This is a genomic window from Dehalococcoidia bacterium (assembly GCA_030648205.1).
Lineage (GTDB): Bacteria > Chloroflexota > Dehalococcoidia > JAUSIH01 > JAUSIH01 > JAUSIH01.
In genome coordinates this window covers 1-52,818 of the sequence record JAUSIH010000020.1, presented here as the reverse complement: position 1 = coordinate 52,818, position 52,818 = coordinate 1, and the positions used below count along the sequence as shown (strand labels likewise).

Genomic DNA, 52,818 nt, shown 5'->3' with positions numbered 1-52,818 from the left:
CTCAGCGGCCACCGGCTCATCAAAGACATCTGGTTCGCTGGTCGCCGATGGAGCGGCCTGGGGTGGCTGAGACGATGGGGCCTCCGTCGTCGGCGGCGCGCTCGCTTTCTGCGCCGCCGCTGCGATCTGGTCAGTGCTCTGCTGAAGTTGCTCCATGAGTCGGCCCTGCGTCGCCTCCATGTCAGCCAGGCGCTTCTTGAGCGTGTCCATCTCCGAGTGGACCGCGCCTTGCTGAGAGGCGGCACGCTCCGCCTGCGTCTCCTTGCTCGCCGCGCTCTCCGCGGGGTGGTCGCTGCTCGCCTTCGTGGCGGCTGCGGGAGGATTCGCGGGAGGCGCTATGACGCCCCCGGGCTCCTCCGCGGTTGGCTCCGGCGACGCGGAAGGGGCGGCGTCACCCTGGTCTTTCTTGGAGGCAGCGGCATGCTTCTCCTCGGACGGCTCCGCGGATTTCTCCCTGGTCTCCAGGATCTGCTTCAGGAGGTTATCGAACGCTTCCTTGTCGAACCCTCCGCCGCGCTCCATGCGGAAACACCTTCTCGTCGAGGATGGAAGTGGCTGTTAAGTATAGCATACGTACCGAATATAGACTCGAACCGGGGGGGGCGGGCCCAAGGCAATCGCGCTTTGTTGATACGTCTCGTATCAGTCTAGACCTGTTCCTCTGATGAGCAAAGCGTACAACGCGAATCCCGCAGCACGGGGGCTCCACTTCTCCGCGCGGACCTCTCCTTTAGGAGAATAAAGCGCGATTGCCCTGTTCCAAGGCCAGTGTCTCATGACATGGCAGGGAGGGTTGCGGTATAATGAAGTTTGCTGTGGAAAAGCCAAGAGACACTTCTGCAAGCCAGCCCGAGGCGGTGATGAAGTCGGTGGCCCGCGAGGTCATCGAGACTATACTGCTCGCCGCGCTTGTCTTCCTGCTTATCCAGATCACCCTGCAGAACTTCCGTGTAAAGGGCGCCAGCATGGAGCCCACCCTGCACGACGGGGAGCACCTGGTCGTGACCAAGCTGGCGTACCTGTATGTTGACCCTGCCTGGCTGAACGGCCTGTTCCCCTTCCTGTTGCTGGATACGAGGAACCCCGTCTTTTTCTTCGGCCAGCCGCAGCGGGGCGACATCATCGTCTTCCGGTTCCCGCGGGACCCCACGCGTGAGTTCATCAAGCGCGTGATCGCCGACCCGGGCGACAAGGTGGAGATACGCTCCGGCCAGGTCTTCATCAACGGACAGTCCCTTGACGAGCCTTACGTATTCGACGCCGAACGCGACCGCCTCTCCATGGCGGCGACGGTGGTGCCCGCGGACTCCTACTTCGTGATGGGGGACAATCGCAGGGGGAGCAACGACTCCCGCGACTGGGGCCCGGTTCCCCGGCAGTACATCATCGGCAAGGCGTGGGTCACCTATTGGCCTCTCAGCGCTTGGGGGCTCATCCCCAACTACACCTACGCCAAACCCAACAGCTAGGCCGAGACGAGCGTGTCCACCGAGGTCGAGGGTATCCTGCGCGAGTCCGGCGCTTTGCTGGACGGGCATTTCCTGCTCACGTCCGGCATGCATTCCTCGCAGTACATGGAGAAGTTCCACATCCTGCAGTACCCCTGGCACACGGAGCGCCTCTGCCGGCTCATCGCCGAGCACTTCCGCGACCAGCGCATCCAGACCGTGGCGGGGCCGACCGTGGGCGGAGTCATCCTGGCCTACGAGGTGGGGCGGCAGCTCGGCGTCCGGGGCATCTTCGCCGAGCAGAGCGCCAGCAACAGGGAGTTCCGGCGCGGCTTCACGCTGGCGCCGGGGGAGCGCGTGCTGGTGGTGGACGACGTGTTGACGACGGGCGGGTCGGTGGTGCAGATGCTGGACGCGGTCCGGCGGCACGGCGCCGTGGTGGCGGGCCTGGGCATCCTTGTGGACCGCTCGGGGGGCAAGGCCGACCTGGATGTGCCCTACTTCGCGTGCCACCGGATGGACCTGCCCACGTACGCTCCCGCGGAGTGTCCTCTGTGCGCGAAGGGGGTGCCACTCAGAGCGCTGGGCGGCTCGCAGTCATCCTCCGCCAAGGTGTGACGCCGAGACCAAGTCTCCGTATGCTTTTGCTGCGTCGTGGGCCTGTAGCTCAGTTGGTAGAGCAGCGGACTTTTAATCCGCGTGTCGAGGGTTCGATCCCCTCCGGGCCCACCACTTTTTAAGACTCCAGTTGTTACGCATTGTCAGCTATCGCACCAAGTAACGAGGCATACATGGGTCAGTCAATAGAAACAATCATCATTGGCGGGGGACAGGCTGGGTTATCCACCAGCTACCACCTGGCGCAACGAGGCTGCGAACATATCGTGCTCGAACAAGCCGCGCAAGCAGGCAATGCCTGGCGTAACGGCCGCTGGGATTCCTTCACTCTCCTCACCCCTAACTGGTCGTTTCGATTGCCTGGCGCAGAGTATCATGGCAACGCGCCAGATGGTTTCATGGCGCGTGACGACATCGTCGCTTGCTTCGAGCAATACGTCGAACGCTTTCATCTCCCTGTCCGCTACGGGGTGCGGGTCACCTCAGTCGTTCGAAAAGCAGATGGCAAGGGCTATCTGGTCAGAACAGAGGAGACCGCTTGGGAAGCGCAACATGTGGTGATGGCTACGGGCCTGTTTCAGCAGCCCAAAATACCCTCCTGCCGTACCGACCTGTCCGCACGGATCACCCAGCTTGACTCGGGTAAATACCGCAATCCCCAGGCGCTACCGCCCGGTGCGGTGCTGGTGGTCGGCAGCGCCCAGTCAGGTTGCCAGATCGCAGAGGAGTTGTACCAGAATGGACGCAGGGTCTACTTATGTGTCGGCGGCGCTGGGCGTGTTCCCCGTCGGTATCGAGGTAAGGACGTTTACGAGTGGCTGCACCTGAGCGGGTTTCTGGACCGAACGGCGGACAAGCTGCCATCGCCCAAAGCCAAGTTCACAGGCAATCCGCACGTCTCTGGCCGGGATGGTGGACGGGCACTCAATCTGCACCAGTTTGCACGAGACGGCGTGGTGTTGCTGGGGCGCCTCCAAGGCGCGCGTGACAACACCATTTGGTTAGCCGACGACCTGAAGGATAGCCTCGCCAAGGCGGACAAGTTCGAAGCCGAGGTCGTAAAACTGACCGATAACTTCATCGCGCAGAACGGGCTGAATGCTCCTCCGGAGAATCTGCCGCAACTCCGCGATGGTTATGACGCGGACGCGATCACCAAACTAGACCTGCACTCTGTTGGTATCACGACCATCATTTGGGCGATGGGATATGTGTTCGACTTCAGTCTTGTCAAGTTGCCCATCTTTGATAGCGACGGGTATCCGGTCCAGAAACGTGGCGTGACTGACTACCCCGGGTTATTCTTTATTGGCTTGCCCTGGTTATACAAACAAAAGTCCGGGTTGCTCATCGGTGTCGGAGAAGACGCCGACTTTATTGCGTCCGCGATTGCAGCAAGAAAGCGGTAACGTTTTACTGGTGTCTGTGCGCCAAACAAAGGGCGCTGGGTAACCAGCGCATCAGCCGACTCGCTTCGCTGGCGTTCGCGGGCGGCGACAACGCGCGGGCCCGAAAGGGCCTGGAGGTGCAGCCATGATGACCGGCAGCGAGTACAAGGAGAGCATACGCAGGCTGAGGAGGCCGGTGTACGCCCTGGGGGAGAAGATTGAGGACGTGGTGGACCACCCCCTCACCCGACCCCACGTCAACACGGCGGCCCTCACCTACGACCTGGCCCACGACCCGCGCTACGCGGACCTGATGACGGCCACATCCCACCTCACGGGCCGGACCATCAATCGGTTCACCCACATCCAGCAAAGCACCGGCGATCTGGTGAAAAAGGTGAAGATGCTGCGACTGCTGGGGCAGAAGACGGGGACATGCTTTCAACGGTGCGTGGGGCTGGACGCACTGAACGCTCTGTACAACATCACTTTGCAGGCTGACCAGAAGCACGGCACCGGCTACCACCAGCGGTTCCGCCGCTTTCTCACCTACGTCCAGGACAACGACCTGATGAGCGACGGCGCCGTGACGGACGCGAAGGGGGACCGCAGCCTCCCGCCCAGCAGGCAGCCGGATCCGGACGCCTACCTGCACATAGTGGAAAGGCGCCCGGACGGCGTCGTGGTGCGGGGAGCCAAGCTCCACCAGACGGGCGCGGTGAACTCCCACGAGGTCATCGTCATGCCCACCACCTCCATGCGGGAGGAGGACAAGGACTACGCCGTGGCCTTCGCCGTTCCCGCCGAGACCCCGGGCCTCACCTTCATCTTCGGCCGGCAGAGCAACGACGAGCGCAAGTTCGGCGGCGAGATAGACCAGGGCAACGCCTCGTACGGCTTCGTGGGCGGCGAGGCCATGATCGTCTTCGACGACGTGTTCGTTCCCTGGGAGAGGGTGTTCCTGTGCGGAGAGCATGAGTTCACCCTGCCCCTGGTGGAGATGTTCACCAGCTATCACCGGCAGAACTACGGCGGCTGCAAGACAGGCGTGGCCGATGTCCTCATCGGGGCCACCGCTCTCATCGCCCAGTACAACGGCGTGGACCAGGCGGCCCACGTCCGCGACAAGCTGGTGGAAATGGTCCACTTGGCCGAGACGCTGTACGGGTGCTCCATAGCGTGCTCCGCCGAGGGCAAGATGACCCCCGCGGGCACTTGCTACGTGGACCCCGTGCTGGCGAACTCGGCCAAGCTGAACACCACCAGGTTCATGTACGAGATATGCCGCCTGTCCCACGACATCGCGGGCGGGCTGCTGGGCACGGCGCCCTCGGAGAAGGACCTGTCTCATCCCGTGGTGGGCCCCTACGTTCGCAAGTACTTCCAGGGGGTGAACGGGACGCCCGTCGAGGCCCGGCTGCGGGTGGCCCGCCTCATCGAAAACATAAGCGGCTGCTCTGCCCTGGTGGAGTCCATGCACGGGGCGGGATCCCCGCAGGCGCTGAAGATCGGCATCGCCCGCCAGGCCAATCTCCCGGAGCGCATGAACATGGCGAAGGCCCTGCTGGGTATGGAGGACGGGACGCCGCGATGACAGCAGTCGTGGTCACATGTCTTCCTCGCGTCTCCGATGGCAAAGCTGACTCAAATGCGATATGATGGATATCGGCGGCAGAGATATGAGAATGCAACGACCACGCAATTTCACGGTTGTCATTGAGCAGGACGACGAGGGGTATCTCGTCGCCAGCGTGCCTGATTTGCCCGGCTGCCACACGCAAGCTCGCTCCCTGGACGAGTTGCTCAAGCGCGTTCGAGAAGCCATAAGCCTCTGCCTGGAAGAGCAAGGCCAGAACGTCAAGGTCGGCCTGCGTCTTGTAGGTGTCCATCAAGTCGTCGTATGAGTCGCCTGCCAGCCTTGACTGGACAGGCAGTAATCCAAGCCCTGAAAAGAGAAGGGTTTGAGGACATTCGTCAAAAGGGAAGCCATCGCATCCTGCGACACCCCGATGGACGATCAACCGTTGTCCCAATACACGCGGGTGAAGATATCGGCCCCGGCCTCCTGTCAAAGATTCTGCGAGACGCTCGGCTGACCCGTGAAGAGTTCCTCAGGCTGCTCACCCCACGCTCGCGCTAGACTCGGCCTGGCAGCGGACTCTCATCCAGGTGTCGTGGGTTCGCTTCCCTCCGGGCCCACCTACCTGTAAACGAACTTCACGATGAAGAAACAAGGCCACCCCTTCTCGTATCACTTCCGTGCGCTCACCGAGCGCGCCGGACGCGCAACGCGCCCGACCATTCTCCGGCGCTTCCTGTGGCTCCTGGCGGCGCTGGCCCTCATCGTGGCGTCCTGCGCGCCCGCATCTCCGCCCACAGCGACGCCCACGCAGGCGGTCGCCGGAGCGCATCCCGCGCCCGCGACGCCAACGGCCCAGCCCCGGCGCGGCGGCGTCCTGCGGGCATCCATCAGCTCGGAGCCGCCCACCTGGGATGAGCACACCTCCACCGGGCCGTCCGGCGTCGTGGGGGAGTTCGTTGGCCAGAGCCTGCTGCGGGAAGACCCCCGGACCCGTGACCTGATTCCCGGCCTGGCCAGACGCTGGGAGTGGAAGGACGCGCGGACGCTTGTGCTCCACTTGCAGCAGGGCGTCAGGTTCCACAACCGCCCGCCGGTGAACGGACGGGAGTTTACCGCGCAGGACGTTGTCTTCAGCATCAACCGCATCCGCACGCCCGCGCCCAGATTCGCCCGACAAGGCCAGTTCGAGTTGGTGGACACGGTCAAGGCGGTGGACAGGTACACCGTGGAGGTCACCCTCAAAGAACCCTTCGTTCCCTTTCTCGCGTACCTCTCATGGGAGCGCAACGCCATGATGCCCCCGGAGATACTCGAGAAGACGGATGAGATCAGGGACCCGGAGCAGGCCATCGGCACCGGCCCCTTCATGGTCAAGGAGCACGTCCCCTCGGTGGGCGGGACACTGGAGCGCAACCCTGACTTCTGGATGCCGGGCAAGCCGTACCTGGACGGCGTCTCCTGGGTGGTCATCGTGGACGACGCCGCGCGCCTGGCCGCGTACAGGACGGCGCGCCTTGACTACGGGTCGGAGAGCCTGGGCGGCGTCACCTATCCGGAGAAGCTGGCCCTGGAGCGGACAAACCCGCAAATAGGTTTTATTCCGGTGCCGCTGGCGTACCCGGTGGAGCTGGTGATGGACCTGACGAAGCCGCCCTTCAACGACCTGCGCTTCCGCAAGGCCATTGACCTGGCGACGGACCGCCAGGAGACGCTCAAGGTGGCGATGGACGGCGGCGGCCACATCAGCGGACCCCTGTCGTGGAAGCTTCTGCCGAAGTGGGCCATCACGGAGGCGGAGCTGTTGCAGCGGCCCGGCTATCGCCAGCCAAAGCACGCGGACATAGCGGAGGCGCAGCGGCTGCTGGCCGAGATGGGCATTCCCCGCGGCTACAGGCTGCAGGCCGAGGCCGCGCGGGAGTACTCGTGGCTGCAACTCGCGCCGCTGGAGGCAGCCGCGTCCCAGTTGCAGCGCATCGGCATTGACCTGGACATCAAGATGATGGACTTCGCCGCGTACAAGGACACGGAGGTGCGGCGGCAGTTTGCCTTCCGCGCCCGCGGGTTCCTGGCCTTCGACGAGCCGGACGACCAGCTCCGCACCCGCTACCACAGCGCGGGGACGCGCAACTACGGCGGCATTCAAGACCCGGAACTGGACGCGCTCATTGACAGGCAGCGCGGCGCCCTGGACTTCGCCCAGCGCAGGGAGCTTGTGCTGCAGGCCCAGCGGCTCATCCTGGACAGGGTGTACCAGGTGCACATCTACACCGGCGAGGGCTGGGCTGTGGTCCAGCCGTGGGTGAAAGGGCTGTGGCCTACCCCGCGCAACCGCTACGGACTGGTGGAGGAGGGCTGGCTGGACAGGCGGACTCCTTGACCGTCCTCATTACGTCCACTACAGTAGAGGATACGGAGTCTTCTGCGCACGTCCTGGACAGGCCCGTCGTCCTGCCGGGCGTCGCTTCCTCCGAGCTATGTGGCCCAGAGGGGAGGGCGTCATGGACCTGGCATCAGAGATACTGAAGCTCAAGCGGCAGCGCAACGCCGTCATCCTGGCCCATAACTACCAGATCGGCGAAATCCAGGACATCGCCGACTTCGTGGGAGACTCCCTGGGTCTGGCCCAGGAGGCCGCCAAGACTCCGGCGGACCTCATCGTGTTCTGCGGCGTGCACTTCATGGCCGAGACGGCCTCCATCCTGTGCCCCGACAAGCGGGTGCTCATCCCCGACCTGGAGGCCGGATGCTCCCTGGCCGCCACCATCAACGCCGACCAACTCCGCGCCTGGAAGGCCGAGCACCCCGGCGCCGTGGTCGTCTCCTACGTCAACACCACGGCGGAGGTCAAGGCGGAGACCGACTACTGCTGCACCTCGACGAACGCGGTGAAGGTGGTGCGGGCCATTCCGGAGGACAAAGAGGTCCTGTTCCTCCCCGACATGTTCTTGGGCACGTTCGTGCAGCACGAGACGGGCCGGAAGAACATGCACATCTGGTGGGGCGAGTGCCACGTGCACGCGGCCATCCGCCCGGAGGAGATCGCGAAGGCGCGCGACGCCCACAAGGGCGCCGAGTTCCTCATCCACCCCGAGTGTGGGTGCGTCAGCAACTGCATGTACCTGGCGAGCCAGAGCGACCCCGTGGCTAAAGGCGCACATATCCTTTCCACCGGCGGCATGATCAACTTCGCACGGAAGTCGCCGGCGAAGGAGTTTGTTATAGCCACGGAGACGGGCATCCTGCACCGCCTGCGCAAGGAAAGCCCGAAGAAGGCCTTCTTCCCGGTCAGCGAGGAGTCGGTCTGCAAGTACATGAAGATGATCACGCTGGAGAAGCTGCACCGCTCCCTCCGCGACGACGTGTACGTGGTGAAGGTGCCTCCGGCGATAGCGGATCGCGCCCGCGTGTCCATCGAGCGCATGCTGGCCATCGGCTAGTACTCAGTTGCAGAAATCAGCGTACACACAGCCGAACCCAGCCCCGCTCACCCTGAGCTTGTCGAAGGGCGAGCCACTCATGGTTCGACAAGCTCACCACGAGCGGTTGATGATACCGCCCTTTTTCGCAAGTAGGTACTAGCGCGGTGTCAGGGGCCGGACAGGCCAGTCGTCCCCTGTCGTTCCTCGTCCTTCCACGGAAGGACGAGGAATCTCCCAGGAGTGAACGATGTCTGAATCAGCGCCCGCGGGACTGCCCTCCCTGGACCTTGACCGCATCGTCCGGGCGGCGCTCCGGGAGGGCATGCCCTGGGGCGATATCACCACCGACGCCCTGGTGCCGCCGGACGCCCCCGGCGCGGGCAGGCTTACGGCCAAGGCGCGGGGCGTGCTGGCCGGGATGCCGGTGGCGGAGCGCGTGTTCCACGCCGTGGACGCAAGCGTCGCGTTCCGCGTCCTGAAGCCCGACGGCAGACGCGTCGCGCCCGGCGACTGCCTCGCCACGCTCAGCGGCCCCGCCGCCAGCCTGTTGAAGGCGGAGCGCGTCGCCCTGAACTTCCTCCAGCGCATGAGCGGCGTCGCCACGCTGACGGCCATGTACGTGGAGGCGGTGCGCGGCACGCGGGCGCACATCCTGGACACGCGCAAGACCACGCCCGGCCTGCGCCTTCTGGAGCGGTACGCGGTGCGTGTGGGCGGCGGCTACAATCACCGCTTCTGCCTCAGCGACGGCGTCCTGGTCAAGGACAACCATCTGGAGTCGCTGAAGCGGCGCGGCGTCGGCCTCAAGCAGGCGCTGGAGCAGGCGCGCAGGGCGGCCCCCCACATGACGCGGGTGGAGGTGGAGGCGCAGTCGCTGGCGCAAGTGCGGGAGGCGCTGGACGCCGGCGCGGACGTCATCATGCTCGACAACATGCCTGTCCCTCAGATGGTAGAAGCGGTGCGCATGGTCAGCGGGGAGGCGCTGCTGGAGGCATCCGGCGGCGTCAACCTGAAGACGGTGCGGGCGGTGGCCGAGACGGGCGTGGACCTGATCTCCGTGGGGGCGCTGACCCACTCCGCGCCCGCCCTGGATATCAGCCTGGACCTGGAGCAGTAACGCGCGGCACGCCGCCGTGGAGTACCCGGCCCTTCTCGCGCGACTAGAGCCTTTCCGATAACTCGCCGCCTTGGTTCGACAGAGCCTGCCCTGTCCGAAGGACTCTCCGCCTTGCGGAGTCCGCTCTGCGGATGCTGACCGGACTCCTTCGGAGAGCCCGTCGAAGAGCGAGCGAATGAGTACTCCCGGTTTCCGGATGGGCTCCTACTGGTTGAGGAAGACCTTTCCGCGCACGCCCATTTCCCGGCTGATGTTCGGCACCGGCTCCAGAAGCTCCACAGTCACCGCGTACTTGCGTATCCTGCGCCTCTGCTCTGAGACGCCAACCTCCGGAGGCAACGGTACGGGAGACATCTCCTTCACCCGAGCGGGTATCTCGCGGTTGAGCGGGCCAAAGCGCAGGGACACCGGCTGGCCTGACCTGCCTCCCCCCAACCAGTTTGCTCAGCAGACCAACGGCAACATCCGTGTGGAACTCTCATTACCCGCGGGCAGTTGTCGGGGGGCAGATCACACTCATGCGCGTTATACATGCCAGTTTTCGATGTAGAACACCAAAACAAAGGCGCTTGACAGCACAACCAACCAAGAATAGAATCTGGTCGCCAAGAAAGTGCGGAGATGTGTCGCAAACGGCATGCGCACGGGCGCTTTTGCCAAGCACCGGTCTTGTCCGGTGCTTCACAAAACAGCTTGCGAACGGCGGCGTGTGCGAGCGCAAAAGCCACAAGTGACGAGGGAGGTGCTATATGCGTTCTGAACGACATATCCCCAGGCGGCTACTGGGGCTGCTAGCTTGTGGCATACTCATCGCGGCGAGCGCCTGCGCCCCCGCCGCCAGCCCGAGCGCCCCGGCGCAGGCGCTGGCGCAACGCCCTGCATCTGCGCCGACGCCCACCGCACCGCCCACGCCCACCGCGCTGGCTCCCCGCTCTGGCGGCGCCTTTGTCATTCTTCAGGGAGGGAACCCTCCCGACTTCGACACCGCCGCCGCGCAAAACGGCCTGATTCAGGTCGCGGCAGGTCCGGCGTACTCCAAACTCGTCCAGTTCGACCCCGGCGCGGGGAAGGAGGTCGTCCCCGACCTCGCTGAAAAGTGGGACGTCAGCGCCGATGGCACGACGTACACATTCACCATCCGAAAAGGCGTCACCTGGCACGACGGCAAACCCCTGAACGAAGCGGACATCGTGTACAGCCTGAACAGGCTGCTGAAGCCACCTAAAGGCACCACGAGCAGCATTGGCGCCATCCTGGGCCCCGCTGTAGAGCGGGTCGAGAGCAACGGGGGCCAGATAAAACTCGTCCTCAAGTACCCGTTTGCTCCAACACTCACCATCCTTGCCATGGACTTCAGCCCCATCTATTCAAAGCAACTGGCCGATGACGGTAAGGATATGCGCAACGTCGTCATGGGCACGGGGCCGTTCAAGTTCGTCAGCTACACACCGAGCGTCAGCGTCGAGTTGGCCCGCAATCCGGACTACTACATGAAAGGCAGGCCGTTCCTGGACGGCGTCAGCGTCCGCATTATCCCAGACCAGCAGACACGCCTTTCGGCCATGCGGACGGGGCGGGCGCACATGACGGGCCGTTTCTCCGGCACGCTTTCTCCCTCGGAAGTGGACGCCCTGAAGAAAGACGTCCCGAATATGCAGATGTTCAGGTCCGCCACCCTCCGTGGCCCCTGGCTGTTTTGGAATCTCCGGGCCAAGCCCTTCCAGGACATTCGCGTTCGCCAGGCGGTCTCCCTGGCGCTGGACCGGCAGGCGGCGCTGAAGGTCGTCGCGGAAGGTGCGGGAAAATGGGGCAGCGTCTTCCCCTTTGACACCTGGGGCCTGACCCAGGATGAACTGTCCAAGCTGCCTGGCTTCTCCGAGCAGAAGGAACAGGATATCGCCGCGGCGAAGAAACTCCTGTTTGGGGCAGGCTACGCCGACGGCTTCTCCCTCTCCATACTGTCGAGAGGTGAGCGGCTGACCAAGAACTCGGCGGTGTTCATGGCCTCCCAGCTCGGCAACCTGGGCATCAACGCCACCGTCGAGGTCCAGGAAGACGCGATCTTCTGGAAGCGAGGCGCCGACCACCAATTCGCGGCGATGGTCTTCACCCCGGGCGCGACCATCCCCGACCCCATCATCATGACGGACTACTTCATCCCCGGCGGACGCCTCGACTTTAGCGGCAACGAGGACGACTCTCGTCTGGTTGAGATGTGGGATGTCCAGCGCCGCAGCCTGGATGTCGTCAAGCGACAGGAGACCCTGAAGCAGGTGGAGCGCTACATCCTGACGGAGAGCTACACCGCCTTGCCCGTTGTCTGGCCTTACAGCTTTCTGGCGGTTGCCCCCAACGTGCACGGATGGGTGTCCGGGCCGTCGGACTACAGTCTGAACGGCCTGCGGGATATCTGGCTGGAAAACTAACGTGCGGAGTACTGCTTTAGGAGTCAGGTTCGGATTCATCGGCTTCGGGGAAGTGGGCTACAACATGGGTAAGGGGTTCAAGGCTGCGGGAGCGCCGCAGGTCTTGGCCTGCGCTCATGGGGCACACAACAAGCCACCGTACTCCGCCGCCTTCCGGACGCGTGCGACAGAGCAGGGAGTCGAGTTGCGCGACTCCCTGGAGTCAGTGGTCCGCGACTCGGACGTGGTGTTCTCCGTCGTCGTGCCTGTCGCGGCCCTGTCCATTGCCCGCGAGGCCGCCCGCTGCACGCGGCGGGGCCAGTTTTACGTTGACGTGAACTCGTCGCATCCCAGTCAGAAAGAGGAGGCGGCGCGACTTATCGAGGCGTCCGGCGCGGCCTACATTGACGCGATTATCGCCCGCGACACGCGGACGATGCCCCACGTCACAATCGCGGGTCACAGGATACATATGCCCATCGCCTCCACGTCCGCGGCGGCTTTCAAGAAGCTCATGGAGCCGTACGGAATGGACCTGGCGATCATTCCCGGGCCGGCGGGGAACGCCACCCGCGCCAAGCTGATACGGAGCCTCCTGACTAAAGGCATCATGGCGCTCCAGTGGGAGGCGGCGCTCGCGGCGTGGAAGGCGGGCCTGGACCCGGACGCGCTCAAAGGCGATGTCTTTGCCCCCGCGGAGGTCAGCCTCCCCCATTTCCTGGCCGAGCTCACCGCCGACCCCCGGCATCCCATCTCCGGAGTCAGCCACCTGGAGCGCCGCTCCGACGAGATGATGGAATGCGCGAGCATGCTGCAAGACATCGGCGTGGAGCCGGTTATGGCGAAGGCGATTGCCCAGCGGCTCAAGTGGGCCAAGGGTTTTCGCTTGGAAGACGCCTTTGACGGGAAGAAGCCCGCCAGCTACAAGGAACTCCTAGCGGCTATGGAGTCGCACACACGGCGGTCGTCCGTTGCATCTCGATAAGGAAGAACCAAGGACGGAGCGACAAGCTGTTGATAGAGCACGGTGCGTTGGCAAAGGGTGAAGCGCTCTGACATGGTTCCCCTCTAGTCTATTTCGCTGCTCCATGCGGGAGCAAGGTCCGTACAGAAAGGCATGCGCCAGCGGAGGAAGCGACGAGGTTTGGCCTGGCACAGACCGTGTTTATGCCGCCACCTGCTCGCCACGTACCCATCCTCATCACCCTGTTCCTGAGCACGACAGTTGGTGTTTTACTCGTTGCCACCTCCGCCGGAGTCCCGCTGGTCTTCGGGTTGCTCCTTCAGGGGATTGCACAAGGAGGTGTAGCGCCTATTGCTATGCTGGTCCTTATGGATGCGCCGGAGAAAGGATTGAGGAAAATGGGAGCCGCCGCCGGTCTGTACTTCACAGCCGGAGAGATAGACGGCGTACTTAGGCCAGCGCTCATCGGGGTCATGGCCGACGTGTCCGGTGGCTTCTTGAGCGGACTGCTGATGGTTGCAGGTGTGGGCGTTGTTCTCGTGTTCCTGGCAGTAGCGCTGGGACAGATCCTGCGCAAAAAGGTGTAGTCTAATAGATTGGTGGTCAAGACGCCTTTCGCGTGGGCCAACACTTCAGGCTGCGTCCAGGAGTTGGGTGGCGTTCTCCGAAAGCCGGTCGGGAATGCCTTTGCAGAGAGCTTCATCGGCCGTCTGCAGGATGAATGTCCGAGCGGGAACTGATTCACCGTCTGAAGGAGCCAGGGGAATCGTCCAGGCGTGCTGGAATGACTACAATAGCGCGAGGCTCCACAGCTCATTGGACGGCCGGGCGCCTCGGGAATTCGCGGAAGGCGGGAGGAGATTCCAACAGCCTGCGGCCTGAAAATTGGGGAAGGTGAGTGTTCAAGAAACATCAAGGGCGGAACGGTGGCGTTTTGTCCGAGAAACCACGTGAAGATGTCCGCTCTTGGAGGAGCATGACTGCACGCAGGGCGTCGTTCTAGTGGGGGCTCAACAGATTGAGGGCAAGCCGCGCGGCATCATCCGGCGACTCACGCATCTGTCCACCTTTGAGTCCCTGCATATTCGCGACTACCGTCTTCTTTGGTTGGGCCAGGTCGGTACCAGCATGGGCCAATGGATGGACCAGGTCACTCGAGGCTGGCTCATTTATACCATGACTGGCTCGGCGGTCCAGTTGGGCATAGCGGCGGCCATGCGGGGCATCCCGCTGCTGATCTTCGGTATTCTTGCTGGCGCCGTCGCCGACCGGTACGGGCGCAAGCGTCAGCTCATCATTGCACAAAGCACAAACGTTGTCCTCAACGTTATTCTTGCCACGCTCGTGCTCACTCAGCAAGTCCAGCCGTGGCATATCTACGTCAGCGGCTTCCTAGCGGGCACCGCCCAGGCGTTCCAGCAACCCGCTCGGCAGACCCTCATAACGGACATTGTGGGCAATAAGTACCTTATGAACGCTCTCGCCCTCAACGCCGCTGTCATAAATGGCAGCCGTACCGTCGGCCCGGCCATCGCGGGCTTTCTCATCGTTCTTATAGGCTCGGATGGTTCTTACTACATGCAGGCCGCCATGTATTTCTTTGCGACCATCTGGACCATGCAAATGAGAGTTCCTGACCGAGCAGTCTCGATCGCCAGCAAAGCCACGGAATCGCTGCTCTCCTCCACGAAAGAGGGATTGGCCTACGTCGCGGGACACCGAGACCTCCGCGCGCTCATGATTCTGGCATTGGGACCCTTGACCCTTGGGTTCCCGTATATCAGCTTGATGCCCATCTTCGCCGTAGATATCCTGCACGGTGACGCGCAGACCCAGGGCCTGCTCCTCACGTTTGGGGGCATCGGCGCATTGGCTGGCGCGCTCGTCGTCGCCTCGATGCACAGGCGGTATGCCTACAGTTGGCCTGTTATTGTGGGAGCCACAGCATTCGGGCTTGGCCTCATGGCGTTCTCGCAATCCCACTGGTTTGTTCTGTCCGCCATCTTCATCACGATTGTTGGTGTCTTCAACGTCACGTACCAGACTCAGACCCAGACCCTGGCGCAGATCATTGCGCCTCGCCACTTCCGGGGCCGCGTCATGAGCATCTACCTTCTGAGCCGGGGACTGATACCCGTCGCCACGCTTCTGGCGGGCAGCCTCGCAGCAGCATTGGGCGCGCCGACAGCACTCCTCATCATGAGCGCTGGGTGCATTATCGTTGTCTGGGCCGTGGTACTGCTGACACCCGGGTTTGCCAAGCTGAGAGTCGAATTGAACGCGAGCGCCGCCGGGGGCGTAGTGTCACACGGCGAATCTCCCGCACTTGACTGAATGTCCCTGCCACACGGCCATTGCCCAAGGAATGAGCTAGCATGTCATGTCCGAGTCGTCCTGGTGACGATGCAAAGAAGCATTGGTTTCAGCGCCTGGCCCGATCCCAAGGCTGACTGTCCCGAAGCCTGCCAGACACACCACCGAGAAACCGCCCTAACGCGGCGTTGACCCCGCCGAGTGTATGTAATCGCCGTCTACCGTTACTTCGTCGATGCGCCACAGGGCTTCAACAGCGGCCTCGGCGAGGGCCTGCGCACTCTTCATGTCCAGAGAGCGATCCTGGTCTGCGATCTTGCGAGCGATGTCGTTGACGGTGCATGGTCTTTCGGCAAGCAGCGTCTTAATCAAGTGGAACAATATTTGCTCCGTGAATTTGGCGCACAAATCGTCCACAAGGAATTTCACAGAGGGCAAGGCCTGCCTCCTTCCAGCTCTGGCCCGGTGCAGCGCAAGTGAGTGCTCAAGACGCCAGCCAGGAGCACGTCACTTGAATTTCTTTGGTTGATATAGGCGTCGTCTGACCCTCTCCCATCTCCTACCTTCGCCAGCCGTCCCTACGCTGGCAGGTGCTGGCCAAAGAAAGCGAATACCTTCTGCCAGCCATCCATGGCCTGCTGCGGGCGGTAATTCGACCGGTCGTAGTACCAGAACCCGTGCCCCGCGCCATCGTACCGGTGGAACTCGTAGGTCTTGCCGTGCTTTTTCAGCTCTGCCTCAAGCTGGTTCACCTGTTCCGGCGAAGGGCTCTGGTCCTCATTGCCGAAGAGGCCCAACAGCGGGCACGACAGGTCTTTGGTGTAATCAATGGGCGCCACTGGCTGCTGGGGTGTCAGGTCCTGCCGGGACGCAACCACGCGGCCACCCCAGCAGTCCACCGCGGCATCGAACCTGCTCACTCGGCACGCCACCAGGAAGGCGTGCCGCCCACCCGAGCATGTGCCAATGACACCTACTTTGCCGTTGCTGTAGGGGAGTGACCGCAGATAGTGCAAGGCAGCGTCGCAGTCGGCTATCACGCTGTCATCAGGCACGCCGCCCTGCCCGCGTGCCTTCCCTGCCACCTCGTCCGGCCTTCCATGTCCGAAGCGATAAAACAGGTTCGGACAGATGACCACGTAGCCGTGTTGAGTGAACCGACGGGCCATCTCCCTGAAGAGTTCGTCCCACCCGGGGAGGTGATGGACCAGCACAATTCCCGGAAATGGGCCCGGCCCCAGCGGCCGCGTGAAGTAGGCGTTGATCAGATCACCGTTATGCCCCTTGATAGAGATGGTTTCCGCCAGCATCCCCTCATAGGCGTCTGTCCTGAACTGGTTCCACATGCCATTCCTCCTTCAGCGGCGGACCCGTTTACACGGAATTTCCCACCCTGACTTCGGCGGGAGACGTGCTGCGCCTCCACTTCGGTTCAACCGAAATCTAACCCCCCGTCCATCTAGTTGTCAAGCACCCCCTGGAACTTCTTGAAAAGACGACAGACATGCGGCGAGCAGTGGTTTTCAGCGATCATGGGCACGAAGAGGTGCGGTATCATCTGGACACTCTGGCTTCGGGGGAACTCCCACATCTCTCCTGACCTTGCTCGAGTGTCCATTCCCCGACTGTCCCACTAGTGCTGATCAAGGATAGTCGGTCGCTGTAGCCAATCTTTAATGCGGTACCGTTTTATTTCGGTTGTTTCCTTCGATATCAGAAGCACATGTGAAGGAATTGCCGACCCCAAGGAATCAGAACCGACGAGTACAGACAGTTGACGCGCATCATGGCATATGCTACACTGCCCAGATTCAGAATGGACTGGTCGCAATAGCACGTAACCGGCGCATTGGAGAGATACAATGCTTGAGCGCACGACTGTCTTACTCAGTCCCGTGCCCGTTCTCCAAAAGGCCAGTCATAGACTAAACGACCGCCTCAGCACTTTGAGGGGGATGCGTGTGGGTATTTGGGATAACTTTCTATGGGCTAATTACGGACGTTTTGCTGATCGGCTGGAAGAGCTGCTGCGTACGGAAATTGGTGTAGCACATGTGGCCCGACTTGCCGGCGCGGACGCAACCTCCAACAAGTGGAATCGCATCAGCGATACAGACTGGAACGCCTTTGTCACACAAATCGATACCGCTATCGTCGGCTTGGGCGCTTGAGGCGCATGCACTGCGGGGTGTATCTCCGATGCCGTACGTCTGGAAAAAGCCGGGATACCTGTCGTCGCGGTCGTAACGAAAGAGTTCGAAGGGTTGGGGAGGGCGTGTGCGCGAGGGCGAGGGTGGCCTGATATCCCTTTCGTTGTCTTGCCGCACCCATTTGAAACGCTCCCCCCGGATGTGGCGACACACATGGCTGACGAACAACTCCGGCAGATCGTCGATACATTGACAACCCATCGTAAGACGCTTCCGGTAGTGTCGCAGTAAGAGTGCGTCTGAGGGAAATCCGGAATTACTGAAGGGTTCCTGGAGCTCGCCGTATGCCTTCTCCTGTTGAACGCGTAATTGTGAAGGATTCGTATGATGATATCTATGCATTTGCATGTTCCCAGAATTGGATTGACGGTCTCCCTATAGTGCCACCTACGGAAGACAGAGTGATACAGATGTTAGGTAACAGACCACCTGAGAAGGTCATCACACAACTTGAGCCGCAGAACGGCGAGGCTACTTTAGAGTGCTTAGCTGTGAACGCGGTGATGGCTGGATGTCTGCCATCCTACTTCCCCGTAGTCATCGCTGCTGCCGAGGCTATGGCGGATCCCGCTTTGGGCATGTACTACGTGAACACGACCACGAATTCGGTAGGACTAATATCCATCGTCAATGGTCCAATCCGCCACAAGCTTGAGATCAATGGCAGCTATGGATGCTTTGGGCCAGGGTGGCGTGCAAACGCGACGATTGGTCGAGCGATCCGCTTCATTCAATTGAACATAGCAGGATCAGTCCCAGAAGCGGTTTCCAAGTCAACTATGGGTTCTCCCTGGCGGTATACCGGGGTTATTGGAGAGAACGAGGAGAAAAACCCGTGGGAGCCGTTGCATGTGGAGCGCGGTTTTCGCCCAGGGGATAGCACCATTTCTATTTTGGGCGTTTCAAGTTTCTGTAACGTCTCAGATATTTGGAGTCGGACAGCAGAAGACATCTTGACCACATTGTCATCGGCTATGCACTGGCCAAGTATACACGTCGTTCGTAAACACAAAGGCAGGAATCTTGTAGTCCTGAACCCGGACCATGCAGCTATCATGCATCGTGATGGGTATTCCAAGCAGTCCCTACGAGAGTTTCTGTTTGAGCATACGAAACGTATTCCGCTGACCGACTTCTCAAAACCAGAGCAAGAACACTTCATCAAAGATGGGAGAGTGTTTGAGGGTACTGTCCAAGGAGCGCCGAGCCCTGATAGTTTCATCATCGCCGTTGCCGGCGGCAATGGAGGCCTGCACTCCTTGTTCCTACCGAGTCTAAGTAATTCGGCGATGGTAACTCGACTTATCCGCGAGTAGGTCTGGGAACAATCTTTGGGAAAGACATACATAAGGAGTTACAGGGAGGGGTTTATGAAGAAGCACGCTGCCGGCTTTTTGCTCAGTTGCCTTGTCATGGTTAGCATGCTGGCGCAAGCTTGCGCCCCGCAGGCTAATCCCTCCGTTCCCGCCACTGCCAACATTCCCGCGACCGGGCCCAGCGCCAATGCTCCGCAGACGCCTATCCCGACGCTGGGGCCTCGAACTCCGTCTGGTCAGCCCACGCCTGCTCCTGCTCCATCGCTATCTGGCCCAACTGCTACTCCCGCTGCTGGCAAAGTTGCTCCCAAGCGCGGTGGGGTACTCCTCATAGCAGCTCACGGAGAACCCCCAACCTATGATGTGCAACAGGAGACTGGCCTGCCCGTCATCTTTCCGCTCCGAAATGTTTACGAAGGACTCGTTAAGTATCACTATCTGCAGCACAGCGAAATAGTGCCCGAACTCGCTGATAAATGGGATGTCAGCGCAGACGGCACCGTGTATACCTTCCACCTGAGAGCTGACGTCAAGTGGCATGATGGTCGGCCATTCACCGCGGATGATGCCGCATTTAGCTTGATGCGGATGGCCCATCCCGAAAATTACAACAGTGTGAGTCCTCGGGGGTCCGCTCTTTTGACCGCATTGGACAAAGTGGATGTCGTGAATCCATCCACTATTCAGGTAAAACTGAAGTATCCCTCCGCTTCCTTCTTGCCGAGCATAGCAACCGATTGGATTCCCGTGATGCCCAAGCACACGATTCAGGCGTCCGGGGACATGAAGAGGGTTGTGAACGGTACGGGCCCTTTCCTCTGGACCAAGCACGACCGAGGCGTTAGCATGCAGTTGACGAAGAACAACGCCTACTACGATAAGTCTTTGCCGTATTTGGACGGGATAACTTTCTTTGTCATTCTAGACGGGAACACGCGGCTTGCCGCATTCCGCACTGGACGGGTGCGCATGACTTCCATGGGCGGGACAGCGATGACTCCAAGCCAGGCGGCAGTCATCAAGCGGGAGATGGCGGATAAGGCAACCATGAAAGAGCACGCCGCTTTCTCACGGTACGTGTTGTTCATGAACACCTCCCGTGAACCCTGGAAAGACGTGAGAGTGCGACAGGCTGTGCAGATGGCTCTAGACCGCCAAAACCTGATAAAGGTAAACGACAACTTGGGCGCTATCGGTGCGGCCATGCCGCCACTTGGTCAGTGGGGCCTCTCAGAAGCAGAACTACGGAATTTCCCGGGTTATCGCCAGCCCAAAGACTCTGACATTGCCTCAGCCAAACGGCTCTTGTCAGAAGCAGGATATGGAAATGGCTATAAGACGGGGATGCTGACTCTGGCGGGACTGGATCAGTTGGCGCCTGTGATTCAGCAGCAACTAGCTGCCGTTGGAATCCTGACCGAACCCATTGAGCCATTGGCTCTTCCTGTTCTTTATGAGCGGCTGGAGGCAGCTCGATTCAGCTTGGTGTTCACTTCTTTCGGTGAGGCTCTGGACGACCCCGACACGTTTTTTGCGTATTACGTCACGGGCAGCCCGAGAAATTACGGAGCGTTCAGCGACAAGGAAATCGACAACCTCTTTGAGCAAGAGAAAAAGACGCTAGATGTTGCCCAACGCAAGGCGTTGACGGTCAAGGCGCAGCAACGTATTCTGGAGTTGGCCATCCATCCCGTAGCATTCTGGTTTGTGTTTCAACGAGCTTGGTGGAACGAAGTCAAGGACTACGATCCTGCGCCGGGCTCCTTCGTCAATCTGAAGATGGACAGAGTCTGGCTGGACCGATAGGACATAACGATGTCTTGGACACAGGTATAACTTGGCGTTCCGAAGCACGTTGCTCTGCAAACAAGGGCAAGAGTTGAAGGTACACGTCATCCACGCGCTGGCCCGGCGCCGCATGACAGTGGGGAATGACGGGCAGAGAAAGCGTACGGAGAGAGCTCCGGGTACCCTTTCCGAAGGTTACCGCGCTGCGAGGACGCGCGGATTGCCCGAGAATAGCAAGCCCGGCCCTACGATTGAGGAGGTGTCGCTATGAACCCGACTGGGGAACAGGTGCTCTGGCGTCTTATTGATCCGTCAGGCCAGACACATGTTGTCAGGCACAAGCTGTCGCCACGGCTTGACACCGTCGCCGGTAAGACTGCCGGTTTCCGGATTCAATGGTCCAACTTTGATGTGTTTATGGCACGCTTCAAGGAGTTACTCTTGGCGCGGGAGCACCCCGCGGGAATACACGAATGGAACCTCGAGAAAACGTGGCGCGTAGATGTGGCTCTCCGCAGCAGGCGAGACCAGGTCACTCTGCCCAAACAGTTCGACGCATTCGCTTCCGGTTGTGATTGGGCTGTGATTGGTCTGGCCGGCTGAGGAGGCTGCACAGCGTGGTGTATCCACGACGCCGTCGAGGTCGAGAAGCGGGGAATTCCTACTGTGTCGATTGTCGCGGAGGCTTTTAAAAATCTCGCGGATAGCTGCGCGAAGTCGTTAGGTTATCCGGATTTGCCCATGGTCGTTGTGCCCCACCCCTTTGAGACGCTTTCAGTAGCGGAGGTGCGGTCCATCGCCGAGGCGAAGTTTGACGAGATCATACGCGCCGCCTGCCGTGGGCGTGAGATTCCCGCGCGAAAGAGGTAACAAGCCTATGGATGTCCATGAGCTACTCGGGTCCATTGATGACGTCTATGCCTGGGCATATGAACGCGGATGGACCGACGGCCTGCCGATCATACCCCCGACGGCCGACCGCGTCGAGAAAATGATGGCGAGTGTGCCACGTTCGCCGCAGGAAGTAGTCGCTGAGTTACCCCCCAGGCGTGCTGCCGCTACTATCGAAGCGTTGGCGGTCAATGCCGTCATGGCGGGGTGCCTGCCGCAGTACTTCCCCGTGGTGGTGACGGCTATTGAGGCGCTCACCGATCCTAAATATGCATTGCTCATGATGAACACTTCGACAAACCCATCTGCTCCCATGCTGATAATAAATGGGCCTATTCGGGCCAAACTGGATATCAACTGCTCATGGAGCGTTCTCGGTCCAGGGAACCGCGCCAACGCAACTATAGGTCGGGCAGTCAGCCTCGCCATGATCAACCTGGCGGGCCGCGTTCCAGGAAAAGTCTCCAAATCCACCCACTCTCAACCCGGCCGCTATAGTTTTTGCCTCGGAGAGTATGAAGAGAAAAACCCGTGGGAGCCGTTGCATGTCGAGCGCGGTTTCAAGGCCGAGGACAGTACGGTAACTGTGGCGGCGCCCACAGGTACGATAAACGTGCATGACAAGGACAGCAAGCGCGCCGAGCATATGCTCATGACGCTCGCCCATTCGATGGAGGTCATCGGCAGCAACAACGTGTTTATTCGCTATGGTTACGGTGAGATAGTGATAATCTTGTGCCCTGATCATGCGGCGCTGATCGCTCAGGACTTTTCCAAGCAGCAGGCCAAAGAACGTCTGCTCGAATTAACGAGCAAAATGCCCGCGTCGTGGTTCCCTCCGCCCCGGCTCGAGTCAATGCGGGCTGGTGTCCCAGACCAAATCCAGGGTGACTATGTTCGGCTGGCGGCTCGGGCTGACCAGTTTCTGATCGTTGTGGCCGGCGGGCATGGCGGATACCATTCGGTGGCGTGTCACACTCTTGGCATGGCCTTTGCCGTTACGAGACGCATTCCCTCTTGAACAGAACGGACGGGATCAATTTCTTGACAAGCCGTGTGATGACCAATAGCATGAGGCTGCGTTGCGGCGGGACCACATTCGGGAGCCGCGGGATGAAATGCCACTCGCCGGAATGCGCACATTAGAGGCAGGGAATGACTCCTTCGTCCGCCTTGGCAGGGTTCCGAGTTGTCGAATATGGGAACAACATCTCCGCCGCCTTTTGCGCGAAGCTGATGGGCGACCTCGGCGCGGAGGTCATCAAGGTGGAGCGACTCCAGGGCGATGAGTCCCGTCAGCGCGGCCCGTTCCCCAATGACGTGCCTGACTCGGAGAAAAGCGCGCTCTTTCTTTACCTCAACACCAACAAGCGCGGGGTCACGCTTAATGTGGAGGACGCACGAGGTCGGGATCTGTTCCTTCGTCTCATGAAACGCGCTGACCTTTTGGTAGAAAACAACGCTCCTGCCCACATGGAGCGCCTGGGGCTCACTTATCAGACGCTGCAAGGTGTGAACTCTGCTCTGGTCGCGACCTCCATCACTCCCTTTGGACAGAGTGGTCCCTACCGCGATTTTCGGGGGTACAGCATCCAGGCGAGCGCCATGGGCGGGGTCACGACAGTCAATGGAAGCTCGGACAGGGAGCCGCTGGCGCCGCCCTATGATCTGATGGACTATGCGGGAGGGCTCTACGGTTGCGCCACTTCCTGCGTGGCGCTCCTTGAACGGGACATGAGCGGGCTTGGTCAGCATGTTGATGTCTCCGTTAGTGACTGCATCGCCGCGATGCACACAGGTCTTTATATTTGGGATGGGCTTACGGTGGGAAGACGGTCTGGCAGAAGCGGCAGGGGGGAGGTTTTCCCCAACGGCCTATGGCGCTGCAAGGACGGGTATATCAGCATGATAGCTCCTCAGGTAGCCCAATGGATCCGGTTCGTCAAGGTCATGGGAGACCCTGAGTGGACGAAGCAGCCTCGATACCGGGACCGTCACGCAATGGCAACGAAGTACCCGGAGGAGGTGGACGCCCTTCTGGCTCCCTGGCTGATGGAACATACCAAAGATGAGATATTCGCACTCTGTCGGGAGGCGCACGTCCCCGTCGCGCCAGTCCAGACGATAGACGAAGTCATGCGGGATGAGCAGTTGCAGTATCGAGGCTTTTTCACCCGCATATTCAGAGAAGACATCGGAGAAATCTCAGCGCCAGGGTCACCGTATCACTTCTCGGAGACCCCCTGCGCGGCGCACAGCCCGCCTCCCAAGTTGGGAGAGCATAATGAAAACGTCTTTTGCGGGGACCTCGGCCTGAGCAATGACGACCTTGAGAAGCTTCGTCGTTCCGGCGTGATTTAGCGGTTAGGATCTGTGTGCATGCAGAACACGACTAGCGTACTGCCTCTCCGCCGTTATCGCGTTATCGACTTCGGCACGGCCCTCGCGGGCGGACAGCCCGGTCAGATGCTGGCTGACATGGGCGCTGAAGTAATCAAGGTGGAATCGCGCCAGCACCTTGACGGTTTCCGGTTGGGCAATCCCGGAAAGGGCGTCACGGACCCCGAAGAGCGCAGGCCGAGCTTTCACAGCCTGGGTCGTAACAAGCTCGACATCACGGTGGATATCACGCAGCCGAAAGCGCAAGATGTGATTGGCAGACTCGTGACTCAGAGTGATGTTGTGTTCGAGAACTTCACTCCAGGCGTGCTTGCCCGCGCTGGTCTGGACTACCCCTCTCTGCGTCGCTTCAACCCACAGTTGGTGATGGTGTCGCTTTCGTCGGCGGGGCAGCGCGGCCCATTGAGCAGCATCGTGGTGTATGCTCCCGCAATGTCAGCGCTCGCTGGCGCGGACAGCGTGATGGGCTATCGGGACGGCCCTCTCGCGGGGCTGCGTTCCGGCTATGGCGACGCCACCGCGGCCGCCTACGCGGTTGTTGCTGTGCTTACCGCTCTTTTGCACAGGAACCGCACGGGACAGGGCCAGTACATAGACCTTTCCGCGTGGGAAGCAACCGCGACAGTTCTGGGGCAGGCGTTCCTGGAGTACGTGCTTACGCGGCGCGTGCCGCAGCCCAGGGGGAACTGGCACCCCAACATGGCGCCGCACGGAAACTACCGCTGCAAGGGAGATGACCGATGGGTCGCCATTGCCGTTGGCAGCGACGGTGAATGGCGGAGCCTTTGCCGTGTCCTGGGCGATCCGGAGTGGGCGAGGGATCCGCGCTTCGCGACTTCCGATCAACGCGTGCTCCACGCCCAGGCGCTTGACGAGCAGTTGTCTCAGTGGACTCTGAACCATACGCCCCAGGAGGCCGCCCAGATGCTTCAGAAAGCTGGCGTAGCGGCGACGGCTGTGATAACCTATGCGGAACAATATGAGGATCCTCACTTCAAGGCTCGCCATACCTACGAACGTCTGGACCATCCCCTACTGCCCGGAGAGGTGGTTTCGGGAATTCCATGGAAATTCAGCCGCACGCCGGGGTCTCTCAGGCGCCATGCTCCTTTCGTAGGGGAGCATAATGGCTATATTTTCAGCAGCCTGCTGGGGTTTACAGATTTGGAGTTCCAAGAAATGGCGCGAGAAGGCGTCATACGCTAACCATATTCAGCACCCTGATGGAGAAGGACATGTCGTGGCTTAAGGCTTTAAGAGGCAACAGTATAGTGACAGCACTTCTGCTGGCGGGGGTGGCGTGCGCTCCCGCTCCGTCGCCCGCTCCAGGTCCCGCCGCTCCACCACCCAACCAGCCAACGGCGTCAAGCGCGCCCACGGCTCCGGCGGCTCCGGCCGCTCCAGCGGCGCCACCGACGAGCACGCCGCGGCCTATTCTTCCTCCGACGCCCACGCTGGTGGCGACACCGGCTGCGGCTGTGCTACCCGGCGAGAAGCCCGTCTACGGGGGCATGCTTAGCATCGTGCACCGGACGGAGCCGCCCAGTCTGAATCCGGTCAAGGAACCGAGCATCAACACGCACCATGCCACGTTCCCAATTTATGAATACATACTGCGCCGAGACCCGAAGGCCCCGTGGGACAAGATCATTCCTGATCTGGCGGAGTCGTGGGATGTGAGTTCCGACGGAACGCAGTACACGTTCCGCCTTCTCAAAGACGTGAAGTGGCAGGACGGCAAGCCTTTCGGTGCCCAGGATGTGGCGTTTTATCTGAGGACGAAGGCCAATCCGCCTGTCCCTCGCATAGCTCTGGCATCCTATTTCCGCTCTATATCCAAGGTGGACGTGGTTGACCTCTACACCGTGCGCGTCACTCTGGCCGCGCCTGACTCGTCGTTCCTTTTGCACGTCAGCGAGTCGCGGCAGTCAGTGGCCCCCGCTCACTTGATGCAGGACGCGGACGGCAAGTACACGGACAAAGTCCTTGACGCGCAGGCGGTAGGCACGGGCCCCTACAAGTTCAAGGAATGGAAGCACGGTACGTCCGTGGTGCTGGAGAAGGACCCCCAGTACCGCATCAAGGGCCTGCCGTATCTAGACGGCATCACGTACTACATCATTCCAGACAGGGCCACGCAGTTCGCGGCGTTCAGGTCCGGGCGCGTTGACATCACGGGCGTCGGCGCCGGAGCCTACCTGACCACCGCGGAGCTTCAGGTCACGAAGAGCCAGCTTGCGGGCAAGGTGAGCATTTATTACACAAAGACGGCGCTTCAGACCTCCGTCCTTTTCAACCCCGCCAAGAAGCCCTTTGACGACCTTCGCGTACGGCAGGCCGTCCATCTGGCCACCGACAGGCAGGCCGCTTTGAAACTGACCGCGGACGGGGTCGGATTGATAGGCGGCGCGATCTATCCCAGCCCATGGTCCATGCCTCCGGAAGAGGTGGTGTCCATGCCGGGGTTCCGCCAGCCCAAGGACCAGGACGTAGCGAAGGCGAAACAGCTTATGGCGGATGCCGGATACACCAGCGGCACGGACATCATCATGGGGGTCAGACAGGAAGACCAGAAGCCGGCGGAGTGGTTCCAGAACGAGCTGCGACAGATAGGCATCCGCGCCACGCTTAGGCCGATGGCGAACACTCCTTACTACGATTCGTCCAGCAAGAAAGAGTTTCCCGTGTACTTCGGGACCAAGTCCATGCCGACCGGGCACCCGGACGACCTGGGCGATTATTACCTGAGCACGGCGCAGATATACTCCCAGCTGCAAGACCCGAAAGTGGACGAGCTGTTCAATGCCGTAGCGCGCACGGTGGACATGACGGAAGCACGGAAGAAGTCCGCGGCTCTTGATCGGTACCTGTCGGTCGAGCAAGTCTACGGTGTGGTGCTGGTGCATCCGGACGGCTATCGTGCGGCATGGAACCGCGTGCGCAACCTGCATCTTCAAAACGCGGGGCAGCTCGACAGTCAGCGTTATGAGGATGCGTGGAAGACGCCTGAGTAAGGCGTCAATGTGAAGGATACGGCCTGGCAGAGTGCGCAAGGGAGAACGGATATGCATAGGCTTAAGGCTCTGAGAGGCAACAGTATAGTGGCAGCACTTCTGCTGGTGGGAGTGGCATGCGCTCCCGCTGTTCCTGTGGCGGTGACGCCAAGTGCGGCGCCGACGTCAGCCCCGGCGCAGCCAAGCGCCAGTGCGACGGCGACGTCCGTGCCGTCGGTGAGCACCCCTCGACCCGTTGTCGTGCCAACTCCCACATCTGTGGCAACACCGGTGCCCTCGGTCCGGCCAGGAGAGAAACCGGTCTACGGCGGCATGCTGACTATCGCGCAACGTGGAGAGCCGCCCAGCTTGAATGCGGTTAAAGACTCGAGCATCACCACGCACCACGTGATTTTTCCGATCTACGAATATCTTCTGCGGCGCGACCCCACGGCGCCGTGGGACAAGATAATCCCTGACCTGGCGGAGTCCTGGGAAGCCAGCCCTGACGGGTTGCAGTACACGTTCCGGCTGCGCAAGGACGTGCGGTGGCAGGATGGAAAGTCTTTCACCGCTGAGGACGTAGCGTTTTTCCTGCGGATCAAGGCGGACCCGCCTGTTACCCGGATAGCCCTCACCGCCTACTATCGCTCTATTACAAAGGTAGACGTGGTTGATCCGTACACCGTGCGGGTAACACTCGCCAGGCCCGACTCGGTGTTTCTGCTGCACATCAGCGAGTCGCGTCAGGGAATTCCCCCCGCTCATTTGATGAAAGACGCGGATGGGAAATATACCGACAGGGTTCTTGATACACAGGCAGTGGGAACAGGTCCGTTCAAGCTGAAGGAGTGGAAGCACGGCGTTTCGGTCGTGCTTGAAAGGAATCCGCAGTACCGGATAAAGGAGCTGCCTTATCTGGATGGCATCACGTATTACATCATTCCCGACAGGGCCACCCAATTTGCCGCCTTTAGAGCGGGACGAGTAGATATCACGTCCGTTGGCGGAGGTACTTACCTGACCCCCGCGGAGTTGCAGATTGTACAAAGCCAGCTTGCTGGCAAGGTGAGCATCTACCAGATCAAAACCGCACTTCAATACACCGTTCGCTTCAATCCAGCTAAGAAGCCGTTTGATGACCTCCGTGTGCGACAGGCCGTGCACCTTGCGACTGACCGGCAGGCAGCCCTGAAGTTACTGGCGGACGGCGTGGGAGTCATCGGCGGCGCCTTCTATCCGAACCCGTGGTCCATGCCTCAGGAAGAAGTCCTCGCCATGCCTGGTTTTCGCCAGCCGAAGGACCAGGACGCGGCAAGGGCAAAGCAGCTTGTGGCCGACGCTGGATATGCTGCGGGCACAGACGTTGTCATGGCAGTGAGGCAAGAGGACCAGAGCGCGGCCGTGTGGTTCCAGAACGAGCTGCGAAAGCTAGGTATACGCGCCACCCTGCGCGTATTGGCCCAAGTGCCTTACTGGGAATCGGGCTCCAAGCGAGAGTTCCCGGCCTACTTCGGACTCCTATCCATGCCCACAGGGCACCCTGACGATGTCGCGGAGTACTACGTCAGCTCGGGTCAGATATTCAGCCAGCTCTCCGATGCCAGGTTGGATGCGATGTTTGACCAAGTCGCGCAGACCGTGGATATGGCTGAGGCGAGGAAGAAGTCCGCGGCTCTTGATCGGTACCTGTCGGTCGAGCAAGTCTACGGTGTGGTGCTGGTGCATCCGGACGGCTATCGCGCGGCATGGAACCGCGTGCGCAACCTGCATCTTCAAAACGCGGGGCAGCTTGATAGTCAGCGCTATGAGGATGCGTGGAAGACGCCTGAGTAAGGCGTCAAAACAAGAGAAGTGGACGGCAGAGTGGGAACATGCGCGCCTATGTCATAAAGCGGTTGCTCTTGACGGTGCCTGTGCTCCTCGGTGTCACCGTGTTGACATTTGTCATCATGCGCGTGATGCCTGGAGATGCCGCTATGGCAATCGTTACCGGAGGCGGGCAGGGCGCTGGCACGCTGGCGGACATGGCCAGAGTCCGAGCGGAACTAAACTTGGACCAACCCCTGCACATCCAGTATGTGGAGTGGCTGTGGCGTATTGTTCGTCTGGACCTCGGACACTCCTGGCACTCTGGTCGGCCAATCGTTGATGAGATCAAGCTGCGGTTCCCCGTGACCTTTGAGCTTGCCGTTCTGACCGTACTGATGTCTATACTCATCGCGATTCCCACAGGAGTAATATGCGCGCTTCGTCAGGACACGCTCGTTGACCAGTTGTTGCGTATTGTGAGCGTCTTCGGCCTGACCATGCCATCCTTCTGGACGGGGACGTTGATACTCTTTTCCCTTGTCGTATGGTTCAACTGGTTTCCTCCAATGGGATATACAGGACTGTTTGAAAACCCGTTGGTCAATCTTCAGCAGGTCATATGGCCGGCGCTGGCCGTGGGCTATTTCCTGTCAGCGTATCTGGCCCGGATGACGCGCGCCACGATGCTCGAGGTGTTGCGCCAGGACTACATCCGCACCGCGTGGTCCAAAGGCCTCAAAGAACGCGCCGTAGTGATTCGCCATGCCTTGAAGAACATGATGCTTCCCGTTGTTACGCTGGCGGGCATTCAAATAGCCGTGGCATTGGAAGGGTCTGTTGTGGCGGAGTCTATCTTCATGCTGCCAGGGATGGGATTGGCTCTTGTCGGGGCGATTCAGCAGCGGGACTATCCCGTCATACAAACCTTCATGCTCGTCCTGACCCTTATCGTTATGGTCGTCAACCTCCTCGTTGATATCACATACGGGTGGTTGGATCCTCGTATCCGCTTTAGCTGATCAAGCTGGCCCAGGCTAGATGGGGAGAGAGCATGGCTCGGACCGCGTCCGTCGGGACCCGCGTGATAGCCGCGGGCACAGGCGGCTATTCCGGCGTGGCCGCCTCTTTGGTTCGCTTTTGCAGACGCAAGCCCCTGGGCGCCATCGGAGGTTTGCTAATCTGCCTGATGGTCTTGCTTGCGCTGGGGGCTCAGATAGTCGCTCCTTATGACCCCATCGCCATGAATTATGCGACTCCTCTGACAGCTCCGGGCGTCACATACCCGTTCGGCACGGACAACTTTGGCCGTGATGTGCTGAGCAGAGTCATCTTCGGCGCGCGCATCTCGCTCTACGTCGCATTGCTGTCGGTAGGCCTTGGCACGAGTGCGGGCGCCATCCTGGGTGTCCTGAGCGGCTATATTGGGGGCCGGTTCGACATGATCGTGCAGCGTTCGCTCGTGGATGTGATCATGGCGTTTCCTACCCTGGTCTTGGCTCTCGGGATGGTGTCGGTACTGGGACCATCGGTGGGCAACGTGGTGCTCGCCATAGGGACTGTTCAGATGCCGCGCTCAGCCCGCATCGTGCGCTCCGCCGCGATATCTGTCAGAGAAAGGGAGTACATTGAGGCTGCCAGAGCAGTTGGCGCTGGCCCGCTGCGCGTCGTGTTTTTGCATGTTGTTCCCAACTGCGTCGCTCCGTACATCGTGTACGCCACGGGTGCGCTGGGTGCGGCTGTCATTGTAGAGGCTTCTTTGAGCTTTCTTGGCGTGGGCACTCCCCCTCCAACTCCGTCCTGGGGAGGCATGCTGGCCGGCGCGGGACGGGAATACATGGAGGTGGCGCCGTGGATGGCGATATATCCTGGGGTCGCCCTTAGCCTGGCCGTATTTGGATTCAACCTTCTGGGCGACAGCCTGCGGGACGTTCTGGACCCAAGACTCCGTTAGATATAAATGGGTATGCAGGGCAGAGGAAAGAACCAGTGAGAGGGGTTTCCGTGAGACTAAAAGGCAAGGTTGCCTTGGTAACAGGCGCGGGCCGGAACATGGGCAAAGCTACGGCGTTGGAGCTGGCCTCACTAGGCGCTGACGTAGTGGTCAATGCCCGCACGAACAAGGCCGAGATTGAGAGCGTGGTGGCTGAGTGTCGTGCGAAAGGCGTCAGGGCGATGGCCGCGATCGGCGATGTGGGTTCCATGTCGGATGTCGAGCGGATCGTCAAGAGCGCCAATGAAGCATTTGGGCGCGTGGACATCGTAGTCAACATGGTTGGCATTCGCCCGCCCACGCCGTTCCTGGACATATCGGAAGAAGAATGGAACCTCGTCCTGGCGGTCAACCTTGGCGGGTGCTTCCGTACGACGAAACTGACCCTGCCGGACATGATAAAAAGGCGCTGGGGACGCATCATCCACATCTCGGGACGTGACGCCTATTACGGCAAGACAGAGAGGGCGCATTGCGTGGCCGCCAAGTCAGGCATCTCCGGTCTGACAAGAGCGCAGGCGTCAGAGTTTTCCCGCTATGGCATCACGGTCAACTGCGTCGTCCCCGGTCCGTTCAACACAACGCGGCCCATTGTGTGGCACGAAGGCCTTCGGAACGCCGAGCCCTTCGCCGGAGGCAAATCTCCCACCGTTTCAACAGCAGCGATTGATGGTGGCGGGCGCGTTTCGGGAAGCCCGCTGGAAACCGGCATCCCGGTTGGACGACGCGGGGAGCCGTGGGAATTGGCCAAGCTGGTGGGCTTCCTGGCTTCGGACGACGCCGCTTACATCACCGGCCAGTCCATTCAAATCAATGGGGGAGCGTACTACTCCGTCTAGCCATGCGGGAGAAGGACCTGCGCCTTTTGGGTGATGAGCCGCCATACGGCATTGTAGCAAGTCATGCATAAAAAGGGGACTGTGACATGAGCAAGAACGTTTTCGAAAGCGTTAACGTTGTCGAAATAGGTGAACTCGCGGCGGCGCCCTACTGCGGCAAGCTATTGGCCGACCTGGGCGCCGATGTCGTCAAAGTCGAGCCGCCGCTGGTCGGGGACAGGGCGCGGTCCAGAGGCCCGTTCCTGGGCGATATACCGAACAGCGAGCAAAGCGGGCTGTTCCTCTACGCGAACACCAACAAGCGCGGCGTGACGCTCAACTGCAACACAGTGTCAGGCAAGGACATACTGCTGCAACTGCTGAAGAACGCGGATGTTCTGATTGAAGACCGTGAGCCGGGAGAACTCGACAAGGCGGGACTTGGATACGAGACGCTGCGGGCCATCAATCCCCGGTTGATTATGGTGTCCATCACTCCATTCGGGCAATCAGGCCCGTACAAGAACTACAAGGCATATCCGTTGAATACGTTCCATGCGGGAGGCGAAGGGTACACTCTTCCCGGCGGCCTGGGCTACGCGACGTACCCGGACAGAGAACCCATCAAGATTGCTGGGTACTTTGGAGAGTACGTCGCCGGTCTCACGGCCGCAATCGCCGCTGCATGCGCTCTGTATGGACGGGACGCCATCGGGTCAGGGCAGCACATTGATATCTCCAAGCAGGAAGCGCTGATGGCTCTGAGCCGGGTTGTGCTGGCGCGGTACCCGAACGAGGACTTTGTAGAGACACGGTCAGTGCGTGAGCTCCCTATCGGTGGCCTCATGCCGTGCAAGGACGGGTTCGCGGTGGTCATGGCCTTCGAGGCGCGCATGTGGGAGGGACTCGTGGAGATCATGGGGAGGCCGGCGTGGACTCAGGAGGAACGCTACAAGAACGCCGAAAGCAGAGTCGCGCTAAAGAAGGAAGTCAACGGCCTGGTCATTGAATGGCTCAAGACCCACACCAAGGACGAGGTGTACCACCAGGCTCAGGCCCACGACTGCGCGGTTGGCCCCGTGTACACGATCGGTGAAGCGATCAACTCAGCGCAGACGCGCGTCCAGGGCTTCATGGCCGACGTTCAACATCCAGTCGCGGGTAAGTTCGCGTACCCCACAGCCGGGTACCATTTTTCTCAGACGCCGGTGTCGTTCAAGAGGCCCGCGCCTCTTTTGGGCCAGCACAATGAAGAGGTTTATTCAGGGCGCCTGGGCATCAGCAAGACGGAAATGGTCGAGCTGCGACTGGCCGGCGTGATATAAGGAAGGAAGAAGGCGATGACGTCCATGTCGATATACCCTCTGAGCGGGGTCCGCATCTTGGACTTCAGCACGCAGATGGCGTGTCCATACGGCGCCACGTTGCTCGCTTTCATGGGCGCTGAGGTCATCAAGGTGGAGAGCAGGCGCCATTTGGACTCGGGACGCCGTTCTCCGGGGCTCAGCGACGATCCGAATTTCCTCAATATGGTTCCGCGGTTCAACGACAACAACCAGTGCAAATTAGGCGTCACTGTTGACCTTACCAACCCCGACGGTCGAGACATAGTGAGAGGCCTGCTCCGCATCTCGGACGTGGCGGTGGCCAACATGCGCCCGGGGAAGATGGACAAGATTGGCCTGGGCTACGCCGACATGCGGAGGGAAAGGCCGGACATCATCGTCCTATCCTTGTCCAGCATGGGAAGCCGCGGCCCTGAACGGCAGTACGCAGGCTACGCAGGCATATTCGCGGCGCTTTCAGGCCTTTCCGACGCGACCGGATACGTCGGGGGTCAGCCTACGGAGGGGCGGGCCACCATTGATGCCACAGCCGCGACGACCGTCGCATTCGCCACCGCCGCCGCGCTGTTCCACAGAAAACAGACGGGCGAAGGCCAACACATTGATTTGTCCGCGCGGGAAGCTGTGGGAGCCCTGTTGGGGGACATGTACCTTGACTACACAATGAACGGCAGGAATCCGACACGCAAGGGCAATGAAGACCACGTCATGGCTCCCCACAATGTGTACCCCTGCGCGGACAAGGACTCCTGGGTGAGCATCGCCGTGGGGGCCGAGCGGGAGTGGCAGGCCTTTTGCCGGGTACTGGGGCGGCCAGAGTGGATAACCGATGTCAAGTTCGCGGACCCCCACGTGCGCTGGAAGAACAGGGCGGCCCTGGACTCCGCGGTCGCTGAGTGGACGAGGACGCGCAAGCCTTACGACGTCATGCATGCGCTCCAGAACGCCGGAGTCGCGGCCATGCCGTCCATGAGCAGCAAGGACCTCTTCACTGACCCACACACTCAATCACGGGGCATTTACAAAGAGTTTCAGCACAAGGCCCTCGGGAAGCGCACGGTCATCGGCCCCCAATGGAAGTTCTCTGCCACGCCTCTGGACACGGCAAAGCCCGCTCCATTGTTTGGAGAGCATAACGGGCTTGTCTTTAATGAACTGCTGGGCATGAGTCGCGAAACGGTGCAGGAGAAGGAGAAAAGCAAGGTCATCTACTAGCGGTGCTGCGTTGGCGATCCCCTGGCGTATCGCCTCCGGGTAGCGGCCCTTCGCCGGAATACCAAATTCAAGGAGAGGACAGGCTATGACAACACAGCAGACGTTTCCAAAGATCACTGACGAGGCCATAGCCGCATTGCGCGGCCGCATTGGAATTGAACGTCCCTGGACTCAGCCCTATTGTGAATGGGCCCATCCTGACAACATTCGGCACTTCTGCGACGGCATCGGCGACATGAACCCTCTTTATCGCAGTGAGGAGTATGCGGCGAAAACGGGCTGGAAGACTGTTATCGCGCCACCCGCTTTTCTGTACTGCTGCTGGTACGGGGGCGGCTACGATGACACGTCGAAAAAGAGGAAGCTTACCGAAGAGGAGAAGCGGCGCGGGAGGGGAGGCGCCTTGCCGGGCATTCACGGCCTCTGGTCCGGTTGCAAGTGGGAGTGGTATGTCCCCGTAAGGCTGGGCGACCGATTGGCGCCTACCGAGTACCTGGCTGACGTCCAGGAAAAGCGCGGGCGTTTCGCGGGGCGGCAATTGCTTGAAACCCAGGAGAAGGTTTTCAGGAACGGCAAGGGAGTAATTGTTGCCAAGTGTCAGGACTACTCCATGCGCATCGAGCGGGACAAGGGTCACGAAACCAAGAAATACGGCGCTGTCACCGCCCCGACGTATACCGCGGAAGAGATCGCTCAGATTGAGGAGGAGATCCTTTCCGAAGAGATCAGGGGCGCCAACCCCCGCTACTGGGAGGACGTGCAGATAGGCGAGAGCCTCAAGCCTGTGGTCAAGGGGCCTCTCCTCATCACGGACATGGTGTGCTGGTACGCGGGGCGCGGCGGCCGGTTTAATCTCGCTCTCGAAATTCGCACGAAGTACTTCCAGCGCCACCCGGCGGCGGGCGTGACCAATGAGCACGGAGTGCGGGATGTCCCCAACCGTGTTCACTGGGACAATGAATTCGCCAAGCGCATCGGCGCGCCAGGCGCCTATGACGTCGGTCCGCAGCGTGTGTCGTGGGTCACCCATCTCCTGACGAACTGGATCGGCGATGATGGGTTCCTGAAGTCGCTGCAAATCGAAGCGCGGGCTATGAACCACATCATGGACATCACCCGATGCAAGGGCGTCGTCAAGGACAAATACGTGAAGGACGGCCATCATGTCGTGGCAGTGGAAGTCTGGGCGGAGAACCAACGGGGTATAACGATGCCCGGGCGCGCCGAGGTCGTGCTTCCCACGCGCGACCAGCCGGGCAATCCCTACCAGAGCCTCTAGCGGGCTTGCTTTGGGGGACTAGAGACCCGCCTCGGCGAAGAAAGCGATGGTCAGAAAGAGTATGGCAAGAGCCCGCGTAGCCTCTAGCAATACTCTTGCATCTGACCAACAGGGAGTCCCTTTGTAGTAGACTGTCAACCGTCGCTGGTTGCGCAGGTACAATCGACCGGGGTCCAGTGCCCTGTCTGAGGCCCGATATTGAGGCGTTGGTGGAGGAAAAGGGACGAGCCGGGGCGTTGCGGCGCCCCGATGGGCCTCAACGTAAACTTCGCCGGAAGCCCCTTCGCATCTTGAGGCCGCTTGTTGACGTAGTGGTGCAAGCCGTGATACATTCCACGGCACGTATTGCTTGCCGCAGGGTTCGCGTATCGCGGATCCGAATGGCTACACGAGGGGGAGAATATGCCAGGCAATGTCGGTTCACGCGCCAGACTCCCGTTCATCAAAGTCATGGCCGTTTGTCTTGCTGGTAGCATTATCTTGAGTGCCTGTGCTCCAGCAGCCACACCAACGACACCTCCTAGCGCACCCTCCAGCCCTCTCCCGACTCAGGTCTCGGCCCCTACTCAAACGGCTCAGGCGACGCCAGTCCCGGCTTCACCCAGTCGCCCTTCTTCCCCGGCCGCAACGGCGATACCTGCTACTCCTGCCGCGTCTGGCGACAGCGCCCGTCCAAAACTGGGTGGCATGGTGACAGAGATCAATCCCACGCCCCCACCCACACTGGATGCATTGTGGCAGGTAAGCTCCGCTCTTGTGATCCTGGCGGCGCCTGTCTATAACGGACTGCTCCAGTATGACCCCACTAGCAACACCGAGATTATCGCGGACCTTGCGACAAGCTGGGACGTGAGTCCGGACGGGACAAAAGTCACGTTTCAACTGACCGAGGCCAAGTGGCATGACGGCAAGTCGTTCACCGCTGACGATGAAGTGGCGAAGTGGAAACTGTGGCTCCAGCCGCCGCCAGGCAAGGCGAGTAATCGCGCGGCTGAGTTCACCATGGTCAAGGACGTTGTAGCCCGCGGGCCGCGCACGTTGGAGTTTCAGCTCAAGGACCCGTCGAACGGATTCATCAACTGGATTGCGCACGGGAACATCTACGTCATGCCCAAGCATATTGTTGAGCCAGACCAGCAGATCAGCAGCGTGTCAAAGTTCATTGGGACAGGGCCGTTCCGCTTGGAACAATACAGCCGTGGTGTAGGCGCCATTCTGAAGAGGAACAAAGACTATTTTCGGACGGGCATGCCTTACATTGACGAGCTACGCATCGTGGAAATACAGGATGCCGGCACTCAAGTTGCCGCTCTACTGGCTGGTCGTATAGACCTGACGGGAGGCAATATTGCGCTCTCGCGGAGCAACAAGGAGCAGATTGAGCGTTCGGGACGCGCCATAGCAGTCAAACCGTTCTTCCGGGGCGAGTCCGTCACGCTCATGATGAACAACAACCGCAAGCCCTTTGATGATATCCGCGTGCGTCGCGCCATTTCCCTGGCCGTGGACCGGCAAAAGGCCATAAACATCCTCGGCGAAGGCGTAGGTCAGGTAGGCACGCTGTTTCCGCCCGTCGGCCAATTCGCCCGTTCTCAGCAGGCGTACCTCAGCCTCCCGGGATTTCGCCCCAAGGACTCGCCGGGTGGTCAGGAAGACCTCAGAACGGCCAAGAAACTAATGGCCGAAGCCGGCTACCCGGAGGGCTTCAAGACCACTATCAGGACGAGGGCCGGATTTACCACGTATGTATCTGGCGCCGAGTTTTTCGCCAACGAGTTGTCCACAAAACTGGGTATCAGCGCCTCGATTTCGTTGGAGGACACAGCCAAGTTTGATCTGACGCGCGCGCGTCGTGACATGGACATGACCGTCGTGGCCGCAAACCCACTGAACGCCTATGCGGTGGGCCGCAACGTCTACTGGATGCCACCCGTAAAGGGCGATGTGGCGGGCTACAACGAGACCAACTATGGCAATGAGCGGTCGCGCGACCTGTATTTCGCCCAGGAGAAGGAGCAAAACAAGGACCTCCGGGCGAAGGCAATTCGTGAGCTGGAGGACTTGCTGATTAATGAGGCCCCGTTCGTCACCAGCTATTGGCTGGTCGCCTACAACGCTTACTGGAACCATGTGAAGAACTACGAGCCGGGATGGGGCCCGCACAACAACCACAGATTCGAACGCGTGTGGCGCGACTCCGACTCCCGCTAGGCTCAGCACCATCTCGCTCGTGACGCGCCCACCCCACAGGGGCGCGTGCCCTCACGGTTGTGTGTCAGCCTGCAACGACGGGAGGCGCCTGGTACTGCTCCCGTACTGAAGAGCAAAGGCATGCGGCGACATGTTGTCACAAGGCTTGCACAGGTCGTGCCAAGCATCCTGTTCTTGTCCATTTTCATATTTGCGCTATTGCGCGTGATGCCCGGCGATGTCACCACGACGATCCTTGGGGGAGGCGCTGAAGGCGGACGAGTCTCAGAAGAGGATGCGCGCGTTGTGCGCGGTAAACTTGGATTGGACCAGCCCGTCACCGTGCAATATGTGGACTGGCTTGCGCGAGCCCTACGCGGCGACCTGGGCGGCTCGCTTTACCGGGACGAGACCGTTTGGGACATTGTGGGCCGCACCGGCATGGTCACCATGGAGGTGGCGCTGCTCTCCACACTTATCGCTATTATCGTGGGCGTTCCGCTGGGTGTGATTGCCGCAATCTACAGAGACACTTGGATTGACCACCTGGCGCGTATCGCCAGCGTCGCCGGGCTGTCCATGCCGACCTTTTGGACGGGCACCCTGCTGATCTTGGGCCTTGCTACAATCTTTGACTGGCTACCGCCCTCGTTTTTCGTTGAGTCTTTCTGGAAAGACCCATTGGGTAATCTATCTCAGTTCATCTGGCCTTCGCTGGTGCTTGGCTACGCCTTCGCTGCGTACATCACGCGCATGACGCGTGCCCAGATGCTGGAGACCATGCGCGAGGACTACGTGCGAACGGCCCGGTCGAAAGGCCTCGCGGAGCGGGTCGTGATCTTGCGACACGCCCTCCGCAACGCTCTCCTGCCGATCGTGGCGCTGGTGGGCGTTCTGTTCGCCGTCCTCATGAGCGGCGCGGTCATCGTTGAACGCATATTCGTCCTCCCCGGGCTCGGGAATGCGCTGGTTGAAGCTGTCGTCCAGCGCGATATTTTCATCGTCCAGGGCCTCATCCTTCTCATTGGTGTGTCAGTGCTGCTGGTTAACCTGCTCATAGATGTGGCGTATGGCCTTCTGGATCCCAGAGTATCAGTTCGCTGAAAGACGCATGGGTTATACGTCAGCACTGGAAAAGCGGGGCGCACTGAGGACCCAGTCCCATGGCGCTCTAAGATGGGTGGGTAAGTTCTTTGCGCGCAAGCCCCTGGGTGCGCTGGGTGCGCTTGTTGTGCTTGGCTATTTGGTCCTCGCTGTCGCGGCTCCCATCGTGGCGGCTTACGACCCGGTTGTCATGGATGCAAGCGTCCTGCGCCAGCCCCCGTCGTGGAGCCATCTACTGGGCACGGACCAGTCAGGCCGAGATGTGTTGAGCCGCCTTATCTGGGGCGCGCGTATTACGGTTGCCGTGGGCTTCAGCTCCGTGGCGATTGGTGGCGTCATAGGAGGCACACTGGGACTGGTCGGCGCATACGTAGGCGGCTGGGCGGATGATGTTATCCAGCGTTTCATGGACTCCATGATGGCCCTCCCGACTCTGGTGCTGGGGCTTGCGATCGTGGCCGTGTTCGGGCCGTCCCTGCTGATCGTGACATTGGCAATTGCCACGGTCATCACGCCACGGATCAATCGCGTCGTGCGGGCGAGCGCCATTGCCATATCCGCAACCCCCTTTGTGGACGCGGCAAAAGCCATTGGGTGCAGCAGGTTCCGTATCATCTTTCACCACGTGGCGCCCAGCGCGGTCAGCCCGTTCGTTGTTATTGTGACGGCTCAGCTCGCCCAGGCCATCATCACGGAGGCGAGCCTCAGCTTTCTTGGTGTGGGGGTTCCTCCGCCGAACCCGACATGGGGAGGGATGCTATCCGGCTCAGGCCGCACATTCGTGCTTGACGCACCGTGGCTCACCATTGCCCCCGGCGTTGCAATCGCCACGGCGGTTTTCGCAGCTAACATGCTGGGAGACGCGCTGCGCGACGAGATGGACCCGCGCCTGCGGGGTCAATGATGTTGTAGTACCCACCGCGTCTCCTTGCATTCGGACATGCGTAGCCTCTCTACGGTAGAAGGAGGGATGTATGACAGCCACATGGCGTATCGTTGATCCCATTGCAGATGTCGATACACGTGGTCAGCCGGCGAGTCTGGCCCCGCGTATCGACACGTTGCGTGGCAAACGCATCGGCTTGCTGGACAACGGCTGGAGGAGCATGGACACCCTGCTGCCAGCCTTTCGTGACTTGCTGCAGCAGCGGGATGATGTGAGTCAGGCGCTCCTCTGTGAGAAGAGAAGCGACGGCATCGGCGCCCCGAAGGCGATGCTCGACGATTTGGCGCGCGACAGTGATTTTGTCATCAACGGCCTGGGGAACTGAGGCGCCTGCACAACGTGGAGTATCCACGACAGCGTTGAGCTGGAGCAGCGCGGGGTCCCCACAGTGACGCTCGTAACTGAACGCTTCGTGTCTCTTGCCACATCTATTATGCGGGCGCGGGGAGTCCCCAACCTCACGTTGCTCGTGCTGCCCGCGGACGTTGAGGTGCGAAGTCCGGCGGACCTGCGCGCCTTGGCGGAGAAACTCCTTCCCGACGTGCGGAATCGCTTGAGCGCACCGGCGAAGCCGCCGATCACTTCGTGACCCAGGGAAGCATCCGTTTGAGTCATCCAGATAAAGCGGCTCTTTTTCGGAGAACGACATGACGTCCAGACCGCGAGTCATCGAGCTACCCGCATCATTCGAGGCTGTGAACGAATATGCCTATGCCCAGGGCTGGACAGATGGGCTGCCCGTGGTCCCGCCGACCGAGGAGCGCGTGCAGCTAATGGTCAATGGTTCTTCGCGACAGGGTTCCGATATCGTTGGTGTGCTCGGGCCGAAAAAGGGCCTGGCCACCGTGGAAAAGATTGCGGCCCAGGCCGTCATGGCTGGCTGCATGCCGGAATACATGCCCGTCATTCTGGCGATAGTGGAGGCCCTTGCTGACCCAGCCTTCAATCTGGATGGCGTCCAGTCCACGACAAGTCCTTGTTGCCCCTTTGTCATCGTGAACGGGCCCGTAGTCCAGGACCTGAAAATGAATACGGGGCGTAACGCCCTTGGCCCAGGAAACCGCGCGAACGCGACGCTGGGCAGAGCCGTCCGGCTGCTGCTCCTGAACATTGGCGGCGGCGTGCCGGAGGAGGTGGACAAGGCGATTCTGGGGTTTCCCGGGAAGTACACATGCTGTCTGGGTGAGGCTGAGGCACAGAGTCCATGGGAGCCATACCACGTTGAACGGGGCTTTGCCAGAGGCGCCAGCGCGATCACGGTTGTCGCTGTCCAGGGGACGATAAGCCTGAACTTGGGCAAAATGAAGACGCCCTACCTGCTGGAGTGCTTGGCGCAGAGCCTTTCAAACATTGGTCATAACGATATTCAGCTTGGCGGTGGTGAGCCGGTGATTATCGCGAGCGTAGGCCTCGCCATACGTCTCGCCGATGAGGGCTACACGAAAGCCGCGGTTAAGGCAGGAATCTATGAGAAGGCTGGAATTCCCGTCCAGGGTCTCGAGGCCAAAATGAACAGGCGGGCGGAACGGACGACGAAAGGCAACGTCGTCGCCGGACTGGCAAAGCCTGCGAAAAAGGCCGAGGACATCATTGTCCTCGTTGCGGGAGGGCCGGAAGACTACCACACGACGGTCATGCCGACTTTCGGTGATACGCGCTCCGTGATGCGACCCGTCGCGTGGCCCGCCAAGCCCCGATAGACGTCACACGAGGGGTGAACGCAAGCGATGTAGCTTGTGCCCTCGGAGAGCAACTCCCATTTTAGAAAGGCTGGAAGGCCATCAGGGCGACGATGACGACGAGGACCAATGCCATTCCGTGGCTGACGGCGCCGCGTCGGCGGTCCTGCACGCACATGGAGAGGCGCGGCGTCAGCTTGCCCCTTGCTACAGCCTCGCGGGCGGTCTTCTCGGCCTCCGCCAGGTGCGGCTGCAGGTAGAGGACGTCCACCAGGAGCAGCAGGAGCGTCAGCGCGACGGAGAGCATGATCCACACTTTTCTGCCGCTCACGCCCAGCGCAATCATGGTCAGGCCGCCGGTCAGCCCCAGGACCAGCAGGGCGGGTATGATGAATACCTTCTGCGCGCGTTGGGCCAGGCCGAACGAAAAAGCCACCACCGTGAGGTCTTTGGCGCGGGCGCCCTGGGCAAGAACGACCATCTGGAGGCCGACTCCCGCGGAAAACCAGAGCGCGGTGACCAGGTGCAGGAACCGGAGGACGTCTCCCATGTCAGTTCCTCCTTGCGCTTGTCTGTGGGAGCCAATGTGGATATAATGGGTGTTTGTGGGTTGATTGTACCAGATTACTCGTCAGGAATGAACCGATGACTACCTCAGCAGCAGACCAGGTCCAGCTCCCCGCGCGCGTCCGCCACGCCCTCGGCAAGCGCGTCCGGTTTTTGCGCCGCCAGGGCCTCACGCCCGCGCGCCTCTACGGTAGTGGCATTGCCTCCCTGTCCGTGGAAGTGGAGACAGCCGTACTTCAAAAGGTGCTGGCCAAGGTGGGCCGCAGCGCGCCTGTGTCCGTGGTGGTGGAAGGCGACGCGGAAAAGCACCTAGCGTTCGTGTCGGGTCTCCAGCGTGACCCTGTGACAAGCTCCATCGTCCACGTGGACCTTCGCCAGGTCAGCCTGACGGAGAAGGTCCGCATGAGCATTCCCATTGTCCTGACAGGCGAAGCTCCGGCGGCCAAGCTGCCGGGCGGCGTCCTGACGCGGCCCCTTCAGTTGCTGGAGGTGGAGTGCCTGCCTCTCGACCTGCCGCGCCAGGTGGTGGTGGATGTATCCGGGCTGGCGGAGATCGGCCAGGTCATTCGCGTGATGGACATCCGCTTGAGTCCCAACATCAGCGTCCGTACAGACCCTGATGCCGTGGTAGCCGCCATCCACTTTGAGCGGGCGGAGGAGGAAGTCAAGGCTGAGGTGCCTGCCGAGGGCGCTGAGGCTGCTGAAGGCGCTCCCGCCGCCGAAGCCGGCGCCGCCAAGGGCGAAGCCGGTAAAGCCGAGGCGGCCAAGGGTGGTGCTCCGGTCAAGGGCGCTGCTCCCGCCAAGGGTGCTGCTCCCGCCAAGGGCGAAAAGAAGTAGGCGCCCCGTCGGCCAGCTTTTCCCGTTTCTCTGGAGACCAAAAGGCCCCCTTCTTTCAAGAAGGGGGCCTTTGCTTTGGGCTGAAGACGCCGCCGTGCTGCGGACGGCGGCCCGTCTAGCTCCGCGGCTGCCAGCGCAGGTCGGGCTTGCGCGCGGCGGTGGCCTCGTCCAGGCGCGTGATGGGCGCTTTGTGGGGCGCGCTCCGCACTACTTCAGGGTCCTGCTCCGCCTCGCGGGCGATGGCGAGCATCGCCTCCACAAAGGCGTCCAGCGTCTCCACGCTCTCCGTCTCCGTCGGCTCGATCATCAGCGCCTCGTCCACGACCAGCGGGAAGTACATGGTCGGCGGATGGAAGCCGTAGTCAATGAGCCGCTTGGCGATGTCCAGGGCGCGGACGCCCCTGGCCTTTTGCCGGGACGCCGACAGGATAACCTCGTGCATGCAGCGGCGGTCGTAGGGCAGGTGGTAGGCGTCCTTCAGCCTCGCCAGGAGGTAGTTGGCGTTCAGGACGGCGTTCTCCGCGACCTCCCGCAGGCCGGGCGCGCCCAGTTGGCGGATGTAGCAGTAGGCCCGCACCAGCATCCCGAAGTTGCCCTGGAACGCGCCAATCCGCCCGATGGACTTCTCCGGCCTCACGAACACGTACCGCTCGCCGTGTTCATCGCGCCGGTGCGCCACGTGGGGTGTCGGCAGGAAGGGCGTCAGGCGTTCCCCCACAGCCACGGGCCCTGAGCCCGGACCGCCGCCGCCGTGCGGCGTGGTGAAAGTCTTGTGCAGGTTGGTGTGCACCACGTCGAAGCCGAGAGCGCCCAGCTTCACTTTGCCCAGGATGGCGTTCAGGTTTGCGCCGTCGCCGTACACCAGCCCGCCCGCGCGGTGCACCCGCTCGGTGATCTCCGTGATGTGCGGGTCGAAGAGGCCGAGCGTGCTGGGCAGGGTTATCATGAGGCCGGCCATGTCCGGCCCCAGGGAGGCCTGAAGCGCCGCCAGGTCCATGTCGCCCCGCCCGTCCGATGGCACTGTTACGACGCGGAAGCCGCACATGGCCGCCGTGGCCGGGTTCGTCCCGTGGGCAGAGTCCGGCGCCAGTATCTTCGTCCGACGTTTGTCGCCGCGGGAGACGTGATAGGCGCGGACCATCATGATGCCCGTCAGCTCGCCGTGAGCGCCCGCCATGGGGCACAGGCTCGCCGCGCGCATGCCCAGGATCTCGGCGAGCATCTGTTGCAGCTCGTACATCATCTGGAGCGCGCCCTGGACGGTCTCCTCAGGTTGCAAGGGATGCACCTGCGCGAAGCCGGGCAGGCGGGCCACCTCATCGTGCCACTTGGGGTTGTACTTCATGGTGCAGGAGCCAAGAGGGTAGAAGCCTTCATCCACCGAGTAGTTGAGCTGGCTCAGCCTGTGGAAGTAGCTGACGATGTCGCGCTCGCTCACCTCCGGCAGGGGAAGGTCGTCGCGCAGCATGGCCGCGGGCGGCAGCGGCGACTCCGGCACGTCCAGAGCGGGCACGGTGCAACCAGTGCGGCCGGGCTTGCTCTGGTCCATGAGCAGGGGGCGGCGCTCCAGTCCTGGCATGGCTAGCGCCCTCCCGCTTTGCGGAACGCGTCCACCAGCCGGTCTATCTCCTGGCGGGTGGTCATCTCTGTCACGCACAGCAGCATGGCGTTAGGGAAGCGGTCGCTCACGTCCAGCCCGCCGATGATGCCCTGCTCCAGCAATCGCTGGTTGATCAGGTGCGGCGGCGCCGGACAGTGAATGACGAACTCCCGGAAGAATGTCCCGCGGACCGGCAGGGTGTAGCCCGTGAGTGCCGCGATGCGCTCCGCTGTGTAATGGGCCTTGTGGTAGCACAACTCGGCCACGCGCCGGAGGCCGCGCCGTCCCAGGGCGGCCAGGTAGATGGTGGCGGCGGTGGCCATGAGCGACTCGCTGGTGCAGATGTTGGACGTGGCGCGCTCGCGGCGGATGTGCTGCTCCCGCGTCTGCAGCGTGAGGACAAAGCCGTCGCGCCCCTGCGAGTCCTTCGCGCGGCCCACCAGCCGACCGGGCATCTGGCGCAGGTGCTGCGTGCGCGTGGCGAAGAGGCCCACGTACGGTCCGCCGAAGCTCATGCCCAGACCCAGCGGCTGGCCCTCGCCCACCGCGATGTCCGCGCCGAAGTCGCCCGGCGGCCGGAACATCCCCAGTGCGATGGGGTCGAATGCGGCGATCAGCAGCGCGCCCGCGGCGTGGGCCGCCTGGGCCGCGGTGGACATGTCCTCCAGGCAGCCATAGAAGTTCGGGCTCTGGACGATGACGCCCGCCGTATCCAGGGGCAGGGCCGACGCGCCGCTGGTCATGACCAGCGTGAGGCCTTGGCTCTCCAGGTACGTGCGGAGCACGTCCAAGTAGCGCGGGTGCAGGGCGTCCGTGTAAGCGATGGCGCTACGGCCCGTGATGCGGCAGGACATCAGGGCGGCCTCCGCCAGAGCGGTGGAGCCGTCGTACATGCCGGCGTTGGCCACCTCCATGCCGGTGAGCTGGCAGACCAGCGACTGGAACTCGTAGGTGGCCTGGAGCGTCCCCTGGCTGATCTCCGGCTGATAGGGGGTGTAGCAGGTGGCGAACTCCGCGCGTCCGGTGAGGTAGGGGACGATGGCGGGGATATAGTGATGATAGGCGCCCGCCCCCAGGAAGCAGGCGTACTCGCCGGGGGCCGCGTTCCGCCGCGCCAGGGCCGCAAGCTCGCGCTTCAGCTCCGCCTCCGACAGCGGCGGCTGCAGGCGCAGCTCCGGGTCGCGGTGCGCGCGCGGGATATCGGCGAAAAGCTCGTCCACGGAGCGCGCGCCAATGGCCTCAAGCAGAGCGCGGCGGTCGGCGTCCGTGTTCGGGATGTAGGGAGAGGGCATAGGCTAGTGCTTTGCCTTCCCCAGCATCTCCTGGTAGGCGCGGGCGTCCATGAGCCGGGCGGCCTCGCCCTTGTCCTTGAGGCGCACGCGCACCATCCACCCCTTTCCGTAGGGGTCTTTGTTCACCGCCTCCGGCGTTTGAACAAGCTCCTGGTTGATGGCCATGACCTCGCCGCTCACCGGGGCGAAAACCTCGGAGACGGCCTTGACCGACTCGATCTCACCCATCTTTTTGAACTGCTCTATGTGCGCGCCCACGGCGGGCAGGTCAATGTACACCACGTCGCCGAGCTGCTCCTGCGCAAACTGGGTGATGCCGACCTCGGCGGCGCCGTCGTTGCCCAGGCGCACCCACTCGTGCTCCTTGCTGTACTTCAGGTCCGAAGGGTACACGTTCACCTCCCCGCGGGCGCGAGCGGACGCGTCCGGGAATAAAAAGGCATGTGAGCGACGACAGCCTCAACGGGCTTGCCCCGGATGTCCACCCAGAGCTTTGTGCCGGGCGCGCTCAATCCCGTGGGCACATATCCCATGGCGATATTCTTGTCCAGGGTGGGAGCGTAGCTACCGCTGGCGACGGCGCCCACGGGCTGGCCGTCGCTCAGGATGGCGTAGCCGTGACGCGGGATGCTGCGTCCCAGTATCTCCAGGCCAACCAGCTTGCGGGCCACGCCGCGCTCTCTTGTATTCAGCAGGGCCTCCCGGCCAATGAAGCTGGCCTTGGAGAACTCAACGAACCGCTCCAGTCCAGCCTCAAGGGGGTTGGTGGACGTGTCCATGTCCTGGCCGTAGAGGCGCAGGCCTGCCTCCAGCCGCAAGGTGTCGCGGGCGCCGAGGCCGCAGGGCGTCGCGCCCTTCTGGCGCAGACGCTCCCACAGCAGGGTGCTCATCTCTCCCGGCGCTATGATTTCCATCCCGTCCTCGCCGGTGTAGCCGGTGCGGGCGACGAGGATGCGCCTGCCTCCCACGTCCATCTCCTTGTTGCTGTAGGGCATCAGCTCGTCCACGTCCGAGTCCAGCAGCCCGACGACGAGATCCCGCGCGGCCGGTCCCTGGCAGGCGATCATCACCGTGCCCTCGGTGCGGTCAATGAACTGGGGCGGCGGGTACGGAAAGCGCTCCACGAGCCAGGCGACCACCTCGTCGCGCCGGGAGGCGTTGCAGATGAGGAGGAACCGCTCCGGCTTCAGCTTGTAGATGATGCAGTCGTCCAGGATGCCGCCGTCCTCTCGGAGGACGAAGGTATAGCGGGCGCGGCCCTCGGTCAGGCGCGGGATGTCCGCGGTCAAAACGGTGTCCAGAAAAGCGCCTGCCATCGCGCCGCGCAACTCCAGGCGGCCCATGTGGGACACGTCGAAGATGCCCGCGGAGGAGCGGACTGCGCGGTGTTCGGCGATGATGCCGGACGGGAAAGAGATAGGCATCTCCCATCCGGCGAAGGGTACCATCCTGGCGCTGGCGCTGACGTGGGCGGTGTAGAGCGGCGTGCGCTTATATCCGGGTGGCATACGGACCTCGGACGTTGTTGCGAAACTATTCTACTCGCGTGGAGTGCCGCTGTCGAGGGTTGCGCGTGGATCCCGCCTTGCGCTTGCCGAGCGCTCGGCACCGGCGCGGAACGGTTCCCTCACAGGCCATGCCTTTCGCACGATGCATACGTGGACGAACAGCGCTGCGCGGGTCATGTGCCTTCTCTGTCCTGCCTGACATTGGTTATAATGCCCTGGTGACTAGCAAGCGCGGCGTGATGAGCTGGCAACGCAACCTTTATACACTGGTCATCGCCCAATTCCTCTCCACGGCGGCGTTCAGCGGCGTGACCCCGCTTCTTCCGCTATTCATCCAGGACCTGGGGATAAAGAATCCAAGTGAAGCGGCCTTCTGGGCGGGCGTGGCCACGTTTGCGAGCGGTTTCGGCTCCTTTCTCGCCGCCCCGATTTGGGGGACGTTGGCGGACCGCTATGGGCGGAAGTCCATGGTCCTGCGCTCGACCGCCGGGGGCGCGTGCATCCTCGTCCTGTCGGGACTATCTCCCAGCCTGGGAGTCTTGATCGCCATGCGCGCCATCCACGGCGTGCTCGCCGGCGTGAGCACGGCGACCTCCGCGTTGGTAGCCTCTCAGGCGCCGCGTTCCCGAATCCCGTTCGCGGTGGGACTAATCCAGATGGCGTTCTTCCTGGGTTCCATGACTGGCCCTCTGGCGGGCGGGATAATCGCGGACGCGCTGGGATATCGTGCACCGTTCTTCGTAATGGGCGTGTCGTTGGTCGTCGCGTGTCTGATAGTGGTACTGTTCGTCCGAGAGGACTTCAAGCTCGCTGAGACGTCTGGCTCGCACCAGAGCCCGATAGACAATGTACGCATGGTCCTGGGTATAACGAACGTGATTCCTTTCCTGGGCATGTTGATGATCATCCGCTTCGGGCCCTTCATGCTTCAGCCGGTGCTGGCGGTGTTTATGCAGGGCCTGGTCACTGAAGGAGCCGCGACGGCCGCCGGACTGGCCCTATCGCTGCTGGGGCTTGCGAGCGCGTTTTCATCCGTGGTCATCGGACGATGGGGTCACGCCGAGCGCTTCCTGCTGGTGGTCGCCATAGCCGGGTGCGTCGCGTCCGTGTTGTTCCTGCCCCAACTCTGGGTGCAGTCCGCCATCCAGTCGGCGCTGCTGATCGGGCTGGTGGGCCTCTGTCAGGGCAGCCTCCTCACGTCCATCAACTCCCTGCTCAGCGCATCTGTCTCCCGCGAGCGCCAGGGCGCGGTGTTCGGCGTGGCCCAGAGCGCGGGAGCGCTGTCGCAGGGAGTCGCGGCGCTGGCCGCGGGCACGCTGACCATTGCATTCGGCGTACGGTCCATATTTGCGGTGGACGCGGGCATGTACTTCCTCCTGGGGTTGGGGGCGTGGTGGATGTACAGGAGAACAACGAAAAACCGCGTGGGAACGCAGGCCAGCGCCTGATAGCTTTGTTGAGCAAGGAAAGCATGCGTTCCACGCAGCATCTCCCCAGTTGGCAGCGGAGCCTCTATGCCCTGGCTCTGGCGCAGTTTCTCGGCGCCTTTGCGTTCAATGCGGCAAGCCCGCTTCTGCCCCTCTTTATCCAGCAGCTCGGCGTGGCTGAGCCGAGCAAGGCGGCGTTCTGGACGGGCGTCACGCAGTTCGCGACAGGGTTGGGCGCGTTCGCCGTCGGTCCGCTGTGGGGGGCGCTGGCCGACCGCTTCGGTCGCCGGACGATGGTGCTGCGGGCCTTGTTGGGCGGCGCGGTCATGGCGGGTTTGGTCGGCCTTTCGCCGAACGTTCCCGTCCTCATAGTGCTGCGGACGATCTACGGGGCCATGACGGGCATCACCGCGGCTTCATCCGCGCTGGCGGCGTCTCAATCGCCGTCCGCTCGTATCGCCTTCGCGATTGGCCTCGTGCAGATGGCGATGTTTCTCGGCAGCATGGCCGGTCCACTGCCCGGTGGTATGGTCGGCGACGCCCTGGGATACCGTGCGCCCTTCTTTCTGGCTGCCGGCGTGGCGTTCATGGGTTTTCTTGTCGTACTGCTGTTCGTACGTGAGCGATTCGAGCCTCCGCAGGGGAAGGGCCGCCACATCCATCCACTACGGAATATGCGCGTCGTCCTGACCATGCCCAAAGTGGTGCCTTTGCTAGGCGTGTTGATGATTATCTACTTCGGTCCATTCATGGTGCAGCCCATCATGGCTGTCTACATGCAGGACATGGTCGCCGAAGGAGCGGCCACGTTCGCGGGCCTCGCTCTGTCCGTGTTTGGACTGGCAAGCGCCGTGTCATCGCTGGCCGTTGCAAGGTTGAGCCGGGGCTACAGCCTGTATCTCGCGGTGCTTGTCGCGGCGTTCGCCGCCGCCGCGCTGTATCTTCTTCAGGTGTGGCTCAGGTCGCCGGTCGCGGCCGCAGTCCTGTTCGGGGCGGTCGGCCTGTGCCAGGGCACGCTTCTGACGGCGACGAGTACGCTCCTCAGCGCCGCGGTGCCACGGGAGAAGCAGGGCGCGGTATTCGGTGTGGCCCAGAGTGTCAATGCGTTCGGCGTCGGCCTGGCTGCGCTTGTCGCCGGTACGATGACCGTCGTGCTCGGCGTGCGGTCAATCTTCATCGCTGACACGGCGCTGTTCATCGTTCTGGGGCTGATAGTCTGGAAGATACTCAGTACCGAGCAGCGGCGGAGCGCGAATACCGTGGGTGCTCATGACTAGATTAACTCATGGCACGGTTGCCGGTGGGCAAAACGAGACCCCGAAGGTTTTCCTTCGGGGTCTCGTGCCGCGCGGGGCGGATGCGCTAGTAGCTGGAGTTGGATGACGATGCGGGCGCGGACATCGGCGCCGTGGCGGGCGCGGATGGAGCCGCCGCCGCGGCGGGCTTGATGGCTTCGCCCGCGGGATTGACGACGAACCAGTTGCCACCCACATTCTGGCCCTTGACGTCCCCTGGCTTCTCATCCCTGGCGAAGTAATACAGGGGCAAGCCGTTGTAGGTGACCTGAGTGAAGCCGTCGGCGCGGGTGATCGTGCCCAGCATCGCGGCTGTCACGCCCTCGCCCGCCTTCGGCGCGTCCTTCGACAGCAGCGGCGGCCAGGTCTGCGCGCAACCGCCGGTGCAGGTTGACTTGTTCTTCTCGTCCTTGGCGAACAGGTAGAGCGTGCGGCCGCTGGCGTCCGCGAGGACGGCCCCCAGCGTTGCGTTCTTTGCAATGTTGACCGGCGCGGTGTTCTGGACAAACGCGCCGTCTGTATTGGCCACGAACCAGACAGCGCCCACGTTCTGGCCCTTGACGTCGCCGGGCTTCTCGTCCCTGGCGAAGTAGTAGAGAGGCCAGCCGTTGTAGGTGACCTGGGTGGAGCCGTCGGCGCGGGCGGTGGTGCCGATGAGTCCCGCCGTCAACCCCTCTCCGGCCTTGGGATCGCCGCTGGTCAGCAGGGGAGGCCAGTTCTGAGCGCAGGCTCCGGCGCAGTTCGACTTGTTTCTCTCATCCTTGGTGTAAATGTACAGAGTGCGGCCGCTGGCTTCGGCGAGAACTGTCCCCAGTGTGGCGTTCTTCGCGGTCTTGACCGGCGCGGCGTTCTGGACAGGCGCTCCGTCCATGGAGAGGGCGAACCAGACAGCGCCCACGTTCTGGCCCTTGACGTCGCCAGGCTTCTCGTCCTTGGCGAAGTAGTACAGCGGCCAGCCGTTGTAGGTGACCTGGGTGGAGCCGTCGGCGCGGGCGGTGGTGCCGATCAGCCCGGGCATGGCGCCGGCGCCAGCCCCGGCCTTGACGTCACCCTTGACGGTGAGCGGCGGCCAGTTCTGGGCGCAGGCATCCACGCAGTTCGACTTGTTCCTCTCGTCCTTGGTGAACAGGTAGAGCGCGCGGCCCTTGCCGTCTGTCATGATGGACACAAGTGTGGGGTCCTTGCTCACCATGATGGACGTCGCGTCGGTGGGCGAGGTCGTGGACGCCACCTCAGCGGGCTTTGCGGGCGCTGGCGCAGGTGGTTGCGCGGCGGGCGCTGGTGCCTGGGCCGCCGGAGCGGGTGGTTGTGGCGCGGGAGCGGGTGCCGCGGTGCAGGCGGACACGGCGATGGCGGTCCCGAGCAGCAGGGCTAATATGGCGAGTTGCTTTGACATTGTTGGTTTCCTCCTTCAGTTTTTGGATGTCACCTGGTTATACGCCGTACGCCCCGCGCCGGATGCATGGCGGGAGGCCCAAATCCGCGTGAGATGGGGGTTGCGGACGCTGAGAGACCAGGGGGCGGACGCGCCGTCCTACACGCCGTGGCTCAGCCGCTCAATGAGGGACTGCGGCAGGCGGTGCAGACGCATGGCCTCCTGCGTGGCGGCTACGTCGTACGCGACGCGGTGGTGGGTGAGAGAGCGGGCCTTGTGGTCGTACAGTGCGTACGCCGCCCGTGGGTCCCGGTCGCGGGGCTGACCGACGCCGCCCGGATTGAAGATGAGGCGACGCCCTTCGAGCGAGACCGTCTTGTTGGGCTCCAGTAGCCGAACATTGCACGAGCCGCCGGCCCGCTGCTCGAACAGGAGCGGGAGATGCGAGTGGCCCACCAGGCAGGCGGGCGTGCTGAAGAGGGGGAAGCACTGCTGCGCGGCGCTCTCGGAGACCAGGTACTCCCAGACGGGGTCCCGCGGGCTGCCGTGCGCCAGGGTGAGGTCGCCTACGGTCGTCGTCAGGGGCAGGTCCTCCAGGTACGTCCGCTGCTCGGCGTTCAGTTGCGCGCCCGCCCACCGGCACACTTCGGCGGCGGCCGGGTTGAAGTCGCGCAGGTTGACCTTGCCGACGGCGCCCCAGTCGTGGTTGCCGGCGACCGCTACGTGCGGGAAGGAGCGCAGCAGCGCCAGGCACTCACCGGGCGCGGGCCCGTAGCCCACGATGTCGCCCGCGCAGGCGATAGCGTCGAAGCCGCCCCTGCGGCGGGCGTCCGCGATGACCGTCTCGAAGGCGGTCAGGTTTCCGTGAACGTCCGCCACGACGAGGACGCGCATGGCGCTATTAGCGGCTCCACCATCGCGTGCGCATGATGACGTATCCGGCCTTCATGGCGCCGAACGTTGCTCCGCCAATCCCTCCCAGGATGACGCCCGCCAGCGCGCCGGTAATCGCGCCCACCAGCATGCCGATCACCGCGCCCGTCAGGCCCGCCTTCGCCACCTCAACGCCCACGGCAACGCCCGCAAGGACGCCCAGAATGGCCCCGACCCATGCGCCGTGAGTCGCGCCCAGGATCCAGTACACGAAGGTGTTGTTAAATAGCTCTACCAGCCACCAGGGGGTGGGCTTTGGCTTTTGATGATACATACCGCGATACCTCGGACAGCCCGGCCTTTATCACCTATTGTACGCCGCGCGCGGCCCGTCGTGGCAATCGCCCAGCCGCCGTTGTTCCAGGGAAGGTGCTGCCCGTATAATTGACGTGTTATGAAGGTGCAGAGCCTCGGGGAGTTTGGCCTCATTCAACGGCTGGCCGACCGCATTGCCCGCGACGAACGGCAGAGGAACGCGCGCCTGGTCATTGGCATTGGCGACGACGCCGCCGCATGGCGTCCCGACGACGCCATTGAGCTGCTCACCACCGACACGCTGATGCAGGACGTGCATTTCCGGTTGGGCGTCGGCACATGGCGCGACCTGGGCTGGAAGGCGCTGGCGGTCAACGTCAGTGATATCGCCGCGATGGGCGGCGTGCCCCGGTACGCCGTCGTCACCCTCGGCCTGCCCGCCGATACGGACGTCTCGGCGATGGACGAGCTGTACGAGGGCATGCTGGATATGGCGGA

General features: G+C 61.9%; 50 protein-coding genes and 1 tRNA gene. 38 read left to right on the top strand and 13 right to left on the bottom strand.

The window, feature by feature from the left end; all coding sequences use genetic code 11:
• A partial coding sequence (locus tag Q7T26_02470; GenBank protein MDO8531021.1) for a hypothetical protein occupies positions 1–522 on the bottom strand: 522 nt, incomplete at its 3' end.
• A 281-nt stretch (positions 523–803) separates the two neighbouring features.
• Between Q7T26_02470 and lepB the strand changes: the two genes are divergently transcribed.
• The 10 genes from lepB to nadC all read left to right on the top strand — a co-directional run bounded on the left by lepB (position 804) and on the right by nadC (position 9,572).
• Positions 804–1,469: a signal peptidase I gene (gene lepB / locus Q7T26_02465; GenBank protein ID MDO8531020.1), complete on the top strand. Its 666-nt coding sequence runs from the start codon at positions 804–806 to the stop codon at positions 1,467–1,469.
• 12 nt (positions 1,470–1,481) lie between these two features.
• Positions 1,482–2,066, top strand: coding sequence for an orotate phosphoribosyltransferase (pyrE, locus tag Q7T26_02460; protein MDO8531019.1), 585 nt, complete (start codon positions 1,482–1,484; stop codon positions 2,064–2,066).
• Positions 2,067–2,104: 38 nt separating this feature from the next.
• Positions 2,105–2,180, top strand: a tRNA-Lys gene (locus tag Q7T26_02455).
• Positions 2,181–2,239: 59 nt separating this feature from the next.
• Positions 2,240–3,475 carry an FAD-dependent oxidoreductase gene (locus Q7T26_02450; GenBank protein MDO8531018.1) on the top strand — a complete coding sequence of 412 codons (1,236 nt, stop codon included), beginning with the start codon at positions 2,240–2,242 and terminating at the stop codon, positions 3,473–3,475.
• 124 nt (positions 3,476–3,599) lie between these two features.
• Entirely contained in the window at positions 3,600–5,048 is a 1,449-nt protein-coding gene (locus Q7T26_02445) for a 4-hydroxyphenylacetate 3-hydroxylase family protein (protein MDO8531017.1), read from the top strand.
• Positions 5,049–5,139: 91 nt separating this feature from the next.
• A complete protein-coding gene (locus Q7T26_02440) occupies positions 5,140–5,358 on the top strand; it encodes a type II toxin-antitoxin system HicB family antitoxin (protein MDO8531016.1) in 219 nt (72 codons plus the stop codon).
• Positions 5,355–5,594, top strand: a complete 240-nt coding sequence (locus Q7T26_02435; GenBank protein MDO8531015.1) for a type II toxin-antitoxin system HicA family toxin — start codon at positions 5,355–5,357, stop codon at positions 5,592–5,594. Before Q7T26_02440 ends, Q7T26_02435 begins: the two co-directional genes overlap by 4 nt.
• 82 nt (positions 5,595–5,676) lie before the next feature.
• On the top strand, positions 5,677–7,413 hold the full coding sequence (locus tag Q7T26_02430; protein MDO8531014.1) for an ABC transporter substrate-binding protein: 1,737 nt from the start codon (positions 5,677–5,679) through the stop codon (positions 7,411–7,413).
• A gap of 121 nt (positions 7,414–7,534) precedes the next feature.
• Positions 7,535–8,473, top strand: a complete 939-nt coding sequence (gene nadA / locus Q7T26_02425; GenBank protein MDO8531013.1) for a quinolinate synthase NadA — start codon at positions 7,535–7,537, stop codon at positions 8,471–8,473.
• 229 nt (positions 8,474–8,702) lie between these two features.
• Positions 8,703–9,572 (top strand): carboxylating nicotinate-nucleotide diphosphorylase, encoded by an 870-nt coding sequence (nadC, locus tag Q7T26_02420; protein MDO8531012.1) that lies wholly within the window; start codon positions 8,703–8,705, stop codon positions 9,570–9,572.
• 204 nt (positions 9,573–9,776) lie between these two features.
• Here nadC and Q7T26_02415 read toward each other — a convergent pair whose 3' ends face one another.
• Positions 9,777–9,980, bottom strand: coding sequence for a hypothetical protein (locus tag Q7T26_02415; GenBank protein ID MDO8531011.1), 204 nt, complete (start codon positions 9,978–9,980; stop codon positions 9,777–9,779).
• A 341-nt stretch (positions 9,981–10,321) separates the two neighbouring features.
• Between Q7T26_02415 and Q7T26_02410 the strand changes: the two genes are divergently transcribed.
• The 4 genes from Q7T26_02410 to Q7T26_02395 all read left to right on the top strand — a co-directional run bounded on the left by Q7T26_02410 (position 10,322) and on the right by Q7T26_02395 (position 15,275).
• On the top strand, positions 10,322–11,998 hold the full coding sequence (locus tag Q7T26_02410; protein ID MDO8531010.1) for an ABC transporter substrate-binding protein: 1,677 nt from the start codon (positions 10,322–10,324) through the stop codon (positions 11,996–11,998).
• 1 nt (position 11,999) lies between these two features.
• Positions 12,000–12,962, top strand: a complete 963-nt coding sequence (locus Q7T26_02405) for an NAD(P)-binding domain-containing protein (GenBank protein MDO8531009.1) — start codon at positions 12,000–12,002, stop codon at positions 12,960–12,962.
• Positions 12,963–13,297: 335 nt separating this feature from the next.
• Entirely contained in the window at positions 13,298–13,528 is a 231-nt protein-coding gene (locus tag Q7T26_02400) for a hypothetical protein (GenBank protein ID MDO8531008.1), read from the top strand.
• 379 nt (positions 13,529–13,907) lie between these two features.
• Entirely contained in the window at positions 13,908–15,275 is a 1,368-nt protein-coding gene (locus Q7T26_02395) for an MFS transporter (GenBank protein ID MDO8531007.1), read from the top strand.
• 156 nt (positions 15,276–15,431) lie between these two features.
• Here the strand turns inward: Q7T26_02395 and Q7T26_02390 are convergent, their stop codons facing one another.
• From Q7T26_02390 to Q7T26_02380, 3 genes are all read right to left on the bottom strand, one after another.
• Positions 15,432–15,692, bottom strand: a complete 261-nt coding sequence (locus Q7T26_02390; protein MDO8531006.1) for a hypothetical protein — start codon at positions 15,690–15,692, stop codon at positions 15,432–15,434.
• A 140-nt stretch (positions 15,693–15,832) separates the two neighbouring features.
• The gene (locus Q7T26_02385) at positions 15,833–16,600 is read right to left on the bottom strand and encodes a dienelactone hydrolase family protein (protein ID MDO8531005.1); all 768 of its coding nucleotides are present in this window, start codon (positions 16,598–16,600) and stop codon (positions 15,833–15,835) included.
• A 113-nt stretch (positions 16,601–16,713) separates the two neighbouring features.
• Positions 16,714–16,872 (bottom strand): hypothetical protein, encoded by a 159-nt coding sequence (locus Q7T26_02380; GenBank protein ID MDO8531004.1) that lies wholly within the window; start codon positions 16,870–16,872, stop codon positions 16,714–16,716.
• A 244-nt stretch (positions 16,873–17,116) separates the two neighbouring features.
• On the opposite strand from Q7T26_02380, the gene Q7T26_02375 reads away from it, so the two are divergent.
• The 20 genes from Q7T26_02375 to Q7T26_02280 all read left to right on the top strand — a co-directional run bounded on the left by Q7T26_02375 (position 17,117) and on the right by Q7T26_02280 (position 41,252).
• Positions 17,117–17,425, top strand: coding sequence for a hypothetical protein (locus tag Q7T26_02375; GenBank protein ID MDO8531003.1), 309 nt, complete (start codon positions 17,117–17,119; stop codon positions 17,423–17,425).
• 323 nt (positions 17,426–17,748) lie between these two features.
• The gene (locus Q7T26_02370; protein MDO8531002.1) at positions 17,749–18,780 is read left to right on the top strand and encodes a hypothetical protein; all 1,032 of its coding nucleotides are present in this window, start codon (positions 17,749–17,751) and stop codon (positions 18,778–18,780) included.
• 54 nt (positions 18,781–18,834) lie between these two features.
• The gene (locus Q7T26_02365) at positions 18,835–20,586 is read left to right on the top strand and encodes an ABC transporter substrate-binding protein (protein ID MDO8531001.1); all 1,752 of its coding nucleotides are present in this window, start codon (positions 18,835–18,837) and stop codon (positions 20,584–20,586) included.
• A gap of 249 nt (positions 20,587–20,835) precedes the next feature.
• Positions 20,836–21,171 (top strand): hypothetical protein, encoded by a 336-nt coding sequence (locus Q7T26_02360; protein MDO8531000.1) that lies wholly within the window; start codon positions 20,836–20,838, stop codon positions 21,169–21,171.
• A 274-nt stretch (positions 21,172–21,445) separates the two neighbouring features.
• Positions 21,446–22,480 (top strand): hypothetical protein, encoded by a 1,035-nt coding sequence (locus Q7T26_02355; protein MDO8530999.1) that lies wholly within the window; start codon positions 21,446–21,448, stop codon positions 22,478–22,480.
• A gap of 134 nt (positions 22,481–22,614) precedes the next feature.
• Entirely contained in the window at positions 22,615–23,820 is a 1,206-nt protein-coding gene (locus Q7T26_02350) for a CoA transferase (protein MDO8530998.1), read from the top strand.
• A gap of 18 nt (positions 23,821–23,838) precedes the next feature.
• A complete protein-coding gene (locus Q7T26_02345) occupies positions 23,839–25,065 on the top strand; it encodes a CoA transferase (GenBank protein ID MDO8530997.1) in 1,227 nt (408 codons plus the stop codon).
• Between the two features lie 65 nt (positions 25,066–25,130).
• Positions 25,131–26,873: an ABC transporter substrate-binding protein gene (locus tag Q7T26_02340; protein ID MDO8530996.1), complete on the top strand. Its 1,743-nt coding sequence runs from the start codon at positions 25,131–25,133 to the stop codon at positions 26,871–26,873.
• Between the two features lie 312 nt (positions 26,874–27,185).
• Entirely contained in the window at positions 27,186–28,688 is a 1,503-nt protein-coding gene (locus Q7T26_02335) for an ABC transporter substrate-binding protein (protein ID MDO8530995.1), read from the top strand.
• A gap of 38 nt (positions 28,689–28,726) precedes the next feature.
• Positions 28,727–29,683 carry an ABC transporter permease gene (locus tag Q7T26_02330; GenBank protein ID MDO8530994.1) on the top strand — a complete coding sequence of 319 codons (957 nt, stop codon included), beginning with the start codon at positions 28,727–28,729 and terminating at the stop codon, positions 29,681–29,683.
• A 32-nt stretch (positions 29,684–29,715) separates the two neighbouring features.
• Positions 29,716–30,615, top strand: coding sequence for an ABC transporter permease (locus tag Q7T26_02325; GenBank protein ID MDO8530993.1), 900 nt, complete (start codon positions 29,716–29,718; stop codon positions 30,613–30,615).
• Between the two features lie 50 nt (positions 30,616–30,665).
• Positions 30,666–31,493, top strand: a complete 828-nt coding sequence (locus tag Q7T26_02320) for an SDR family oxidoreductase (protein MDO8530992.1) — start codon at positions 30,666–30,668, stop codon at positions 31,491–31,493.
• A gap of 86 nt (positions 31,494–31,579) precedes the next feature.
• On the top strand, positions 31,580–32,797 hold the full coding sequence (locus Q7T26_02315) for a CoA transferase (protein ID MDO8530991.1): 1,218 nt from the start codon (positions 31,580–31,582) through the stop codon (positions 32,795–32,797).
• A 15-nt stretch (positions 32,798–32,812) separates the two neighbouring features.
• Complete coding sequence (locus Q7T26_02310; protein MDO8530990.1) at positions 32,813–34,033, top strand: CoA transferase; 1,221 nt, start codon at positions 32,813–32,815, stop codon at positions 34,031–34,033.
• Positions 34,034–34,118: 85 nt separating this feature from the next.
• Positions 34,119–35,312 carry a MaoC family dehydratase N-terminal domain-containing protein gene (locus Q7T26_02305; protein ID MDO8530989.1) on the top strand — a complete coding sequence of 398 codons (1,194 nt, stop codon included), beginning with the start codon at positions 34,119–34,121 and terminating at the stop codon, positions 35,310–35,312.
• 687 nt (positions 35,313–35,999) lie between these two features.
• Complete coding sequence (locus Q7T26_02300; protein MDO8530988.1) at positions 36,000–37,523, top strand: ABC transporter substrate-binding protein; 1,524 nt, start codon at positions 36,000–36,002, stop codon at positions 37,521–37,523.
• Positions 37,524–37,643: 120 nt separating this feature from the next.
• Positions 37,644–38,606 carry an ABC transporter permease gene (locus Q7T26_02295; protein ID MDO8530987.1) on the top strand — a complete coding sequence of 321 codons (963 nt, stop codon included), beginning with the start codon at positions 37,644–37,646 and terminating at the stop codon, positions 38,604–38,606.
• A 76-nt stretch (positions 38,607–38,682) separates the two neighbouring features.
• Positions 38,683–39,510, top strand: coding sequence for an ABC transporter permease (locus tag Q7T26_02290; protein ID MDO8530986.1), 828 nt, complete (start codon positions 38,683–38,685; stop codon positions 39,508–39,510).
• A gap of 70 nt (positions 39,511–39,580) precedes the next feature.
• Positions 39,581–39,877, top strand: a complete 297-nt coding sequence (locus Q7T26_02285) for a hypothetical protein (GenBank protein ID MDO8530985.1) — start codon at positions 39,581–39,583, stop codon at positions 39,875–39,877.
• A 322-nt stretch (positions 39,878–40,199) separates the two neighbouring features.
• Positions 40,200–41,252, top strand: coding sequence for a hypothetical protein (locus Q7T26_02280; protein MDO8530984.1), 1,053 nt, complete (start codon positions 40,200–40,202; stop codon positions 41,250–41,252).
• 61 nt (positions 41,253–41,313) lie between these two features.
• Here the strand turns inward: Q7T26_02280 and Q7T26_02275 are convergent, their stop codons facing one another.
• Positions 41,314–41,781 carry a DUF2269 family protein gene (locus Q7T26_02275; protein ID MDO8530983.1) on the bottom strand — a complete coding sequence of 156 codons (468 nt, stop codon included), beginning with the start codon at positions 41,779–41,781 and terminating at the stop codon, positions 41,314–41,316.
• A 95-nt stretch (positions 41,782–41,876) separates the two neighbouring features.
• Here Q7T26_02275 and Q7T26_02270 point away from each other — a divergent pair, with 95 nt between their 5' ends.
• Entirely contained in the window at positions 41,877–42,635 is a 759-nt protein-coding gene (locus tag Q7T26_02270) for a 50S ribosomal protein L25 (protein MDO8530982.1), read from the top strand.
• 115 nt (positions 42,636–42,750) lie between these two features.
• Here Q7T26_02270 and gcvPB read toward each other — a convergent pair whose 3' ends face one another.
• Genes gcvPB through gcvT form a run of 4 tightly spaced genes read right to left on the bottom strand, consistent with a single transcriptional unit; the run spans position 42,751 to position 47,035 of the window.
• Entirely contained in the window at positions 42,751–44,214 is a 1,464-nt protein-coding gene (gene gcvPB, locus Q7T26_02265; GenBank protein MDO8530981.1) for an aminomethyl-transferring glycine dehydrogenase subunit GcvPB, read from the bottom strand.
• A gap of 2 nt (positions 44,215–44,216) precedes the next feature.
• Positions 44,217–45,527, bottom strand: coding sequence for an aminomethyl-transferring glycine dehydrogenase subunit GcvPA (gene gcvPA / locus Q7T26_02260; protein MDO8530980.1), 1,311 nt, complete (start codon positions 45,525–45,527; stop codon positions 44,217–44,219).
• Between the two features lie 3 nt (positions 45,528–45,530).
• Positions 45,531–45,926 carry a glycine cleavage system protein GcvH gene (gcvH, locus tag Q7T26_02255; protein MDO8530979.1) on the bottom strand — a complete coding sequence of 132 codons (396 nt, stop codon included), beginning with the start codon at positions 45,924–45,926 and terminating at the stop codon, positions 45,531–45,533.
• On the bottom strand, positions 45,923–47,035 hold the full coding sequence (gcvT, locus tag Q7T26_02250; protein ID MDO8530978.1) for a glycine cleavage system aminomethyltransferase GcvT: 1,113 nt from the start codon (positions 47,033–47,035) through the stop codon (positions 45,923–45,925). The genes gcvH and gcvT overlap by 4 nt, the downstream gene beginning before the upstream one ends.
• Positions 47,036–47,253: 218 nt before the next feature.
• Between gcvT and Q7T26_02245 the strand changes: the two genes are divergently transcribed.
• Positions 47,254–48,483 (top strand): MFS transporter, encoded by a 1,230-nt coding sequence (locus tag Q7T26_02245; GenBank protein ID MDO8530977.1) that lies wholly within the window; start codon positions 47,254–47,256, stop codon positions 48,481–48,483.
• A gap of 23 nt (positions 48,484–48,506) precedes the next feature.
• On the top strand, positions 48,507–49,739 hold the full coding sequence (locus Q7T26_02240; protein MDO8530976.1) for an MFS transporter: 1,233 nt from the start codon (positions 48,507–48,509) through the stop codon (positions 49,737–49,739).
• Between the two features lie 85 nt (positions 49,740–49,824).
• On the opposite strand, the gene Q7T26_02235 is transcribed toward Q7T26_02240, so the two are convergent.
• From Q7T26_02235 to Q7T26_02225, 3 genes are all read right to left on the bottom strand, one after another.
• Positions 49,825–51,153: a hypothetical protein gene (locus tag Q7T26_02235; GenBank protein MDO8530975.1), complete on the bottom strand. Its 1,329-nt coding sequence runs from the start codon at positions 51,151–51,153 to the stop codon at positions 49,825–49,827.
• 138 nt (positions 51,154–51,291) lie between these two features.
• The gene (locus Q7T26_02230; GenBank protein ID MDO8530974.1) at positions 51,292–52,026 is read right to left on the bottom strand and encodes a metallophosphoesterase family protein; all 735 of its coding nucleotides are present in this window, start codon (positions 52,024–52,026) and stop codon (positions 51,292–51,294) included.
• Positions 52,027–52,033: 7 nt separating this feature from the next.
• Complete coding sequence (locus tag Q7T26_02225; protein ID MDO8530973.1) at positions 52,034–52,339, bottom strand: hypothetical protein; 306 nt, start codon at positions 52,337–52,339, stop codon at positions 52,034–52,036.
• Positions 52,340–52,459: 120 nt separating this feature from the next.
• Between Q7T26_02225 and Q7T26_02220 the strand changes: the two genes are divergently transcribed.
• The coding region (locus Q7T26_02220) for an AIR synthase related protein (protein ID MDO8530972.1) at positions 52,460–52,818 on the top strand (359 nt) is incomplete at its 3' end.

Coding starts and splice junctions, on each gene's coding strand:
- lepB (MDO8531020.1), top strand. CDS start 804: ATGAAGTTTGCTGTGGAAAAGCCAAGAGACACTTCTGCAAGCCAGCCC.
- Q7T26_02450 (MDO8531018.1), top strand. CDS start 2,240: ATGGGTCAGTCAATAGAAACAATCATCATTGGCGGGGGACAGGCTGGG.
- Q7T26_02445 (MDO8531017.1), top strand. CDS start 3,600: ATGATGACCGGCAGCGAGTACAAGGAGAGCATACGCAGGCTGAGGAGG.
- Q7T26_02440 (MDO8531016.1), top strand. CDS start 5,140: ATGCAACGACCACGCAATTTCACGGTTGTCATTGAGCAGGACGACGAG.
- Q7T26_02435 (MDO8531015.1), top strand. CDS start 5,355: ATGAGTCGCCTGCCAGCCTTGACTGGACAGGCAGTAATCCAAGCCCTG.
- Q7T26_02430 (MDO8531014.1), top strand. CDS start 5,677: ATGAAGAAACAAGGCCACCCCTTCTCGTATCACTTCCGTGCGCTCACC.
- nadA (MDO8531013.1), top strand. CDS start 7,535: ATGGACCTGGCATCAGAGATACTGAAGCTCAAGCGGCAGCGCAACGCC.
- nadC (MDO8531012.1), top strand. CDS start 8,703: ATGTCTGAATCAGCGCCCGCGGGACTGCCCTCCCTGGACCTTGACCGC.
- Q7T26_02410 (MDO8531010.1), top strand. CDS start 10,322: ATGCGTTCTGAACGACATATCCCCAGGCGGCTACTGGGGCTGCTAGCT.
- Q7T26_02400 (MDO8531008.1), top strand. CDS start 13,298: ATGCTGGTCCTTATGGATGCGCCGGAGAAAGGATTGAGGAAAATGGGA.
- Q7T26_02385 (MDO8531005.1), bottom strand. CDS start 16,600: ATGTGGAACCAGTTCAGGACAGACGCCTATGAGGGGATGCTGGCGGAA.
- Q7T26_02380 (MDO8531004.1), bottom strand. CDS start 16,872: ATGGACACTCGAGCAAGGTCAGGAGAGATGTGGGAGTTCCCCCGAAGC.
- Q7T26_02375 (MDO8531003.1), top strand. CDS start 17,117: ATGCTTGAGCGCACGACTGTCTTACTCAGTCCCGTGCCCGTTCTCCAA.
- Q7T26_02370 (MDO8531002.1), top strand. CDS start 17,749: ATGCCTTCTCCTGTTGAACGCGTAATTGTGAAGGATTCGTATGATGAT.
- Q7T26_02365 (MDO8531001.1), top strand. CDS start 18,835: ATGAAGAAGCACGCTGCCGGCTTTTTGCTCAGTTGCCTTGTCATGGTT.
- Q7T26_02360 (MDO8531000.1), top strand. CDS start 20,836: ATGAACCCGACTGGGGAACAGGTGCTCTGGCGTCTTATTGATCCGTCA.
- Q7T26_02355 (MDO8530999.1), top strand. CDS start 21,446: ATGGATGTCCATGAGCTACTCGGGTCCATTGATGACGTCTATGCCTGG.
- Q7T26_02350 (MDO8530998.1), top strand. CDS start 22,615: ATGACTCCTTCGTCCGCCTTGGCAGGGTTCCGAGTTGTCGAATATGGG.
- Q7T26_02345 (MDO8530997.1), top strand. CDS start 23,839: ATGCAGAACACGACTAGCGTACTGCCTCTCCGCCGTTATCGCGTTATC.
- Q7T26_02335 (MDO8530995.1), top strand. CDS start 27,186: ATGCTGACTATCGCGCAACGTGGAGAGCCGCCCAGCTTGAATGCGGTT.
- Q7T26_02330 (MDO8530994.1), top strand. CDS start 28,727: ATGCGCGCCTATGTCATAAAGCGGTTGCTCTTGACGGTGCCTGTGCTC.
- Q7T26_02325 (MDO8530993.1), top strand. CDS start 29,716: ATGGCTCGGACCGCGTCCGTCGGGACCCGCGTGATAGCCGCGGGCACA.
- Q7T26_02315 (MDO8530991.1), top strand. CDS start 31,580: ATGAGCAAGAACGTTTTCGAAAGCGTTAACGTTGTCGAAATAGGTGAA.
- Q7T26_02310 (MDO8530990.1), top strand. CDS start 32,813: ATGACGTCCATGTCGATATACCCTCTGAGCGGGGTCCGCATCTTGGAC.
- Q7T26_02305 (MDO8530989.1), top strand. CDS start 34,119: ATGACAACACAGCAGACGTTTCCAAAGATCACTGACGAGGCCATAGCC.
- Q7T26_02300 (MDO8530988.1), top strand. CDS start 36,000: ATGGTGACAGAGATCAATCCCACGCCCCCACCCACACTGGATGCATTG.
- Q7T26_02295 (MDO8530987.1), top strand. CDS start 37,644: ATGCGGCGACATGTTGTCACAAGGCTTGCACAGGTCGTGCCAAGCATC.
- Q7T26_02285 (MDO8530985.1), top strand. CDS start 39,581: ATGACAGCCACATGGCGTATCGTTGATCCCATTGCAGATGTCGATACA.
- Q7T26_02280 (MDO8530984.1), top strand. CDS start 40,200: ATGACGTCCAGACCGCGAGTCATCGAGCTACCCGCATCATTCGAGGCT.
- Q7T26_02275 (MDO8530983.1), bottom strand. CDS start 41,781: ATGGGAGACGTCCTCCGGTTCCTGCACCTGGTCACCGCGCTCTGGTTT.
- Q7T26_02270 (MDO8530982.1), top strand. CDS start 41,877: ATGACTACCTCAGCAGCAGACCAGGTCCAGCTCCCCGCGCGCGTCCGC.
- gcvPB (MDO8530981.1), bottom strand. CDS start 44,214: ATGCCAGGACTGGAGCGCCGCCCCCTGCTCATGGACCAGAGCAAGCCC.
- gcvPA (MDO8530980.1), bottom strand. CDS start 45,527: ATGCCCTCTCCCTACATCCCGAACACGGACGCCGACCGCCGCGCTCTG.
- gcvT (MDO8530978.1), bottom strand. CDS start 47,035: ATGCCACCCGGATATAAGCGCACGCCGCTCTACACCGCCCACGTCAGC.
- Q7T26_02240 (MDO8530976.1), top strand. CDS start 48,507: ATGCGTTCCACGCAGCATCTCCCCAGTTGGCAGCGGAGCCTCTATGCC.
- Q7T26_02235 (MDO8530975.1), bottom strand. CDS start 51,153: ATGTCAAAGCAACTCGCCATATTAGCCCTGCTGCTCGGGACCGCCATC.
- Q7T26_02230 (MDO8530974.1), bottom strand. CDS start 52,026: ATGCGCGTCCTCGTCGTGGCGGACGTTCACGGAAACCTGACCGCCTTC.
- Q7T26_02225 (MDO8530973.1), bottom strand. CDS start 52,339: ATGTATCATCAAAAGCCAAAGCCCACCCCCTGGTGGCTGGTAGAGCTA.